Source organism: Providencia sp. PROV156, assembly GCF_028480905.1.
Taxonomy (GTDB): Bacteria; Pseudomonadota; Gammaproteobacteria; order Enterobacterales; family Enterobacteriaceae; genus Providencia; species Providencia hangzhouensis.
The window spans coordinates 173015-230685 of record NZ_JAMPPE010000002.1; the positions used below are offsets into that span (position 1 = coordinate 173015).

The following is a 57671-nucleotide window of genomic DNA, read 5'->3' on the forward strand; positions in this document are numbered from 1 at the left end:
CCGCTTCGACATCGCGAGTTAAACGGACGATTTCTTGTTGGGTATTAGGTAGTTTTTGGATATTTTTACTGATTTTTTCTTTTTCACGTAACAACTGTTGGCGCTTATCTAGCAGGGACTGATAAGCGGGGTGGTTACGGGTATATAACTGCTGAATTTCCACTTCTTTAAAGGTCAATTCATTAAGTTTTTCTTCTACCTGCAATGCACTGTCGAGAGCGGCCTTGGCTTCTAAAGAAAGGTCAATGGATTCATTCTTTTTACGAAAGGCATTGAGCTGGTTTTCGTAGTTATCTAATTTCTTTTTAATCGTAGGTAAGTAGTCATCTAAAAAAACAAGCGTATTGTTAGTGACTTCTTTTTTACGTTCGGTATTTTGGTCAACATAGTTTTGGATAACACTGTTAAGGATTTTAACATTCTCAGTTTTATCTGCCCCTTTAATGGCTAAGCTGATAATACCGGTACCTTTCCCGACTTCCGCGATAGTCAAAGTATTGCGTAAGTCTTCAATGGTGGAATAACGGGCATTTTTGATTAATGAAAACTCTTCGCCAGTTTCAGCCGTGAAACTGGAAACCAATAAGTTAATTTCCCCTTGTTTGAGGACTTCACCGACTTTACCTTGTAAGACTTGGCCATCTACATTGAGGGAATAATTGTTATCCCCTAAATAAGTTAGGGTAAATGGCTGGCCAATTAAACTTTCAGGTAACTGAAATAGGGCAATATGAACGGGAGCCACTTCACCAAGTAATTTACTGACAAAGCCTTCAGGAGCTGCTTGAGTGTCAAGGTTCAGGTCTGCAACGGTTTTACCTAACACCATGCGGGACTTGATAACTTCAATTTCAGAGTCGACTTGGTTATTGCTGTTACCAAATGGCATGACATCACTCATTTGGTCAAGTAATGAAACCTGGCCTAATTTGTCATACTGTAAGGTCGCATTGGCTTGGTAAATAGGGGTTGCCAATAGGCTATATGCCACTGCAACAGCAGCAAAAAATACGGTAAAAAACCCAATTTTAATCGTGTTGGATTTCAAAACTTTAAACAGAGCGAGCAGATCGATTTCATCTGAGGCAGGGGAGCTATTTTTTGTTGTGTTCATAATAGGTTAAATGTTAAGTCATCCAATAAATAAAATTAAATTTTGCCTTGCCAAGCAATCGCGGCTTTTTCCATCAACTGGTAAACGTGCTCAAACATTTCATCGCTGCGTTTGTGCGGGTCAGGAATTTCGGTTTTATTAATCCATTGCCCAAATAACATCACTTTACCGCGAGTTTCAGGAAACTGCTGGTGGATTTTAGCAATATGATCGTTTTCCATCACTAGGATTAAGTCTGCTTTATGGCATATTTCGCTGGTTAATCGACGTGATTGATGGTTTTCAAGGGAAAGGCTATGTTGCTCGGCAATCCGGATGGCACTGTCATAAGCGGGCATATCATTTTTAGCGATAATACCTGCCGAATGAACAGTTTTTTCGGGAAAATACTGTTGTAATAAACGCTCTCCCGTAGGAGAGCGGCAGATATTTCCCATACAAACAACGAGAATATTATTAAACATATCGATTACCAGTCGTGAATACGCTTGGTACCTTCGGTTAACTGATTATATGAAGCGATAGTTGGTAATAACTGAGTGATTAGACGGTTCCAACGTACCACAGGGGCTGCGGTAACATACACTAAGTCATAAGGCTGTAGTTTAAATTCAGTACCCATCACAAGTGATGTGGCATCCGATAAATCTAACTGATAAACCGCGGCCATCTTTTTCGGTAATAGCGCTTCGAGTTCTTTGTCTTCTGCCAGTTGGTTTTTAATTGGGCGAATAACAAATACACCTGTTGCATTAGCCGTTGTTTGGTCTATCCCGCTCGCTTTGCTTAGGGCTTCAGTAATACTCATCCCCGCGCGGTCAATGGTTAAGGTCGTTGGTTGACCGACTTCACCCATGACAAACACTTTTTGGCTATCATTACGTGGCACATATAGCACATCACCCGGTAGCATCAGGTAGTTTTGGGTTAAATCCCCATATTGTACTAAATCTTGCAGTGACACTTTGATTTCTTTGCCGTTACGGGTAAGCACGACATTATCCCAATCGGCTTTTTCGGTTAAACCACCGGCATTATTAAAGGCTTCTAAGATAGTCAGTGGAACGTTGGTAATTGGCAAGGTACCTGGTTTCGCCACTTCACCCGAAACATACATTTTTTGCGAACGGAACGCAGCAATACTGACGTCAACTTGTGGGGACTCAATATAGGTGGCTAAGCGATTACTTATTAAAGTACGGATTTCCGTGACGGTTTTACCGATCACTTTGACTTTACCAATATACGGGTAGTAAATAGCCCCATCTGAATGTACCCAGTTACCGGAGTCTTGCGCACTACGGTATGAACCCGCAGGGATCGTTAGTTCAGGGTGATCCCAAACCGTAATGGTTAATACATCACCTGCACCCACACGGTATTCATAGTGAGTCAGTTGCTTCTCTAACTGTACATTGGGTTTGGCAATGGTGGGTGCAGTGTACATATCATCCAACAATTTTGGCGAAATTGGGTAGATATCAACTAATTTAGTAATATCACGGTCACCCGTATCAACCACATTTTTGCCTGAGGTTGATACATAAGCGCCGGGGGTGACGGTGCAGCCTGTAAGTAAAATACTCACAGCTAATAGAGTAAGTGGAAGACGCTTGTTAATCACTAGAGTATCCTGTTAAAAGTTAGCTAAATATTTTTAATAATGAATAATATAGTTTGGGGACTAGTGCTGTGCATTCCACACTAAATCACCAATGCCATCTGTTGGGTTAAATTCTGTTGGAGTTTCAAGTAGAATCTGACGTATCGCTTCAAGGTCATAATTTTGACATGCTATGTTTAATTTATCTAATACTTTAATGAAATCATCTAAGGGGATGAAAACTTCATTGGCAGACATGATCCGTTGGTGTTCTGTTGAATGGACATTATCACCGATAAGAAGTTCTTCAAACAGCTTTTCTCCCGGTCGTAAACCTGTAAATTTGATTTCAATGTCACCATTCGGATTTTTCTCGGTTTTTAACTCAAGTCCCGAAAGTTGAACCAGATTTTTTGCTAAATCGACGATCTTAACTGGTTCCCCCATATCCAATACGAAGACATCCCCACCTTTTCCCATTGCACCAGCCTGTATGACTAATTGAGCGGCTTCAGGGATAGTCATAAAGTAGCGGATAATATCTGGATGGGTGACTGTAATTGCTTTGCCTCGGGCGATTTGTTGCTTAAATAAAGGGATCACTGACCCTGATGAACCAAGTACGTTACCAAATCTTACCATGCAAAACCGAGTTCCTTGCTCCTTTTCACTTTCTTGTTTAGAGAGTGCTTGTAAGGCTAGCTCTGCTACTCGTTTTGATGTTCCCATCACATTCGTTGGGCGTACCGCTTTATCGGTAGATATTAGAACGAAAGATTCTACTTTAGCTTCAATTGCGGCTTTGGCCGCATTATAAGTACCAAATATATTGTTACGAACCCCCTCAACAACATTATATTCAACAAGAGGGACGTGCTTATAGGCTGCAGCATGATAAACAGTCTGAACATGAAAAGTTTCTAATGCATTTTTTAAACGTTCAAACTTTTGGACACTCCCTAATAGGGGCACAATTTTAACTTTCAGGCCCTCAGCATTAGCAATATTGTTTAGCTCTTTATCAATCTCGTATAAATTAAATTCTGAGATTTCAAGTAACACTAATGTTAATGGTTTCTGGCGAATAATCTGCCGACATAGCTCTGAACCGATAGAGCCTCCAGCTCCCGTTACCATGACATTTTTATTGGTGATATTGGCACCGATTAAATCTGGATTAGGGGCAACAGGATCACGACCTAAAAGATCTTCAATAGCAACATCTTTTAAGTCATCAACTGTAGCGTGACCTTCAACAATATCGTTAAAGTCAGGTACTGTTAGAACTTCGACAGACAGATGTAACAACCCATTAATAATAGCTTTACGCTCAGAGCGTGAAGCCCGCGGCATGGCTAATAATATTTTTTCAATGCCTAATTTATTAACTAATTCCTCAATCTTATCGGATGAATAAACAGTGATACCCTGTATTACGGTGTGATGTAGTGATGGGTCGTTATCAATAAAGCCTTTAACTTGATAAGACACGGCATTTCGTAACGCGATAGCTAGTTGGCGCCCTGTGCTCCCTGCACCATAAATTAGAACAGGCTCACACCCTTTACGGCTCGCTTGTACAATCATTGAGCGTACTAGCATTCTTGCCCCACCACATAATAAAATGAGAAAGGTCATATAGATAAAAGGAATGGTACGTGGAATGTTGGCTTCTAGGTAATAGGAGAATGTTGTAATAGAAAATGCAGAAATTAATGCGCCAACCATAGCAACGGTTAAAGCGTGGAATGTTAAGTAACGAAGTACCGCACGATATAGCCCTAATTTTACAAAGGCTAATAACGTTATGATAATAGTGCCAAGTAATGTGAGCCAAGTACTAGGGGATAGGTGAATAACAACTTCACCAAGTCTTACCCATAAGGCAAGGAAGAATGAAACAATGATAAGGAGTGTATCGATTCCCAAGCCAATGAGTCGTTTATACACCCGGGGTAATGACCATATGCGATTAAGTTTGTCCATAATGATTACTTCTTTCTGTTGTTCATTTGGCAGCAGCATCGCCGGAACCACTGCCGGTGACTGTCATCATAATATATCTAAAATAGTTTTTAAGGTTCAAATTATCTATCATCTCTCTATCTGTAGTAGCGAGAAGTTGTGGTGTAGACATATCAATATTTTTAATTTGAGCTAATCCTGTAATACCGGGGCGAACATCATAAATATTGAGTGCTGAACGTTGTTGTATTAATTCTTCTTGATTAAATAAATTTGGACGAGGACCAACTAAACTCATTTCACCTTTTAATACATTAATTAATTGAGGAAGTTCATCAATTTTGGTTTTTCGCAGAATAGTGCCGTACTTTGTTATAGAACGGGTATCAACCAAGTGGCTGGCTACGGAGGATGTTCCTACTTTCATTGTTCTAAACTTAATTAATCTGAACGGTTTTTTGTTTTTGCCTACTCGAGTCTGGATAAAGATAGGTGAGCCTGTTTCAAAATAACCAATAATAGATGTAATGAGTAATACTGGAGAAAGAACAATTAGGCCGATTAAAGCAGCAAAGAAGTCAATTATACGTATCATTTTTTGTCATTTCCTAAGTAACTCATTGTTTGTTCAATAGTATAAGGCGGTTTCCAGCCTAGTTCATCGAACATATTTGAGGAGTCGACTTCTAAATTTTGATAAAGCTGGGTAAAAAGACCTTGCTTGCCAACTGCACTTAATAGGATTTTCATCAGAAGCGTAGGAACAGGTAATTGAATGATATTCTTTCCTAGGTTTGTTCCTATAATGGTAGTAAGTTCTTTTGTGGAAAGATTTTTCCCATCGGACACTAAAAATATTTTACCAGCAGCATTAGGGTGACGAGTACATTCAGCAATAAAATGAGCCAAATTCTTTATGGATATATAACTTCGCGAATTGTTTGTTAAGCCAAAAGGTAACATAGGTACTTTCTTGATAAGCTTTAAAAGAAGACCAAAATTGCCCGGTGCATTTTCTCCATAGACCAAAACAGGACGTATAATCACTAGTTCCATTCCTGTTTTTGCGCAGATATCAATGAGCCCTTGTTCTGCGACTAACTTAGACCTAGCATATTCATTATGTGGTGCTGCTGGATCTTGAGGAGAAAAAGGTTTTTCATGAGTGAGATTACCATTCACACCAATAGAGCTTATAAAAACGAAACGTTTGACACCCGCTTTAGCCGCTTCATTTGCAAAGTGCAACGTTCCTTCGACATTAACACTCCATAATTCTTTCTGCTCATCCGCACTTGGTGTTTTGACTTTCATACGGTGGGCAATCGCGGCGAGGTGAATAATGCTATCGATATCATCAAATGCACCAGTCCAGTCTGTATTTTGATTGAAAGACTGAATGGTAAAATGGTCATTTAATTCAGATGAATGTTTTCTGATTATTACCCGATAGTTATTTTTTAATTCTTGAAGAACTGCTTTTCCAATAAAACCAGTAGATCCGCTAATTAAAGTTTTCATGCATATATGAACCTATACTACATCTAACATATTCAATATGTACGCTATACTTATTATAAGTATATTGTGTTCAGTATGGCTATAAAATAGCTGATTTAATCATTGCCAAATAAGTCGCGGGTATAGACTCTATCCGCCACATCTCCCAGCTCAGGCACCATACGGTTAGCTAAAATGATGTCGCATTGGGTTTTGAATTCAGCCAAGTCATTCACCACTTTTGAATGGAAAAATTCAGTTTCCTTCATCACTGGTTCATACACCACCACTTCAATACCTTTCGCTTTGATGCGTTTCATGATTCCTTGAACTGCCGAGGCGCGGAAGTTGTCAGAGCCTGCTTTCATCACTAAGCGATAAACCCCCACTTTACGTGGCGCTTTAGCGATAATTGCATCCGAAATAAAGTCCTTACGGGTACGATTTGATTCCACTATCGCGTTAATCAGGTTATTCGGCACATCATCGTAGTTAGCTAACAACTGTTTGGTATCTTTCGGTAAGCAATAACCGCCGTAACCGAATGATGGATTGTTATAATGGCTGCCAATACGTGGGTCTAAAGAGACACCTTCAATAATTTGGCGGGCGTTTAACCCACGACTTTCAGCGTAAGTATCAAGCTCGTTAAAATAGGCCACTCGCATCGCTAAGTAGGTGTTAGCAAATAACTTGATGGCTTCTGCTTCAGTGCCATCGGTAAACAGCACTGGCACATCTTTCTTAATTGCGCCTTCAAGCAGTAAGTCCGCAAAAATTTGCGCGCGTTCTGAACGTTCGCCCACCACAATACGCGATGGGTATAAGTTATCCCACAAGGCACGCCCTTCACGTAAAAACTCGGGGGAGAAAATGACGTTACTGTAGCCGTACTCTTCACGCAAACGCGCCGTAAAGCCTACAGGAATGGTAGATTTAACAATAATGGTCGCAGTCGGGTTAATTTCATTCACATCATGAATAACGGACTCGACTGATTTAGTATTAAAATAGTTGGTTTTCGGGTCGTAGTCAGTCGGTGTGGCGACAATGACATACTGAGCCCTTGTATAGGCGTCAGTTTTGTCTTGTGTAGCGCGGAAATTGAGTGTTTTTTCCGCTAAAAACTGTTCGATTTCCGTGTCGACAATCGGCGATTGTTTGTTATTCAACATCGCTACTTTTTCAGGAATGATGTCCACCGCCACCACTTCGTGGTTTTGTGACAGTAACATGGCGTTAGATAGACCGACGTAGCCGGTCCCTGCGATAGCTATTTTCATATGAGAACCAAGTAGATTAATTTTCAGAGAAGGTTTGAATATTTTTTAAAGATAGTTGCACAATTGACTGCGCTGTCTGATGATCGCTTGCTTCGGCATAGCACCTTAATTCAGGGGCGTTACCTGATGGCCTTAAATGAATAATATTACCATTTGATAATGTCATTCTTAGCCCATCAATTGTATTCAAATCTAGTAGTTGCTCATCACCAAAGCCTAAATGCTGCAATAAGAGTGTTGGGTTTTCTTGCGCTTTCTCAATGATAGCTTTACTTTTTTCTGTTGCGAAGTTTTGTATTCTATCGCTAAAGGTAATGCGTTGTGGTAATGAATTAACTAATTTAGCAATTCCTTTTTCTTTGGCGGCAGATAATAGCATTAAGAATGGTAACACAGCATCTCGAGTTGGTAGAGCTGATAATCGTTTACCATTTATTTCAATGTTAGATCCTAAAAGGAAACCGCCGTTAGCTTCAAATCCTGCAATTTTTTTATAGCTTTTAGTTAAATCAGCAAATGCTTCAATAACATAAGGGGAGCCAATTTTAGTTTGTTTTACACACTTAAAAGATTTATGAGATGAAATGATAGTATTGCAGCTAACAGGGATTGCTAGTGCTTCTATGTTCATTTCTAATGCACATAACAAACCTAATATGTCCCCGCGCAGCCAGTCACCGTTTTCATCTGCAACAAGCGGACGGTCGCCATCCCCATCAGTAGAAAAAATAGCATCAAGTTTGTGTAATTTTGACCAATTTCTTGCTTTTACCTTGTCTTCTTCAGACACAGCTTCAGTATCAATTGGAACAAATTGGTCACTACGTTCTAGGGAAATAACTTCAGCTCCAAGCTTTTTGAATAAAACTGGGTATATATCACGTCCAGCACTAGAATGTTCATAAATACCAATACGTTTACCAGCTAATAAATCTTGATTAAAAATAGATAAATAGCGATTTAGATATTCATCTACAGCTAGTGTATCTATTGATAAGGTCTGTGGAGTAACATCTGGTATTTCAAATTGCGAGTTATTATTTAAAATCGCGACTTCATCAATTTTAGTGATTTCACCATCTGGCCGATAAAACTTTAACCCATTTCTATCGAACGGAATATGACTTCCCGTTACCATGATGCAAGGAGTATTATTTTTCATTGCAGTATATGCAAGGGCGGGCGTTGGAATTACACCGTAATATAGAGGCTCTATTCCTTGCTGTTTTATTGCTTCGATACAAGCAATCGCAATAAATTCGCTACTTGGGCGATTATCTATTGCAACAGCTATTTGAGTAAAGTTAAATTTATTTTTGATACTATCAATAAATGCATGAGTGAATGCAGCACAGGACTCTCCAGTGAACTGAGTGACTAACCCACGGGCTCCGCTAGTACCAAATTGTATGCCTGAATCAAGGATGGTATTTTTAGTGATATTCATAATTATCAGAATTTATTTTTATAGAGAAACACTTTCACCATGGTATAAATGGCGATTAGGTTGGTTATTATTTAATAAGTAGTTTATTGATTATTTTTAGAGGAATTAAAAATAAAGGAGGAGATATGTTATTTTTCTTCCACGATAAATAAACTTCCTTACTTCCTATGTACCTACTTTTAAAACCAGATGTGCTTTCTCCTCCCATCCTCATCGCAACTAAGTACTTATTTATAATGGAGTGTTTATAATTATTTATAAATATAGCTCTCAGGAGAAACTCATAGTCAGAGGAGATTTTAAATTCGCTATGATAATAACCTATTTCTTCATATACTGAACGCCTTACAAACGTGGATGGGTGAGGTGGTTGTTTCCCTTTTTTCCACTTAGCCTTGGAGTTCATATTTTCACATGGGTATTTCCTAATTGCTTGACTAAAATCATTGTCAAAATAGTATAGATTTCCGGAAACTAGGTCGGCGTTACTTCGATTAAACTCATCAAAAATATCAGATAATACATGATCGTTTATATATAGGTCGTCAGAATTTAATATCGCTACAATTTTCCCTTTCGCTTTGGCTATACCTTTATTCATTGCATCATATAAACCTTTATCAGGCTCAGATATATATTTTAGTCTACGATCATTATTAGCGTTTAATATATCAATAGTTCCATCTGTAGATACACCATCTATGATAATATATTCAAAATTTATTTCTTTTTGGCTTAATACAGAAGATATTGTTTCTTGTATTGTACTTGCAGAGTTATAGCAAACAGTTATAACAGTGAAGTCAAGTTCATGATTATTTTTAAACATATTGTTTAACTTAAGTATGGTATTTAAGATAGAGTAAAACACTACTCAATAGTAGCTAGTTATGGTTTTTACCATACTCTTCTAGCCTAATGATATCGTCTTCTTGTAAATAATTGCCAGAGCGAACCTCAATTAAGTGCAGGTCAACTTTACCAGGGTTCTCTATTCGATGAGGAGACCCAATAGGGATATAGGTTGATTCATTTTCACTCAGTATAAAAATTTTATCGCCATTGGTGACTTGTGCAGTGCCTTGTACAACAACCCAATGTTCAGCACGATGATAGTGCATTTGTAATGCGGTTTTTTCACCTGGTTTTACTTTTAAATGTTTAACATGAAAGCGCTGCCCTTCTGCAATATCATCATGAGTACCCCATGGTCGGTATGCTTCTCTATGCTGTTCACATTCAGGGCGGCCAGCATTTTTTAGTTGGTTAACAATGCTTTTTACATCTTGAACGTTGTTTTTATTGGCAACTAGCACAGCATCTTTAGTTTCTACTATCACTAAATTATCAACGCCAACGGTAGATACGAGTTTATTTTGGGAGTAGATATAACTGTTTGTTGTGTTTTCAGTTAAAACGTCACCAACAATAACATTAGATTGCATATTTTTGGGAGAAACTTCCCAAAGTGAACTGAATGAGCCAACATCGCTCCAGCCTGCATCCATAGGTACTACCTGAACATTGCTTGCTTTTTCCATAACAGCATAGTCAATTGAGTTATCAGGACACATGGTAAAAATATCTTGTTTTAAACGAATGAAGTCTAAATCATTATGGGAGCTATGTATTGCTTGTTCGCATATTTTTAAAATATCTGGACAATGTTTTTTCAATTCATTGAGGTAACATGATGCTTTAAAGAGAAACATGCCGCTATTCCACAGGTATTCACCATCAGAAAGGTACTTTTCTGCAGTGATAACATCAGGTTTTTCAACGAAACGTTCAACCTTATAGGTTGTATCGTTAATTGGTGCACCTTTCTTAATATAGCCGTAGCCTGTTTCAGGAGCCGTAGGTATGATACCAAACGTAATCAAAGCTCCTTTTTCTGCAGGCTCAATGGCTTTTTCTATCGCATGAGTAAACTCTATTTGATCTTGAATTACATGATCCGCAGCTAGAACTAATAACAAAGGGTCATTCCCATTTTGTATTGCCCTAATCGCAGCGAGTGCTATAGCGGGAGCTGTATTTCGACCAATAGGCTCTAAAATGATACCACTATGCTGCACATTTTCTTGCCGTAATTGCTCAGCCACAATAAAACGATGTTCTTCGTTACAAATAAATACAGGCGGCTGATGTTGTAGAGTGCTTAACCGTGCAACAGTTTCTTGCAACATAGTTTTTTTGCTCGTTAGACTAATAAATTGTTTTGGATATAGGCTACGGGAAAGAGGCCATAAACGGCTACCTGAGCCTCCCGCCATAATAACAGGTAATAACATAATAATTTACCGTAAATTTAAATGGTTATTTATAAAATAGGCTTTTGTATTAGCGTGAACTTTTGGAGAGTTAAGAAGCTCATCAATATTCCACCACTGATAGTTTCTATGTTGTTCTAACGGTAGCTTATTGAGGTCGATATCTTCTTCTATTAAATATCCCAAGACAACATAATGAGTAGAGAAATGATCCTCTGAAAAATTATCCTGATAGAGATGTTGGTAATGACCAATAAATGTAGCATCATTTATATTATAGTCGAAACCAAGCTCTTCAAACGTTAAACGCCGAAAAGCGATATCAAAAGTTTCATCCTTGCAAATACGCCCTCCTGGTACAAACCAATAACCTTGAGCGGGTCGATTATTTCGTAGCCCTAACAATGCTTGATTTTTTGAATTACAAATGACCAGATCAATAGAAACTAAAGGGGTAGATGCAACGATAGTTTTAAACGTATTTAATGCTAATCGTTGCGTCATATTTATTTAATCCACTATTTACTTTCGAAAATTATGTTGATTCTGCAGGAACCATTGATAGGTTTTACTTAATCCATCTTCAAGTTCGACTGAATATGCCCAACCTAGGCTTTTCAGACGAGAGACATCCATTAACTTTCTTGGTGTACCATCAGGCTTAGTACTATCAAAAAGCACTTTTCCTTTGAAACCAACAACTTGAGCCATAGCTTCAGCCATTTCACGAATTGTACAGTCAACACCTGTACCAACATTAACATGAGATAACATTGATTGAGTATTTGTTTGATATATATCTTTATCTAATTCCATGACATAGACTGATGCTGCAGCCATATCATCAACATAAAGAAATTCACGCATAGGTGTTCCTGTACCCCAAACAACAACTTTTTCGTCATTATTAAGCTTGGCTTCATGGAAACGTCGCATTAATGCTGGGATGACATGTGAGTTTTCTGGATGGAAATTATCGTTTTCGCCATATAAATTGGTTGGCATAACACTACGGTAATCTCTCCCATATTGTCGGTTATACGATTCGCAAAGTTTGATACCAGCAATTTTTGCAATTGCATAAGGTTCATTTGTCGACTCAAGAACACCAGTTAGCAATGCACTTTCAGACATCGGTTGTGTTGCTAACTTTGGATAAATACAAGATGAGCCTAAAAATAGTAAGTGTTGAACATTATATTTATGAGCTGAATGGATAATATTACATTCCATAATTAAATTTTCATAAATAAAATCTGCGGGATAAGTATTATTCGCATGAATACCACCCACCTTAGCAGCAGCTAAGTAGACTTCATCAATTTTATTTTGAGCAAAGAAATTATCAACAGCTACTTGGTTTGTGAGATCTAACTCGCGACGTGATTTTGTGATTAGCTCAATATCGTTACGGTCTTGTAATTGTCTAATTATTGCAGAGCCGACCATACCATTATGGCCAGCGACAAATACCTTTTTTTTCACGTAGTAATCCTTAGTTCTCTAATGAAATAGCAACATCAAAGCCATTAGCTTTAAGTAACGCATGTTGTTTAGCTTTTTCTATATCGGACGCTACCATTTCAGAGCACATTTCTTCAACTGTGATTTCTGGTACCCAACCAAGTTTTTCTTTTGCTTTTGAAGGATCGCCTAAAAGGGTTTCAACTTCAGCCGGACGGAAGAATTTAGGGCTAACACGAACGATAATATCGCCAATATTTACACTTGGTGCTAGTGTATTATCTACACTGGTTACGGTAGCTATTTCATCTACACCATTACCACTAAATGACAGTTCAATTCCAGCTTCTTTAGCAGACATTTGTACAAATTCGCGTACTGAAATTTGTTTCCCTGTCGCGATAACGAAATCATCAGCATGGTCTTGTTGTAACATCATCCATTGCATACGAACATAGTCTTTCGCATGTCCCCAATCTCTGAGTGCATCCATATTACCTAAGTATAAACACTGCTCTAGGCCTTGTGAAATATTAGCAATGGTGCGAGTGATTTTACGGGTAACAAAAGTTTCACCACGGCGAGGGGACTCATGGTTAAATAAAGTACCATTACATGCGTACATTCCGTATGACTCGCGGTAATTTACAGTAATCCAGTAAGCGTACATTTTCGCTACAGCATATGGTGAGCGAGGATGAAAAGGTGTGGTTTCTTTCTGTGGTATTTCTTGAACTTCTCCGTAAAGTTCCGATGTTGATGCTTGATAGAAACGGGTTTTCTTTTCTAGTCCATTAATACGGATAGCTTCTAACAGACGTAATGTCCCGATAGCATCAACATCAGCCGTATATTCAGGAGATTCAAAAGATACAGCCACATGGGACATTGCACCTAAATTATAAATCTCATCTGGTTGGATTTCTTTTACTAAACGTATTAAGTTTGAAGTGTCAGTTAAATCACCATAGTGTAATTTAATTTTGTCACTATTATTAACGACAGAGTCAATTCTTTCTGTATTGAAAGAAGAGGCTCTACGAATTAAACCATGGACTTCATAGCCTTTTTCTAAAAGAAATTCAGCTAAATAAGAGCCATCTTGGCCGGTGATACCTGTGATTAGTGCTTTTTTCATTTTTAATTATCCTTTCCAAAAACCATTTAACCGTTTATATAAAATTTTATGAGAGTTTTTTCTACATAGTAAGAGTCTATAAATTCCGTTACCAAAGAAAAGACATAAATCTAAATAAATTCTAATACTGGGATGTTTTTTTATTAGAACTCTAAACATTTTTCCTTGGCCTTCCGCATAGAGTAAGTGTTTCGAATAATCGCTTTCACGAGGAGGGTGATATACATACACATTTTCATTAGGTACTACTATCTGGTTATTTTTTTTTCTTTCGAAAAAATCAAATAAAAAAATGACATCTTCCCCACTCTTATACCTAGTATTCTCCCCAGGGCCAAAGTTTGTATCAAAATGTAGCTCAGATATGTCTTTAGTATTAAAAAGATATGACCAAACAAAAGGTTCATATATAGGGTTTATTTTTTTTATACTAGAATTTAGATAATTTAGATCTATATTATCTAGATTGTTGTTAAATATTACATTAACTTTTGGAGTATTACCTTTGTTAAAATTGATGAAATTAGCAGCGTTTTTGCTCCAGTATATAGATGCATCATGAAATAAAGTATACTTGGAATTGTAATGCAATGCTTTTTCTATACAAATATTTCTTGCATTTGAAACGTTAAGCTCATTTTCATACTGGACTTCAATATGATATTTTTCTGCTCTTAAGCTTATAGTGGAAAAACTTTTATTTTGAATGACGATAAGGACATTACAATTATAATTAAATGCACAAGCTAAGTTATCAATAGATTTTTTTATTCTATTTTTGTTTTTGATAAAATCGGCTTGAGTACAACAGACACCTATAAATAATTCACATTTCAATGGAAGACCTCATTTATTAATCAAATATCGGAAATATTGGTAAGGTAAAGCGAGGATACCTCGTAATGATAAACGAATTTTTATTCCATAATTATTTGGAGATTTCCAGATAGCATTGAGCCGCTCAAGCCACATTATAAATTTATTCTTGTCAGCAGAGCTTATACCAGTGTCATCATATATACAGATTGTTTTATATACATGCTGAGCATCGATAATACGAAGATTATTGATTAAATGCTCGTAATCTGCGCAAAAACGATATTTTAAATTATAACATTGATTGCTAAAAAGTGTTTTCTTATAAAAAATGCTTTGATGGTTAAGCATATGTGACATTAGAAAATTAATTGATAAATGTTGATTAAATAAAGTTTTAGAAGATATATAATCACCATAGACTAAATTAGTTGTTGTTTTTTCATTTATTACTCTATAAATGCTTAATAGTACATCAGGGCTAGCGAAGAGATCCCCTGCATTCATGAAAACTAGCCAATCACCTGAAGAGATCTTTATTCCTTTATTCATAGCATCATAAATACCACTATCACTTTCAGAAACGTAATTATTAATGACTCCTTGTGAGACATAAGTAAGTACGGTATCTATACTGCCATCAGTAGAACCTCCATCAATAATGATATACTCAACTTCAAATCCATCAACGAGTAATGATTTTACAGAAAGTATGGTTTTTTCTAAAAATAAATTATTATTATAATTGACGGTAATTATTGAAAACTTCATAAGAATCCCGTTGTATTAAATGAAATATCCATTAAATAAAGCGAACTTTGATGGCGTCGCAAGGTAAGTAGCTGTAATTATCAGGAAAAAACAGATCGTGATTAAAGGTGCAAATATAAATAAATTTCTCTTGAGTAGTTTCCTGAGAATAATCATTAAACACGGTATGGAAAATGAGTACAGGAAAGTTATAAATCTTTGGGCTAAAGCTTCATAATAGATACTAAATAAAGACAAAAATAAAATTAGTAAAATGATAGAGTAAAACTTTTGAGATGAGTTATTCGTAGGGTAACAGAAAAATAGGTAACCTGTATTTATTATCATGCATAGCATCCCTAGATAATTAATATTTATTGAAATGTCAATCTGTGTAAGGAATGCAAATTTATCTCCAATTAAAGGGATTTGAAGCAATAATGGGATTAATGATTTAAATATAAAAGGAAAAATCATTAAAATAAAAACAATTCCTGCAATTGAAATTGTTCTGATAATAAAGTTTTTTTTTGTTATATATTGGTGTAATATGAAGTAAATAATAATCATTACTACAGCTAGGAAATGAAGTCCGGCTGATATAAATATTAAAATATTTCTGGAGCTTTTCTTACTAACTAAGAATGACGCAAATAAAAAATAAAAAGATAATCCTTGCCTAATTAGTTGTGTGTTATACATCAGTATTGGTGGTAGAAATAGAGAAAGAAAGAATAGAGAACTAAACTGAAAGTTCACGCTTATTTTTTTTAGTGCGACAGCATAGATAATAAAACCAGGAAGTACCATTAAAAAAAGATAATCATTAGGAGGAATTTCACCAAATATCTTATAAGTGAATAGGTTATATAATTGAAATAAAGGCTCTCTATTATCCCATGTTAAATACTCATAAAAAGTATAAAATGGTATACTTGAGTAAGCACTATAGTACCTAATCAAGTCGTCACTACTAGTTTCAAAGGTTATCCTTGTCGATGCAATATATGATGCTAGTAAAGATAAAAATAATATAATGGTAAAGTTAATACTTTTAGTATGTGTCATATTTTTTGCATGCTATTTATGAGGGATAATAGTTAACTATATTCAAGGTGAAGTAATTACTGGTGAAAGTTATATTAATTTGAGCTTTTATTTAGTGTTTCAGTGTGAATTTTTTCATATAACTAGGTAATAGCCGTATGTTCCAATTATTAAGTGCTTTCTCTTTCGCTACAGAGCTAATTTTTGATTCTTTTAGATTACTGTCTAAAATCCAATTTATACCATTAGAGAGATCTTGTATATTGAAATGCTCTGATAAATAGCTTGTTTCCAGATATTCAATAACATCATTTAATCCTGTTGCATTAAATGATACAACAGGGTAGCTGCATGCTAGAGCATTAGTGGGTGCCTGAGGTAGATTCTCTTACTTGGATGGTATAATCATCAAAGTTGCTGCATTGTATAGAAATACTAATTTCTCATCATCATAGATATATCCTAACTAATATGTTTCAAAAGGCATTGATGGTTGATTTTTTAGTTACGTTTGCTCAAACACGAAATATATTGTTTTGTTTGCTTTTTGTTTGCTTTTTGTTTGCTTTTTGTTTGCTTTTTGTTTGCATTCGCTTAACGCTTGTTAGGAGTAAATCATATCCTTTATTAGGATTTTTCCCCCAGCCATAGTTCCAAACAGTATAATGTCCTTATTTTTAGGTGAATTTAATATTCTACGACAAAAATCTTTATTAAATGGTTTATAGAAATTTTTATTTAATACATTAGGGGCGATGAAAATAGAATTATTTTTGGACTAATGACCTATTTAATTAAATATATATTGACTGATTCATTTTGATAAATTCTAGAGTTAAATTATTATTTTTCGATATAAATTTATATGCTGTTGAATTATTACATCATGAGAAAAAAGTAAATTAGAACGCTTATGAGCATTAATAGAAAGGTTGTTATTATTTAATTTTTCTTTTAAGACAAACTGAATTCCATTTGCTAAATCGATGGGATCAAATGTATTGGCTAAATAACCAGTTTCCATATGTTGTACAATATCTGTTAATCCTGTTGATGCAAATGATACAACAGGACAGCCGCATGATTGTGCTTCACTTGCTGTCTGACCAAAAGCTTCTTGGCGGGATGGAACAATCATCATTGATGCACTATTGTATAATAAAGATAATGTAATATCATCGTTTATATGGCCCAACCATTTTGTTGAAAATGGTAATTTTGGTGTTATTTTAGGGGGGTCTTGCCCAAATATTACGCATAAAAAATCATTAACATTTACTTTTTTTGATAAGTATTGCAGTGCTGTGGTCAGTAGGTCATAACCTTTTCGAAGATCATTTGTGCCTCCAATAGCTCCAAATAAGATAATATGTTTGTCTGGAGGAAAGTTAAATGCTTGTCGGCAAAAATGCGAATCTAATGGCTTAAAAATATCAATATCTAATGTATTTGGGATAACTGAAATAGGGGTATTTTGAAATAAAACACTTTGTTGAGCACATTCAGCTAACCATTTACTGGGTGATATTAGATGAAAATTATCACAAGAATGCCATTTTTTTATTTTTTTTTGCCATACAATTCTATCAATATCCAATCCCTTGTTCCCTAATGGTTTATTATTTTTCTTGTAACCGTGTTTCCATCGGGATATCTCATCATCAGGAGAATAGTGCTCAGAGCCAGTAAAAGGCCACATATCGTGCATTGTCCAAATAATTGGTTTTTTTATTCTACCAATATCGGCAATTGACATAGTCTCGTTAGAAATCCAGTGCAAATGAACTATATCATAATCACTTTTATTGATTATTGAAGACCAATTTGATGGTACCCATCCTCCTGAGTGAAAATTATTATTTTTTGTTTTTTGAAATGAATCTATTTTTTTTCCTATTGGAGCACGTATTTTATTAAGTAGTTTTTCGAGTGCTGAATTAGGTCCAGATACGGACCAATCATTAGAATACTTATTACGAACCATCATGTTTGAGTCTATATTAAATTTTAGCAGAGCTTTATGTAAACGATATGACGCTCTAGCTGCGCCCCCTACAATGTCTGAATGGGAGATATGAAGGATTTTCATAAAAACACTCGCTTTATTTTACTTAAAATACGTCGAATATAGTTAGGTTGATTGATTTTGTAAAAATGCTTAATTAGTTTTAAAATATTAATATCTTCAATAAAATTATTAGGCCAAATGGTTGGTTTTTTTTGAGACAATTCACTTTTATAAATATCATTATGGCCACAGTTTTCACCACTGCCATCATTACCAATGTTTGCAACATAACTTTTTGTTGGGTTTAAGCATAGGCCATTATGCGTATATATGGTTGCATACCAAAATATTGCCCAAGTATCTAATTTCCCAGTTATATTTTCTTCAATTTGTGAAAAAAAATTGTGAGATCCGTCAAGATTAAATTTACATATAGTCTCACTATCCCAATTCTCTTTAATGTCCTTTGGTTTTTTTTCAAAATGCTTCCATCTATCTTGCCATGTGGCCCATCCCCAACAATTCATTGTTCTCCAAAAAAATGTCTCAGGTAAATCGTCGGTTTTTAATGGATAGTTCCACCCGCTTATATGCCAAACTTCAGGAGATAGTTTATATTTTTCTAGTGCAGTATTCATAAAGTTTAAGAAAGATGGAGAGGTTACAATATCATCCTCTAATACAATAATTTTTCCGTATTCTTTAATAGTTTTAGTCACTCCATCAATGATATTTTGAGCCAACCCATAATTTTTTTCGCGTTCTATTAGAGTTATACTTTTAAAACCGCTTGTTGTTTTTATTATTTCTCGCACCTGATTCACTGCGTCAATGTGTTTGTTATTTTTCGCTCCGTCAGAATATATAATTAAATCGGTTGATGATGCTTCTGGATTAAGTAATAAAGCATCTATTGTTCGCTTTGTATGCACTGGTCTTCCATACACAAATAAGACAACTGGAGCTAAATCTGATTGATTCATTTTGATTACTTTAATAGAAGGAGACTTTTAAGTTGCATTAAGAGTATTTTTCTTGATAGAAAAATATTTGAAAAAACTGTTGATACAGCTTGTGCGAGTACAGCACTAATGGCAGCCCCTATAATTCCATAAATTGGTATTAAAACTATATTAGCAATAACACATGTAATGGCACCCATTATGGTCTTATACAAACTTAACTTCGATTTTCTTTCATTTATAATCCAGAGGCTTTGTGCTACACCTATATTTATAAATAAATTGGTAAATACTATGATGGTCAAGGCATTAGCTCCTGATAAATATGCGCTTCCAAATAATAAGCTAACAATAAAGTGAGATAAAAGGGCGACAGGAATACATATTAACCAACCAAGTGCTGCAAATGTACGAAAGATATAACTAAGTGTTTTATAGTAATGTTCATTACTTTCCGCTTTGCTTTGCGCGACCATAGGCGCTAAGCTGACAGATAATGTCATTGGAATGAATTGCCAAAGGGTCGCCAATGGTAATACTGCAGCATAAATTCCTAGCTCTATATCGCCTAAGTAGTTTTTTATCATGAGTTGGTCAACTCTCATATATAAAACAATAGATAAGCCACTAATCATAAATGGCCAGGATTCATGTAATAGAACAATTGCTTGCTGCTTTAACTTTCTCCATGGTTGCTCACATGGGTATTTCTTATATGCGTAAAATAGACCGCAAGCGATAGTAAATGTTTCTAGAGTAACAACGGCAGCAAAGGCTAATAGAGGGGCTTTGCTAAGAATTAAAATTACTTTTACTCCATTCGCAAAAATATAAGCGGAAAGTTTTACAGCAACAGTTCGTTTATTTTGACTTTGGCTCTGAAACCAGAGATCCACCGTATCTGCAGCTTGGAAAACTAGTGTTGCTCCAGCAAGCGCTGTAATATAGACATTTTGGTCATTCCATCCATTTAAAAAAGCCATACCACACACGGCAAAAAACCAACAGGTAATTCCTACTATTGCTCTTAAGGTAAATGCAGTTCCCAGAGTTTCATTTGCATTATTTTTATCTTTAGCAATATTTCTGACGATTATTCCATCCATACCTAATGTAGATATGGTTTGAAAAAATGCTAAATATGCTAAAACATAGGCTAATTCACCAAACTGGCTAGGCCCCAAATAACGAGCAACCCATGCACTAACTAATAGGCCAAGCCCCATACGTACAAACTTATCCATTAATAACCAGCTACTATTACTAATAACTTTTTGTATGTGTGGATTAGTTTTTAATTTTGTATTTAAACCTAATAATAAATTTTTCAAGTGAGTTAGGTATTCTTATTTTAAGATTAAATGTGTAATACTCAATAAATACTTACTTAAATAGCTAGCTATGAAAACCCATAGCTACCGCACTGGGTTGTCGGGTCCCAGAGCACCATTGAATTTGTAAATGCATACTTATTAATTGAAAACATTGCATTTTTTGCTAATTCGTTCAATTGATAAGCATAACTTATTGTTTTTGACCGCCAAAGGGTATGCCTCAGCATTTATTTGGTCAAGTAAAAAGCGCTTAATAATACCATTAAAGCTAGTTACTGACTATCACTGTGATAGTGTTAGGGAATAGTCCTAATGGGAGTAGCAATGAAATAAATTATTTTAAATTATCAGGTTATAATCCTATTCTTACGCTTTGTATGTGATTATATATTTAAGTTAAGTTATTCTTTATATATCATTGCCTTTAGTGTGGGTTTAATAAAAACGAGATGCTTATATCTCCATATTTATCCTAATTTAGAGTAGTAATAGATTAATAAAATGCTTAATTGATTATATTAATTCACTTGGCTATCGGTAGAAATTATATGTGTAATATATTTTTGACTAGGATGACAATTTTTTTTGGATAAAAAAACGGATTATGCCAAAACATAACCCGTTTTCGATTAAATATACTCAATGTGTGCCAATTACCACTTAAACGGCACGTTTACTGTAACGGCTGCTCCTAAGTCATTGCGTGTTTCGTAATCAGTTTTAGATACCCAAACCTTCGCGTCAGTGCTGATGTCATAGTCAAAGTTATGCCACCAACCGAAATCAACACCTTTGATGGTTTCTGATTTAGGGAATAACTTGTTGCCATCAAAGTTAGATTTATTCACTTTCGCATACATGAGGCGGGTGCTAACACGGTTGTCATCATCGAGAGTGTATTCCACTTTGGTCGTGAGCATGCGCCCGTCACCGCCCATTGCGTGGCCTAACGGTGCACCTTGTTGGTAGTAGCCCTCAGTATAGATAAAGTGGCGATACATGACGTTATCTTTATTCCACTCTGTGTGGGTGTTCGCGCCTTCAATATACCAATTTAGTGGCTGGCCCCATAAGGTGTGGTAGCCTTCGATACCACCCATAAAGGCGTTTTTCGATGGGAAGAGGTTAGCTTCGTCTTCACCGACCATTTGGCCATATAAGCTGACAGGTAGGTCGACTAATGGGTAAAGTTTTAGTTTGAAATCTAAACCGGCCAGTTGGTTACCTGGGTCATCGTGATAGTCACCGGTATTATCTCTACCGCCCATGGCATTCCAGAAAGAATTCCAGTTATTAGGGCGGCCATCGCCTCCCCACATGACCACGCGTGAACCACCGAGTTCGAAGAAATCAGTTGGGTTCATGGTCATGCGCAGGCCAATCAGTTTAGTATTTTTGGGATCATACTGTTTGAATTGTGCAGCTGTTAACTGATATTGCCATGAACCAATCCAAGAAAGCCATGGTGTTTCAAATGGGCTTTGGTCTGCACGCTGAATTAAGAAACCGGTCATAGGGCGTGCGGCATCAGTTCGAATTAAGCTGCCGTCGTGGCCGGGGCCCCACCATTGTGGGATCTCACCAAAAGTTACCCACTGGTTCCAAATTTTTACACCACCATATGAACCATTGAGGTTGTAATCAGAACCATTTTCAACACGTAAAGCACGTTCGCCATTCGCGGTGAGGTTTAAGTCTACATCGTCAGTGCTGTAGTTACCTGAAACGGTATAGCGAATATCACTATATTCACTTTGAGCAAACCCTTGTGGCATTGAGTTGTGGCTAGATGCAAGTTGAGTTTCTAGTTGAACACTGTTTTTCTTACGGTCAAGGTTCTTTTTAATGCGCTGAATAATGGCTTCTTGTTCGCTATTAGTAATATTTGCATTATTTAAAGAACGTGTGATTTCTTCTTGGGACAGTGGCCAAGTGGATAAGCTAATTTGAATAACGTTACGTTCAGAAAGCCAAGCAAGGTCACTGCGTAAGTTGTTATCTGGTAGAACTAATCCCCCTGCAATGCTTTGTGCACTGATGGTTCCGAGCACAGCAAGTATTGCTAGCTTAGTGAGCTTGAAATTTTTCATTGATAAATCCATTTGAAGTTGAGTTCGCCTAATATTGAACAGGTTAATAAATGAAAACCTATAAATAGAGTTAAAATATGATTATTATCCGCCACATTATAAGTATCTTAATTTGCATTGAGTTGGGCTTCTGTGCTTTCTATTAACTCAGCTATCACACTTTAACTAAGTAATAACAGAATATCAGATTAATATGTTAGGTATAGGAATTAGTAACATCTTAAGATGTAAAGCGATATACTTTTTACTAGGCTAGTACGTTGCTAATTTCAAAAATTCTTTTCTATTATTCTTTTTTTTGCGTGTGAAAAACAATAAAATAGAGTTTTATATTGGTTAGGTATTTGGGAGTTGTTGTTTTTAGATGCAATATAGGACTATTCCCTATTAATAGGTATAAGTTGACTGAAAAAATAAACCCCCATATTGAGAATGAAAATAAGGGGGTTTATTTGTATGAATAAAATTAATTTACCGGCCGTGTTCAGGTAGCCAGATTTGTAACCTTAAACCACCTAATGGGCTATCATCAGCCTTCACCCAACCTTTATGTTGTGTTATCGCGGTTTCAACAATTGCAAGGCCTAAACCAGTCCCACCGGTTTCCCTGTCTCGAGCTTCATCCGTGCGGTAGAACGGGCGGAAAATGTGCTCACGATCAGCAGGGCTAACACCAGGGCCATCATCATCGACAGTGATTAAAATACCGTTATTTTCTTCTTTAAAATCAACGGCAATGTGCGTATGTGAATAGCGTAGCGCGTTGCGCACAATATTTTCAAAGGCACTCCCGACAGCAGAAGGGTTGCAATATAGCGGCCAAGGTCCGGGGTTAGAAGTGACCTCGAGGGTTTTGTTCATTTGTTCGGCTTCAAAGCTAGCGTCATCTAAGATATCGCCCCAAAGTTCATCGGCTTTGATATTTTCACGCAAGATCTCGTTTTTGTGCTGGCTACGAGATAACACCAGCAAATCGTTAATCATGCTATCTAGGCGATGGGTCTCGGTTTCGATGCGTTCTAACTCTTTACTTTCCCCATGGCGACGGCGCAATAAGGCTGTTGCTAGCTGTAAGCGTGTCAATGGAGTTCGTAATTCATGAGAAATATCAGAAATTAAGCGTTGCTGTGCGCTAACCATACCATCAAGGGCGCTGATCATCTGGTTAAAGCTATTCCCAGCAGACAAGAACTCTTGTGGGCCGGCTTCTAGCTCTGGGTGTGGCCGTAAATTTCCTTTCGCCACATCGTCGGCCGCCATTTTTAACTTACGAGCAGGGCGGGCAAGACTCCAAGATAGCCATAATAATAACGGAGCACTGATCAGCATTGTGGCGATCAGTAATAAGAAAGGCCTATCAAACAATAAGTTAATAAAGTCAGATTGCGGGCTGCTTGCTGGGCGAACTAAATATAGCTGGTAGTGGTCTTCCCCATCGCGAATGGAGAATGGCCCGAGGATTTCAGCTCGTCCATATTTTTTCTTTTTCGGGTGATCTGCGTTATCGGACTGGCCAATAAAGTTACGTATCACCTGCATTTCACTTGGCATAGCACCAATCACACGGCCTTCACTGGTGACGATAATCAACCGTTGGCCGGGAGGTGCCCATTTTTTGATGGCGTTAGAAATACGCCGCCACCAAAGTAGGTCATTCATCGGAGCTTGTGCGAGTTCGGCTTCAATATGCTGCTCAAGCATCTCCCCTTGGCGTTGTTCACTTTCCATAAGGACGGTGATTTGCCGAGAGTCGAGCTTGGGCACCATCAGCACTAGCATTAATACTAGTGCGAGGGTAAACCAGAAGATCGCAAAGATCCTTGCGGTTAAACTGTTGATCATGTGGCAGAAACCATTAAGTATCCACGGCCACGTAAGGTTTTAAACCACGGCTGGCCATCAGTGCGTTCCGGAAGTTTGCGGCGTAAGTTTGAAATATGCATATCAATAGCACGGTCAAACGGTGTTAAGCGCTTCCCAAGTACTTCTTGGCTAAGGTGTTCACGAGAAACAACTTGGCCTAGGTGCTGTGCGAGCAGATATAACAACGTAAATTCGGTACCTGTTAAGTCCAAAATTTCATCATCAAAGCTGGCTTCTTGGCGGCCTGGGTTAAGTTGCAGTTTATCAACTTGTAAAACAGGGGTATTGCTATTGTCGCCTTGGGTTTGCTCGCTCCAGTTAGAGCGGCGTAATAAAGCACGAATACGCGCGACCAGTTCACGGTCATTGAACGGTTTAGGTAGATAGTCGTCTGCACCTAATTCTAGGCCCAGAACTTTATCTAGCTCACTACCGCGAGCCGTTAACATGATTACGGGGGTCTGATGGATTTGGCGCAGTTCTTTTAATGTCTCAATACCATTTTTTTTCGGCATCATGACATCAAGTAGTAACAGGTCAATGGATGAGTCAATTTGCTGTAATGCCTGTTCACCATCATAGGCGATGACAACATTGAAACCTTCCATTTCCAGCAGTTCTTTTAATAGCGACGTGAGTTCACGGTCGTCATCAACTAATAGGATTTTATGCATTTTTTAAGTCCTCCAACTGCCAAAATACGATAACAATCTGTACGATTCCATGACTTTACGTTCTTTTACATGCTCTGACGCTAGTTTGCAGCCACAGGTGTATATTTGTTCACATTGAATCACGAGCACAGTTCGGAGACAAGGTGTCAAATGCTGAGAACAACACATAGCAAAGTACATAATACAGTACATAAAACCGCAATGTTAGTTTTAGCTTCTGCGTTTGTGTTCGGGCCAGCGGTTGCTTTTGCAGAAGAGCCACAAAGTGCTGCAAATGAAAGTTCAACACCTTTGATGTTACAGATGCAGTCTGAGCCAACTGCGCCGTCAGGCAATGCGGTTGTGCCCTTTCAACATCATGAGTTATTTAGCAGTGAAGAACGTGCCAGTACCTTTATGTTTAATGGTATCACGTTAAATGAAAAACAGCGTCAGCAATTACGCGATTTAATGGCAACACAGCGCCATTATCATGTTGATAACACTGCTTTAGTTAAAGAACGTGAAGCGCTGCACAAATTAATTATAGCGGATAGCTTTGATGACAAAGCGGTTCGTGAAGAGCTTGAAAAGCGAATGCAAAAAGAACTGGAACAACGTGTTGAAATGGCTCGAATTCACCATGAATTGTACCAGTTGTTAACGCCAGAGCAGAAAACTGAGCTTGAAAATATTCACCAACACAAAATGGCGGAATTTCAAGCGATGCAGTTTCAGTAAATTTAGTTGTTAGTACCTGTAGTAATGCCTGTAGTAATGCAAGTTAGTTAGTTTCATATATTGAGTTCCATAGTAAGTAGTGAAGTAGCAGTAAGTGAAGTTTTTCCTTGCCATAGACACCATCCCTGTCTTTTATAGCCCCTGTTAGGGGCTTTTTTTTTGTTTCTAAACTAGTCCTTTATTCATGGTTGTTAACTATAGTTGACAACTAAACGAAGATTGCTAAGATAAAAACATAAAGACAAGGAGCAGTCTTATGATCACGGTTCTAACAACGGAATGTTTTGATAGTTGGATCAAAAATCTTAGAGATATTCGAGCTAAAACTAAAATTCTAATGAGAATTAGGCGGTTAAAAAATGGAAATTATGGTGATGTTCAACCCATTGGTGATGGCTTTTCGGAACTGAGGGTACATGAAGGACAAGGGTATCGTGTTTATCTAAAGCAGAAAAACAATGTTATTGTAATTTTACTTTGTGGTGGGACAAAGGCAACGCAGCAGAAGGATATCCATAAAGCTAAACTCCTTTTTGGTGAAGTTGAGGGGGAACTATGAATACTAAATTAAAAGAATTTGATATCGCTGAGTATTTAAACAGTGAAGAAGAAATACAAATGTATCTAAACGAAATTCTAGAAGAAGGTGACCCTAGTCTAGTTCTCGCTGCACTTGGTGATATTGCGAAGGCAAGAAATATGAGCCAATTAGCTAAAGAAGTTGGAATGAGTCGTGAAGGTTTATATAAGGCACTATCAGGACAGGGAAATCCAACATTTATGACGATTATAAAAATCGTTAATTCTCTCGGATTAAAGCTACAGTTTAAGAGTATCTAAAAAATAGCTTATCTATGATTAGGCTAGCCATTAGCTAAGCTCACTATAAAAATAACGTATCCACCAAAGTAGGGTTCACTTTATGACTCAGATATTAACTACGCAAGATTATCGCAATATGCCTTGGAAAAATGGCCAAGGGTCGACACTTGAATTGGCACGCAGTCATGGTGAAGGTTTAGATGATTTTGATTGGCGAGTATCGATTGCAGATGTTAAAGCGGCAGGATCATTTTCGTTTTTCCAAAATCGACAACGTATTATTGGTGTATTGGAAGGGGAAGGACTTATTTTACATGTGGATAAGAACCCTGCGGTGACGTTAAAGCAAAAAGAATTTTTTGCTTTTAATGGGGAAAGTGAGGTTTATGCGGAGCTTATCCAAGGTGCAATTCGTGATTTTAATGTCATCTATAATCCTGAAAAATATCAAGCCCGCTTACAATGGGTGAATACTGCGCTTATTAACTCTTGGGTCAGTGAAGCAAGTGAGATCTTAATTTTTAATATTACCCCTAATTTGGGGGTGACTATTAATTCAGATTGCTTTTATTTAAAGCCATTCGAGACTCTACTAATCAAAGAAAATCGAGAGAATCTACAATTTACTATTGAGCAAAATACAGAAAATGATTTTTGCATTATTGAGTTATTTATTAAATAGTTAGAATTTTTTTACTCTAAATTTAAGTACTATTTGTATGAAGCTTATATAGTACTTATTATTGGAATAATATTCTGCCCATTTTGCAATTTTAGTCAAAACGTTATCAAATTCATATATTAGATAATTATGGCTTTATTCCTATTGTTATTTTTCGCAAAATTCATAGTCTTTAGCGTTGTTAAAAAATAATACCTATATACTAAAGGAAAATGTTCTATGAAGATGAAAGCGCTTGTGGCAGTTGCTGTTTCTGCTGTCATTTTAACGGGTTGTAAAAATTTAGACCAAGGGATGTTGACTAACTCAGGTATGCAATTATTCCAAGCGGCAACACTGAGTGATGCAGACGTTAAAAAATTCAGTGATGAATCATGTAAAGAAATGGATGCGCAAAACAAAATCGCACCAGCGTCTAGCAAATATGCAAAACGTTTAGATAAAATCGCAAAAGCATTGGGTAACGAAGTTGATGGTACCCCAGTAAACTATAAAGTTTATATGACTAGCGATGTAAACGCATGGGCGATGGCGAATGGTTGTGTACGTGTATACAGCGGCCTGATGGATGTGATGAATGACAATGAAGTTGAAGGTGTTTTAGGTCATGAAATGGGCCACGTTGCATTAGGTCATACACGTAAAGCTATGCAAGTTGCTTATGCAACAGTTGCTGCACGTACTGCTGCATCATCAGCGGGTGGCGTAGCAGAACAATTGAGCGCATCACAAGTTGCTGCACTGGGTGAAAAACTGATTAACTCACAGTTCTCTCAGCACCAAGAAAGTGAAGCAGATAACTTCTCTTACGATTTACTGAAAAAACGCGGTGTTAAAACTGAAGGTTTAGTTACTGGTTTTGAAAAATTAGCGAAAATGGGTAGCAGTGAAACAAGTATGTTTGATTCTCACCCACCATCAAGCGAGCGTGCACAAAACATCCGTGACCGTATTGCTGCTGACAAAAAATAATATTTAATTATTGATGTTAGTTGGATGTCGTTCTGGTGTAGTAATGTGATGATATATTGCTACACCAATCACTTATTCCCTGCTGTTTATCTCAATATTACTTTTCTTATATTACAAATCAGAACTTATCCCGTTGTACTCCTGTAATTGACTCTCTATCTTGTTAATTAAACGATATTCAGGTTTTTTCGTAATTTTGCAAATTTTCGTTTGATAAAACGTTAGCAAGGAAAAAAGATGGAAAAAGTGCAGAGAATTTCTCTTTTAGCTAAGGGAATGGGCATGCTGTTATCGGGAACCTGCCGTTTATTAACTGGCGTTCGCACTCGTTGGGTCGGGTGCCAACCTTCAATGGCTTCACGTATTTATTATGCCAATCATTCCAGTCATCTTGATGGTTTGGTTATTTGGTCTGGGTTGCCGCCGTTAATGCGCCATTTTGTTCACCCTGTTGCCGCTAAAGATTATTGGGTTAAGACACCATTTCGGCGTTATTTAGTTAATAAGGTTTTTCGCGCTGTATTAGTCGATAGAAAAGGCGATAAACCCGCACAAAATAATACATTAGCTCCTTTAGAATTAGTATTAGAGTCAAAGCATTCATTAATATTTTTTCCTGAGGGTACGCGTGGTGATGGGGAAACGCTAAGTCAATTTAAAAGTGGGCTCTACCATCTCGCGAAAAAATACCCTGATGTTGAAGTTGTTCCAGTCTATTTGGAAAATTTAAATCGTGTATTACCGAAGGGGTCAAAGCTTGTTGTGCCTGTGATTTGCTCAGCTATCGTTGGTAAGCCTCTGGAGCCTATTATGGAGAATGAAAATAAAATCGACTTTTTGCAGCGAGCCAAAGAAGCACTTGAGGAGCTAATGCCATGAGTATTGGGGACAGGGAATTAGTATTATTGTTGTCAGGTGTGTTTGGGATACTAGTATTTGCTAGTGTTATTGGTGGTATTCTTGCATATCGTTATTCAGGTGAAAAAAGTAACCCAACCATTGATAATTTGAATGCTCGTATCCGCGCATGGTGGGTTATGTGCATTATTTGTGTACTTGCTGTGGTGCTTGGCAATATAGGTGTCGTGATCTTATTCGCACTGATATCGTTCTTTGCACTAAGAGAATTTATTACCTTAACGCCAACACGGCGAAGTGACCACGAGGCATTATTTTGGTGCTTCTTTGTTTTTATTCCATTGCAATATGTATTGGTAGGTATTGAATGGTATGGGTTATTTTCAATTTTCGTACCTGTTTTTGTATTCCTTTTCTTGCCTACCCGTATTGCTTTAGCTGGAGATACCTTTCATTTTCTTGAACGCACTGCAAAAATTCAGTGGGGAATGTTGGTGGCTGTTTTTTGTTTAAGCCACGTCCCTGCGTTATTGATGTTGAATATTCAAGGCTATGAAGGCGAAAACGTAAAATTATTACTTTTCTTGATTATTGTGACGCAAATTTCAGATGTGTTGCAGTATGTTTTTGGCAAGTTAATGGGTAAGCGGCCTATTGTGCCTAAGTTGAGCCCAAATAAGACAATTGAAGGTTTTATTGGCGGAGTATTATCTTCAGTACTCATTGGTGTTTGCCTTTACTGGGTAACCCCGTTTAGCTGGTGGGTTGCGGGGCTGATGTCATTCGCTATTACCATTATGGGGTTTGTGGGTGGGTTATGTATGTCAGCAATTAAGCGTGATAGTGGTATTAAAGATTTTGGGGCGATTATTGAAGGGCATGGTGGGATGCTGGATCGTATTGACTCATTGTGTTTTGCTGCGCCTATTTTTTTCCATTTAACGCGTTATTACTATACATAATCCCATTTTATTTTCGTTTTTGTTCGTTAATCAAAAGAGCACCAAAATGGTGCTTTTCTTTTGTTTTATAGGTACAGCATCGAAGGAATTTAAGTGTTATCATTAATACTTAATTTTTATTTCAAACTAAGGTATGACTAGGGTAATACGCTGTATTTTGTACTCTAGGGCTTTTTTTACCTTGAAGGATTTACCTATTGGGGTGATCGGCTAGAATTATGTAAACTGGATCACAATAAAACATAAAAGCTTGATGGAAAGCAGATGCATAATTCACTCTTTGCCGTATTATGCTGTTAGGTGAATCAATTCAGCACTAGTCAGTCAGTGTAATTAGCGTTAAAAAGATTAACAGCGTAACGGTTTTATCGATTTGCAATTTTATGTTCATTAATCAGAGGTCATCATGGTCAAGCAGATTAAAAGAATTGGGGTTTTAACGAGTGGTGGTGACGCGCCAGGCATGAATGCCGCTATCCGCGGTGTGGTTCGTGCGGCACTAGGTGAAGGTTTAGAAGTCATGGGTATTTTTGACGGTTACCTTGGCTTATATGAAAACCGCATGAAGCAATTAGACCGGTATAGCGTGTCGGATATGATTAACCGTGGTGGTACCTTTTTAGGTTCAGCTCGTTTTCCACAATTCCGTGATGAAAAAGTGCGTGCAGTCGCATTTGATAATCTGAAGAAAAACCATATTGACGCATTAGTTGTCATCGGTGGTGATGGCTCTTATTTGGGGGCTAAAGCACTGACGGAAGCAGGGTTCCCATGTATTGGTCTACCGGGAACGATTGATAATGACGTTGCTGGTACAGACTATACCATCGGCTATTTTACTGCCCTCGAAACGGTTGTTGAGGCCATTGACCGCCTTCGTGATACTTCGACTTCCCATAAACGTATTTCGATTGTTGAAGTCATGGGGCGTTACTGTGGTGATTTAACATTATCTGCTGCGATTGCAGGGGGCTGTGAATTCTTAGTATTACCTGAGCAAGAAATGGCTTTTGACCGCGAAGAACTGTTATCTGAAATCAAGCGTGGCATTGAAAAAGGTAAACGTCATGCGATTGTCGCTATTACCGAACACGTTTGTGATGTGGGTGAGTTAGCGAAATATATAGAGCAAGAAACACATCATGAAACTCGCGCAACGGTTCTAGGCCATATCCAGCGTGGCGGATCTCCAGTTGCTTATGACCGCATTTTGGCATCACGCATGGGAGCTTATTCCATTCAACTTCTGTTAGAAGGCTATGGCGGGCGCTGTGTTGGTATCCAAAATGAAAAATTAGTTCATCATGACATTATTGATGCTGTTATGAATATGAAGCGCGTCTTTAAGAAAGATTGGTTTGATACGGCGAAGAAGCTGTACTAATTCTTCCTCTTCTTTTTCTTCGTCATATTTTGAGCTGTGACGTTGTTGGCAGCTCTCGGTTACTCGGGTCACATACTTATGTATGCACCCGAGCCGCCGCCTAGTCACAACTCAAACTATTTAAAAGAGGGTTATTTGTAAGTCTTTATCTTTTATTCTTTGTTCACATATTCCTCATTCTTATAAGTTTTTCTTTTTAATTATTTCCCGTAATTGATGCTATCTGTCAGCCTCTTCTTATCATAAATTTAATGAGGAAATGTGGATGACACGTTCATGGCAGGTAACAAAATCACAATTTACGACGGCATTGCTATTGCTGTTAGCAACAGGGGCTTGGGCGAAAAATATTCAATTGTTGAATGTGTCTTATGATCCGACTCGTGAGTTTTATCAGCAATATAATCAGGAGTTCAGTGATTATTGGAAAAAGAAAACGGGCGATACCGTTACCGTTCGGCAATCTCATGGTGGCTCAGGTAAGCAAGCCATATCAGTGGTGAATGGATTAGAAGCCGATGTTGTTACCTTAGCTTTAGCCTATGATGTTGATGCTATAGCACAAAGTGGCCGTATAGATAAAAATTGGATAAAAAAGCTCCCCGATAATTCAGCTCCTTATACATCGACTATCGTCTTTCTCGTTCGTAAAGATAACCCGAAAAATATCAAAGATTGGGACGACTTAGTCCGCAAAGACGTTTCCGTGGTGACACCCAACCCGAAAACCTCCGGCGGAGCACGTTGGAATTACTTAGCAGCATGGGGCTATGCGTTAGATAAAAATCAGCAAGACCCTGAAAAAGCGAAACAATTCGTTAAACAGCTCTATAAAAATGTGGAAGTACTCGATTCGGGGGCTCGCGGCGCAACCAATAGTTTTGTTGAACGCGGTATAGGTGATGTATTAATTGCTTGGGAGAATGAGGCTTTACTCGCTATCAATGAGTTAGGGGAAAGTGGGCAGTTTGAGATAGTGACGCCAAGTATTTCGATTCTTGCTGAGCCAACTGTCGCTGTTGTTGATAAAACTGTCGATAAACGTGACCGCAGGGCAGTTGCCGAAGCTTACCTAGAGCACCTCTATTCTGCGGAAGGGCAGGAAATTGCAGCGAAAAACTACTATCGCCCACGAAATGTGGAAGTGGCTCAAAAATATCAGCAGCAGTTTCCTGAGCTTAAGTTACTGACGGTAGATGAAAGTTTCGGGGGGTGGCAAGCGGCACAAGCAACTCATTTTGCGAATGGGGGGGTGTTCGACGAAATCATCCAACGCTAGTACTCTTCATATTTCGCACTGTAGCGTTGTTGGCTACGTTCGCTAACCCTAGTCACATACTGGTGTATGCTTCTAGGGATTAGCTTTTCTTGCCGCCTAGCTACAGCACGAACTATTTTGAGTATTATCTGAGATGTAAACTAGGGCTAATTATTGCCACTGGTATTTGACACCTAACTGGCCAAGATAAAATGTTTGACGGTTGTTGCCACCTGAGGTGATACCTGCATTTTTTGGGTTTTCCCAAGTACTAGGTTCAACCGCGAAGCCGCCCCATAGTGTTAGTTTTGGTGTTAAGTTATAAAAAACTTGTGTCCCGACACGGTAGCCGTCTTTAACTTTCTGGGTAGTGCGTTTGTTACTATCATAGTTATGTTCATTTAAATAATAACGAAAATAAGGCATTACGCTCCAGTCCTGGTTTAACGTGATAGGAAAATAACCGCGAATTTGGTTTTGTTCCCATGTCTTATTAAAGTCTTTATCCCATGTCCAATCGGTGTATAGATAGACTTTGGCGGTTGCAGAGTCGTTGACCTTATAAACAAGTCCGTGTTCGGATTCCCACTCATAACTATTGGGGGCATGGAAATTATCGTAATGGTAAACCGCATCCCAAAAGTTAAATGCCCACTTATCATTGAAATTGTATGTCCCGCTAGGCATTAACCAAAACATAGTATTCGATGGCCGTGCCTGTGTGCCCGGTGCAGAGTCATTTGATTCCTTACGATAGGTGACATTCAAATTGAACTGACCAATATCGCTCGCATACATTTTCCGAGTAGCGCCAATTTGCGTACGATTACGAATAAAAGAGTCTTTGGATGTTGAGAAATTGTGGTTGTAGCTTCTTAATGATTCCTTATGTTCCAGAAAAAAGCTCCATTTTGATTCAGGATTCGCTAAAAATAGTTGGCCAACCATCGTGGTTTTGTCGTAGACCTTACGACCGCTGGTATTATGGTGTCCTTCAAATTTTTCGAGTTCCATATAGACGTTGGAAGAAACGCGCCAGTAATCATTATTGACCTGATCAGCTGCGAAAACGGATGTTGTCAATCCTGTGAGAGTAACAAAAAGTAAACCATTCAGTGAAGTTTTCATTTTAACCCTTTAATTTTTATGTATATTTTGTTTTTTATGCCTTAGTTCAAGGCGTTAGTGTCTGGCCTTTATACCGTGGGGTATAAAGGCTAAATCATTGTTAATAATTAATAGGTTGTGTAATTAATTGATTGTGGAGTAGGTTTCACCATGACCATAAGGGAACAGCACTTTGTTACCTTGTGGGTTTTTAATATTAACGGGTAGCAACCCTTGAGGTGGGTTTAGCGGCTGGCCGTGAGTGTTAGCAAATAATGTCCGTAAACCGCTGCGAATATTGGTTTCTAACGAATTGCGGTTATTATTGGTGATATCAAATCCGGTAATACCATAGATGGCAATATTTGCGTTTACATTGTTTAGGTATGCGATGTCATAGGGGTTACGTGAAGAGATAACAACAATAGGGGTTTTAAGTTGGTTTGCAGCATCAATGATAAGCTGAGCATTCGTTGGCGTATCCTTTAAATTATAGGTCGTCAGTAATACCAAATCTTGGTTTTGAACCAGTTTTTTTGCTTCATCTTGAGTTAGCGTATTTTCATTCAATTTAACGACACTTTCGCCTGTAATAATAGCAACCCCCGTTTCCTGTGCGATATCATTTAACTGTTTTTGAATTAAGGTATTGCGTGGCTTTTCATCAGAAATAATGAAAATTCGATTTAGTGGTTTTAATTGATAGGGCAGCACGTTCTCATTTTTAATTAATGTGATAGCCTGTTCAGAAACCATATTTTCAATATCTTTATGGCCTTTTGATGCGACGACTTGTTCTGCTTTCACTAAGTCTATTGGTTGTGCTGTAATTTCTTGCTGAAGCTTTTTCAGCACTACACGTTTTGCGGATTCATCAATACGTTTTTTCAGTTCTGGGTTTTTCTCTGCTTGTGTTTCTAAATAGCGGTACATGTTATCTAAACGAGAAACCGCTTGGGAGTCCCACATTTTAATTGGCATAAGAATAATATCTGAGCCAGCGAGTAACGAGGTTTCTACCGCCCAATTAATATCGAAGTTGTCAGCAATAGCCCCCATGTCCATGGCATCTGTCACTATCAAGCCGTCATAGTTGAGCTCATCGCGTAAAATACCATGCAAAATAGGTTTGGAAAGCGTCGCTGGGGTACCAACTTGTTTACCTGCAAGTGTGGTGATCTTATCGTCATCCAGTGCTGGTACAATGATATGCGCGGTCATGACAGCATCAGCACCATGAGATAACGCGTATTTAAATGGGACGAGTTCAGTGTCTCGCCATGTTTTCGCGTCGGAATTAACAACGGGTAAATCAACATGGGAGTCAGCAGAGACATTTCCATGACCCGGGAAATGTTTAAGTGACGTCAATAAATTATATTTATGAATGCCTTGAATATAGCTGGTGGCCAGAGAGCCAACTAAATTTTTATCATCTGAGTATGAGCGTACCCCAATAACTGGGTTATTTTGGTTGTTATTAACATCAACAACTGGGCCAAAATTGATATTAAAACCAAGACTGGATAGCTCATATCCGTGGATCATCCCTGTTAGCTCTGCAAGGGCTGGGTTACGTGCTGCGCCTAATGCCATATTTCCGGGCATTTCGGTGCCTACGCGTAAGCGGGTGACATAACCCCCTTCTTGGTCGGTACCAATAAATAGTGGAAGGTTACTGCGGGAAGATTGAAGTTTATTAATTAACTCCACAGTTTGTGGTGTATCAATCAGATTTTCTCTAAATAGGATCACCGAACCGAGGTGGTACTGATTTATAACCTTAGAAACTTCATCATTCATAACGAGAAAAGGAGCGGGTTCTCCATGGCTGTCTTTATTCCAATATCTGAAATCTAACATGAAGAGCTGACCAATTTTCTCAGCCTCGGACATATTATTTACTATTTCTTGTGCAGACTTTTGTTTGTCTTGCCATAATTCATTCAATTGGGCTTGTGTTATTGGGTTAGCCATTGAAAATGCACTGAAAATACAAGCACTAAGTAAAGTGAATTTCTTCATTTTTCATTTTCCCTAAGTTATTTTTCAAAAAATAATAAGTGGCTGGATATATTTATGATGTGAGAGTGCTCACAGTTGATAGTATTCTCTCTTTCAGAGTAAGAGGAATAGCGTACAAATAGATAGAGAAGGGGTCTTTATTTATCTCATTGATATTAAATAGCAAATTATCAAGAATAATTAATTTTAACCTAGAATAATTTCAACTTGATATTATTTTGTTATGTGACGTAAGTATAAATTATAATTAAATGGTATTTAAATCGACGGTAGAGCGTAAAAAATTAATGTTTTCACTAATTATTTACTTTTTAATATATTTTATTCTTATATTTAAGTAGTTTTCTAATTTAAAATATATAAGCCATATGATATTTCACATGGCTTATTTTTTTAAGATAAATAAGTTAGTTACAAACCAAAGGTTACCATTGGTATTTTACGCCAATTTTACTTAGGTATAGCGTTTGTTTATTATCATATCCTGACGTAATTCCATTCTTTTTAGGTGATTTCCATGTTGAAGGCTCATAGGCAAACTCACTCCATAAAGTCAGTGATGGGGTGACTTGGTATTCCACGAGAGAGCCAATTCGGAAGCCATTTTTAATTTCCTGTGTTAAATAATTATTTTTATCATAGGTATTTTCTTGTAAGAAATAACGTGCATAGGGGGTGATTTTCCAGTTGGGTTTAATGGTAATGGGTAGGTACGCACGAACTTGTGATTGTAAAAAGCGGGTGCTGAAATGTTTATCCCATTGGTTATCAATATAAACAGTGAATTTTGCTTTTAATGCATCTGAATATTTATAGGTCACACCAAATTCGGTTTCTGCTTCATGACTGCTGTCATTGAAATAATTACTGTAATAAAAATAAGAAAGCCAAAAGTTAAAAGACCAATCATCATTGAAACGGTACTCGCCGGCAGGAGTTAAGCCATATAAACGATTCGAAGAACGTGCTTTGGTGTTGGGTTCGACATCGTTTGACTCTTTTCTGTAACGAAAACCAAGCTCTAAGTCTGATGTTGGGGTGTTAATCATTTTCTTGATAGCATCAATTTGCGTGCGATTTCTAATGTAAGAATCCCGAGAAGTCGTGAAGTTACGGCCATGATTCCTTAAAGATTCGCGGTGTTCAAGAGCAAAGCGCCAGGCAGATTGCGGGTTGAAAAGCTTTAGTTGCCCAACGGTGCTGATTTTATCGTAGACTTTATTATTAAATGAATCACGTTGTCCTTGATATTCTTCTATTTCCAAATAGATATTGGTATTAACTCGCCAAGAGTCATTATTTAATTCAGAGAAACAAATTGTAGGGAATATAATTATGATGCTATAGATTAAACCAACTATATATTTCATATTTATCCTTCAGGGTGAGTTTTATTAATGTTAATTATCTAGTTGAGCGATTAGAGAGATAAATGTGTATTAACTTTTATAGATTGTCTACCGTTATTATTTAATAGATGATGAATGGTATATATAAATTAAAAATCTAATAAGTTGCATCTTGTTGTTATTTTTGGGAGTTTTATTATTGTCGGTATAAAGGTGTGTTTTTATTTATAACTTTATTTAAGATTTTTAATCATATGTTTATTTGTTAGTTTTAAATTTAATTAATAAATATTAATTTTATTTAAAACTAAGTGGTGATTGTATTATATGGTTGGTAATTATGAGAGTAATAAAAATATTAATATGATGATTTTATTCATGTTGGAATTAATGAAAACAAAAAACCGCCAATATTTGGCGGTTAATCTCAAGGTATTAAAATAACCTTATTTAGATTTTTTCGCTTCAGCAGCCGCTTTAACAATAACAGCAAAAGCGTCAGCTTTCAGAGAAGCACCACCCACTAAGGCACCATCGATATCTGGCTGGGTAAATAGCTCAGCTGCGTTGCTGGCATTAACAGAGCCGCCGTATTGGATGATAACTTGTTCAGCAATGGCTGCATCTTTTTTCGCAATATGAGTACGAATAAATTTATGGATTGCTTGTGCTTGTGCTGGTGTTGCTGATTTACCTGTACCGATAGCCCAGATTGGCTCATAAGCGATAACGGCACCTTGGAAAGCTTCTGCACCTAAAGAATTCAATACGGCATCGATTTGACGAGCGCAGACTTCTTCGGTTTTACCCGCTTCATTTTCAGCTTCAGTTTCACCAATACACAGTACTGGGATCAGACCTTGTTCTTTTAAGACAGCAAATTTCTTAGCGACAAATTCATCACTTTCGTTGTGATAAGTACGGCGCTCTGAGTGGCCGATAATGATGTATTTGGCGCCAACATCTTTTAACATTTCAGCAGAGGTTTCACCTGTAAATGCACCTGATAGGTTAACGTCAACGTTTTGTGCACCTAATGCAATGCGACTGCCTGCTAACGCATGTTTAGCTTGAGTCAAATAAATCGCAGGTGGTGCAATAGCCACATCACAGCCATCAACGCTGCTGAGTTCATTACGCAAGCCAGCGACGAGGTCATTGACCATCTGTGTGCTGCCGTTTAGTTTCCAGTTACCCATTACCAATGGATGTCGCATGTTATTTCCTCCAACCAGAGAGTTTGAATGATTAATCAATAAGTTATTCATCACACGCTTATGTTACACGCGTAACGTGACAATGTTGTCGCCATTCACCTTCTGCATTATAAGAACAATGGATAATAATAGCTTTGCTTTTCATCATGCTTGTTCTTAGAGCGTGATCACAGTCAGTTTAGGGTGTTTGTTGTTCTAGCTTAATCGGTTCAACAGCAAAAGTAAGCACATTATTGTCACTTTTTACTAAAATATATCTTAAAGCGCCTAATCGAGCTTCTTCCGCGTGAGTTGCACTATTATTGGCAATAAATTTATTTAAGGCTTCCGTAAGCTCAGGGGCTTTATCCAGTGAAACTTCAGGAGCAAATATACGGACCATTGCCATGGTATAACTTTCCATTAATTGTCGATTTTTTTGGTTTTCTTGTGGGTTATCAGACGGTAGTAATGTGATCTGTAAACTTTTAATTTTTTCACTTCCGCGTTCTAACACCGCAGAGGAATAAATTTGTTGGTTAATTCGAGAAGCTGCTCGAATATAGGGAGCTGCGATATCTTGGCTAGCAATTACTTTATATTCATGAAGATATAAGTCTTTGTATGCTTGATTGAATTGGTTACGTAATTCAGGAATAGTGAGGTTAAAAGAAGGCGCATCAGGGGCCAAATAGGAGACCTCAAAGTCAGTATCTGGCAGCGTTGGGACTTTTTGAGCAAAAGCCAGTTGTGGCACACTAAGTACAAAAATGGTTATGATGGCGTATACAGAACGAAATAAAGTTTGGGTCATTTTTGAGCCACTCATTTTTAGTTTTCCACATTGTATCAGGATTATAGGTAATGACATTACAACAATGGGCTTTTTCCTTCAAAGGCCGTATCGGTCGCCGGCCATTTTGGGTAGGTATTGCAGTCATTTTTATTTTAATGACGGTAATTGCCCTGTTACAAAATGCACTGCTATTCTCTGAAACACTTGCTATATCGTTATTTATTTTACTACTTTACCCTTTGGCCGCTATCTTTGTGAAGCGTTTACATGACCGTGGAAAATCGGGTGGGTGGTTTGCGCTGATTTTATTGGCGTTTGCTCTTTTTTCAATCGACGTCAGCCAATTTGAACCTGTATGGCAATGGGGGATAGGGCGCTTTTTACCATTATTAATTACTATGATAATGGTACTTGATTGCGGAGCTTTTATGGGAATGGATGGTGTTAATCATTATGGTGAAGAAACAGAAACGGTGGATTATTTATAGCGTCAATACCATGTGGCCCGACTACCATATAACATGAATGCTACCCTGAAAATATTTCAGGGTAGCATGCTAAATTACCAGTATTGCTCACTCGAAATATGGCCAGGTTTGCGGCGTAAATGTTTAACCATGTTACGGTTATTTTTTAGTGTATCGCGAGTGTCCCTGACCATTTCAGGGTTACCACATAGCATAACGTGGCAGGTGTCAGGCGAAAGGGCTAGGCCAACAGCCTCTTCGAGTGCATGATTTTCAATTAAGGCTGGAACACGGCCATATAATGAGCCTGTACATTGTTCGCGGCTCACTACGGTGACAATTTTTACTTTTCCTTGATATTGTTGTTCCAACTTTTTCATTAAGGGCAAATAACTTAAATCTTTCTCATAACGGACAGCGTGGAGTAAAACAATGTTCTCGAAGCGCTCAAGGTCTTTGCCTTCCTGTAAAATAGACAAAAAAGGCCCAATGGCGGTACCTGTTGATAACATCCATAAATTTTTACATTCGGGTATTTCGTCTAAAACGAAGAAACCCGCTGCTTCATCCGTGATCTGTAACGTATCATCGGGTTTTAATTGTGCTAATTTTGGGCTAAGTTTCCCTTCGGGGACGATGACAAAATAAAATTCAAGTCGGTTATCACTAGGTGCGTTGACGTAAGAATAAGCTCGCTGAATACGTTCGCCTTCGATTTCGAGTGCCAGTTTGGCGTATTGTCCGGCGGTAAAGGGTTTAATTGGCGCCTCAATGACTAAGCTGAATAATGAATCAGTCCAAAATTTGGCTTCAATCACTGTTCCTGTTACCCAATTTGCCATAGATCCCACCTCTTCATATTTTAAAATCGACCATCTGAAAAATAACTCATTTTTGATGTGAATGAGCCAAAGCATGGTTCACTAGGATTTAATACTAAAACAGTTCATTATTTATGCTTATCGATAATGTGTTCCAGTGTTTTATTCTTAATATTGGTCTATTTTAAAGTTCAATGTACAGTTATGTTGACAATGCTGGCGAATATTACTGCCATTGTCGAAAAATATAAAATGTCGCACTACTACGAAAAGATAGCTGCTTTTGTTATCTTAGTCACACTCAAGCAAAACGCATTATTTGCTATTTATTAAAAATGGCATAAAAGCGTAGAGCAGTATTTTTATATTGATAATTAAGTACCTAAATAATTTTGCGTTATTACAATGAAATAATGCGGCGTTATTTTGTGTCCGAAATAGCGTGCATTTGAATTATTGGATGTATTTGAGAGAAAAATGAGAAAACTGGAACATTTTAATTTGCTATTGATGCTAATTGCATTGGCAGCGGTCGGCCAAATGACACAAACTATTTATGTTCCTGTCATTGCTGAAATTGCCGCTTATTTTAATGAGCCCTCTGGTGCTGTTCAACAAGTGATGGCGGCTTATTTATTTTCTTATGGTTTTTCGCAGTTAGTTTATGGGCCGCTATCTGACCGAATTGGTCGCCGACCTGTTATTTTAACCGGTTTAACGATTTTCTTATTTTCAACGGTTGTGGCAATTTTCGCGCCAACGCTAAATATACTTACAGTGGCAAGTGGGTTACAAGGGCTAGGAACTGGTGTTGCTGGTGTGATGGCAAGAACAATGCCTCGTGACTTATATAAAGGCACAGCGCTGCGTTATGCAAATAGCCTATTAAATATGGGGGTGTTAGTCAGCCCATTATTGGCTCCTATGTTTGGCGGAATATTAGCGCACTTTTGGGGCTGGCATGCTTGCTATATTTTCCTATTTATCTTAGGAGCCTCAGTATTATTGAGTATGTATCGTTGGCTACCAGAAACGCGGCCTGTTTCCCCAGAAAAGCACAGAATGTTGGCCTCATATCGTGAATTACTTTCAAGTGGTTCATTTCTCTCTTACCTTGCCATGCTAGTTGGTGCGTTAGCTGGGATAGCGGTATTTGAAGCCAGCAGTGGTGTATTGATGGGCGGTGTATTAGGGCTAAGCAGTATCACCGTGAGTATTTTATTTATATTGCCGATTCCTGCCGCTTTCTTTGGCGCTTGGTATGCAGGGCGAGAGGGAAAAACGTTTTATAATTTGATGTGGCACTCAGTGCTTATTTGTTTATTGGCTGGCTTTATGATGTGGGTGCCAGGCTGGTTTGGGATTATGAATACATGGACATTGTTAGTCCCAGCAGCGGTATTTTTCTTTGGCGCTGGTATGTTATTTCCCTTAGCAACGACAGGGGCTATGGAGCCTTTCCCTTATTTGGCAGGTGCTGCAGGAGCACTTGTTGGCGGCTTACAAAATGTCGGTTCAGGTGTTGCGACTTGGGTTTCCGCCTTGTTACCACAGAACGGGCAGTTTAGTTTAGGATTGTTGATGTTTTTAATGTCGATGCTTGTATTGTTGTGCTGGTTACCTTTAGCAAAACGTATGAATCACTCAGAACGCATGGTTTAATAGTATATGGTCAGGCTGCAAAAGACAGCCTGACCATCAAATTACGCGCTTAGCAGTATATCAGCTTGCTTTTGTGGCGAAATTGATAGCACCGATGAATACAAGGAGCTAGGTTCCTCTTCTGACATTGATGATATAAGTTCCGGCAACATGACTCCTGAATTAAATATCACTGGTTGGTTATAATCTAGAAATTTTGTATTTTCTGCTAATTGTCCTGTTGGATTTTGAGTGTTTTGTTGGAGCCAAATCAACTTTGGTACAGTATGGTCCTGCAAGTGTTGGTCTATATGAATGATTATTCCATCCAGTTTTAACTCAGGGGTGCTGTCTATCGTGCCTTTTATTGTTAATTGATTTTGTTGTACTGAAAAATACCATTCCTCTATTGGTATGCTTTCTTGAATTTGTTTTTGGTCATCACTTGTCCTTAGTGTGACCCAAAAAGAGTACTGGCCATCAGGCAAGTTTAGGTGAGTAATATCCACCGTTTGTTCGAAGTTTACATCCGCAACTAAAGGTTGCTCGACTGTGTAGTAGATCACATCGGGTATTGCTGAGTAATGCCTTGCGTGAGTATCAAGGTGATTGAGCGCAATAAAGTTCAAAGAGGTATCAACCTGCGAATCTTGGCCAAATGGGTCAGATAATGAAAAATATTGTTGATGTAACCGGCCTTTTTCAACCCACTTGGCGCAAAGTGCACTTTTTGAGGTGATTTTGTCGAGATTGACTTTACCTGTCGAAAAATCAATTAAGCCTTCTTCTGTTGCTGCCCAGTAAATAGGGGCACCTTGCCAATAATTATCGAGAATCAGCTGGTTGGGTAATAAATAGCCATCACTGTTTGTTAATACACGGCAAGCTAATGAATCCGGGTTGTTATAGTGGGAGATCAACTGCCCAAGCTCTTTTTTGTAGTTTAATTCATGTAGAGTAAACTGAACCAATTCGCCTTTATCTGCAATATTGAAGCTCTCTGTACGTCGGATTTGTAATACTTCGGTCGATAACCCATTCGGAGTTGCATAAGTGACGGTTAATGCATAGTCACCATTAATATCAAATGGACGGCCAACCCCTGTTTTTAGGTTATGGTAATCGGCCGGCAAGCTTCCTATGGTACGGTCAACCGTGATGGTGCTATAAGGGTGTGGGGTATTATCTGCCATTTTAGCAAACTGGTGCTGTATCCAATAAATCGCTACATCACGTTGATGAGGAAGTTGTTCAATTTGCGTTAGGTGATAATATTTTGAGTAATTCTGTTGAGTTAGTGTGACCCATTGTTTGTTAATTTGATCCCAGCGTTGATAAAAGCCGTCTCCTGCAAACCCGCCATCTTCAGTATCCTCCCCTTTAGTTTTATTGCTTTGCCAGCGTATTCTTTTGCTTAAAAATTGGTGAATTTTTTGGTTGTAGACATCAGGATGAGGCAAAAATGCATCATAAGCACCGCTCCTAAAAGGCACAAAACTAGAAAGCATGGTCGGCATAGCCTGTTTTAAGTGACTATGGAGATCGTGATAAGTGATATAATATTGCCTAGATTGGTTATAAGCTGGGTTTTTGCCATGGCTGTGAGGGTCGTAAGGGTATATTAACTGATCATTCTTACCTTTTATGTCGGTATGAGGCAAACCAAGACCGTGACCAAAAATCTCATGAAACATCACGTTAGGTTCATGAACTCCGCCACCGTTGTTGGGCGACCCAAGCCCTAATAGCGCAGTGCCAACATTTGAAGGTAGGGTTTCAATCGCAGTATATTGATAATCAGAATCAGCATTGTTAGCAGTTTGGTATTTATGGCTATTATTATAAGCCCAAAAAATTTGTGCACTGGGGTGATAGTCAATCTCTTCAGGGTTATCATAATGAGGATGAATAAACGGAATGGTGTTGCTATTGGTGTCAGTCCTAAGTGGCGTTAAGCTTGGGTGACTCATTGTAGCAGGAAGACTATACAATGTGAGCTGCCCAATTGGTAAGATTGTCGCCGCTTCTTTTCCCCAACTTAATGGGGAGGATGAATAAACCCCATGTCCTTGTTGATATAAACTGTGGCTATCAACATGAACAATTAAGTGGTTATCAAGGGTGACATTGGGGGAGAATAGGCCATATTGGTTGGTTTCTTCGGTGATAATGGGTTTGCCATTAACAGTGATAACGAGGTTGATATCCGGTTGTATCCACTCACCTTTTAGCGGAGCTGTAAAGCGTTGCTGATGCCAATTTTGCGCTGAAACATTCATCTGTTGGGGGAGCGCTGTTAATTTTTGGGGCAAATGATCCGGGCCCGTTAATCTCACTCGACCTAATATTTTTCTTTCTTTATTACTGACGATGGCTTCAATATCAGGGGATTTTGCCGCCGTTTCGCTAGTAATTTCTACATTCAATAACGCCCAGCGGTTAGCCGTTAAGCTCATATGCTTATCGGTCATATTCTGCAGGTGAGTTTGCGCAAGTTGAATATGATGGATTTGCATATCACTTGGTGTTGGGTTGTAACGCCGTTGAGGTTCATGATAAACAGGGTCTGGAGTGGAATATGTGCGTTTACCAGGAATGCGCAGTTGTGGTGCATTTGCGGTTTGTAACTGAATGGAAAAGGGGTGGGATTGCTGCCCGTTAGGTAGCATAGCAATAAAATCAAATTGATCTGAGTGGGTTTTAAATTTTGCATTATTGGCAATGTATTGCCATTCGTTGGTGGTGTTATTTAGCGTTAATTGACCAAATTTGGGCTGCTCAAGGATTTTGTAACCCTTAATATGGGGGCTATTTGGTAGTTTTCCTGTTATGGCACCTACAACTAACTGATTTGGGAGCTCATCTGGGTTTTCTGCTACTAAAATAGGTAGAATTTGAGGAACGCTTTCTTGCGCATCATGTCGAGAGATCGCCGGTTTTGTTTGTTTCAATTGGAACTGGCGAAAAATGATATTTTCACCAACAAGTTTTAAGGTATTCTTTTCATAGCGGATTTTAACCGCAGGAAGCTGATTTACTGCCATTATTTTATTTACATCGGTTTCGACAGAATGGGCAATCTGTTGCCAAGATGATGTTTTTGTAATTGGAACGTCATGTAAAGACAACACCTTGTTATACTTCATATTTTCTATAGATATTGAGAAATATTGGCTGTTTTTTCGTAACTCATCGGTTAGCTTCAATGAGTTTATTGCTTGGGTTGGTAGGGTGATAATTTGCTGGAAACTGTGATTTTCTAAGGTGCGGCTGGCTTGCTCAATAGGCTCTACTGGATTAATTTCATCAATGAGTTGTTGGGTCGATGCTGATAGTTTTTTGTGTTTATTTTTGACTATCAATAAACTGCCGCCGGTGAGTTCCAACCAATGGCGAACTAGCTCGACTTGTTTGTCATTGGCATTTTCAGGCAAGACGACGATATTATAATGGCGATGCCATTGCCCGCTTGGTAATAATAAATCAGCGAGCTGAGCTTGTGCTCTGGTTTCTCCATTAATCCATTCATGGGGTGAATTAAAGCCTTCGACAAACAAATTTTGCTTGGGGTGGAAACTAAATCCAGAGAAATGTTCAGTACCGAGCGCACTCAATAAATAAGTTTTTTTATTTTCACCCGCTAGCCGGGGGCTATTATTTAACCAACTAAATAACTTAAATGCTTTTTCGCCGTCAGCTGATTGTTCAGGGTTATCCTTTAATGCATTTATTAAGGTGGTATCTTGTTGAATAATTGCCACTCTCCCTTTTTTATACCATCCTAGTTGTAAGTTGTCTTGCTGTATCTCATCAGCAAATATTTTAAGGTTATCCATTACCATAATCCATTTTTTGAGGGTTAATTTTGAATTTTATTGAAATATTATTCTAAATAAACTGCAAAAAACGGTCTAATTTATTATTGTTTTAATAACTGCATTTTCATTGATTAACTAATTAGTTATTAGAAGAAAGTCATACTTGTAGGGATAAAATAAAAAAGGCCATATGATTCATATGGCCTTTGGGATATTAGAAATAAAACAGATTAAAAGATGGATTAGCCACGATCTTCCCACTCTTGGGCACGAGCTACGGCTTTTTTCCATCCCTCGTATTTGAAATTACGTTCCGTCGTTTCAATACCTGGTTTGAATACACGCTCAATGGTCGCCTTGCTCTGTAACTCATCAAGATTACTCCAGAAACCAACGGCTAAGCCTGCAAGGTAAGCGGCTCCCAATGCAGTGCTTTCTCGCACTTCAGGGCGTTCAACAGGAGTACCTAAAATATCTGACTGGAATTGCATTAAGAAGTTATTGGCGACAGCGCCACCATCAACACGTAGTGCTTTTAAGCGCTCACCTGAATCTGCTTGCATTGCATCAAGTACATCACGGGTTTGATAAGCGATAGATTCTAATGTTGCACGGATAATATGGTTGCGGTTTGCACCACGTGTCAGGCCAAAAATAGCACCGCGCGCATATGGGTCCCAATATGGAGCTCCCAAACCAGTAAAGGCAGGAACAACATACACACCATTGCTGTCTTTCACTTTAGTGGCAAAGTACTCTGAGTCTGTTGATTCATCAATTAATTTCAATTCATCACGCAGCCATTGGATAGAGGCACCTCCGACAAATACAGCGCCTTCAAGTGCATAATTGACTTCACCTTTTGGGCCACACGCGATAGTCGTCAGTAGGCCATGATTTGAACGTACAGCAGTCTCTCCCGTGTTCAGAAGTAGGAAACAGCCTGTTCCATAGGTATTTTTGGCCATTCCTGATTTGACACACAGTTGGCCATACAGAGCGGCTTGTTGGTCTCCCGCCATTCCTGAAATTGGAATACGAGTCCCACCTTTCCCCCCAATATTGGTTTGCCCGTAGACTTCGGAAGAAGGGCGCACTTCAGGAAGCATTGCTCGTGGAATATTGAGCGCTTTGAGAATTTTGTCATCCCACTCGAGGTTACGGATATTGAACAACATGGTTCGAGAGGCATTGGTATAGTCGGTGACATGAACACGCCCTTGTGTCATTTTCCAAACGAGCCAAGTATCGACAGTTCCAAACAGTAACTCCCCTTTTTCAGCTCGCTCACGTGCACCTTCAACATGATCTAAAATCCATTTGACTTTTGTACCGGAGAAATATGGGTCAACAACCAGACCGGTGTTTTGGCGAATATACTCTTCTAAATCGCGGTCATTTTGTTTCAGATGGGTACAAAAGTCAGCAGTACGGCGACATTGCCACACAATTGCATTATAAACAGGCTTACCTGTGGCTTTTTCCCAAACAATAGTGGTTTCACGTTGGTTAGTGATCCCAATCCCAGCGACTTCATCGGTACGGATATCCGCTTTAGCGAGTACTTCCACTAGTGTTGAGCTTTGTGATGCCCAAATTTCCATTGGGTCATGTTCCACCCAACCTGGCTTAGGATAAATTTGGGTGAATTCACGTTGTGAAATACTGACAATATTCGCATCATGGTCGAGTACGACAGCACGTGAGCTGGTTGTGCCTTGGTCGAGTGCAACAATATACTTTTTCGCAATAGTGGTTTCAGTAGTCATAATTTAAGCCTGTTCCGAGGATTTGGTGTTTTTAACGGATAATTTTTCTGTTTTGGTCTCTTCTTCACATACCATGCAAGGTAAGTGGCGACCAATCAGTTTGCGATAGGCGAATGCGCCTAGCAGACCACCAACAATAGGTGCTGTCAATGGGACAAGGAAATAAGGAATATCGCGGCCACCAGTCAGAGCGATATCACCCCAACCAGCGAGATAAGCGACAACCTTTGGACCAAAGTCACGAGCAGGGTTGAGTGCGAACCCAGTGAGCGCGCCAAATGACCCACCGATAACAGCAATCAAAATACCGATTAACAATGGTGCAAGTGGGCCACGTGGGACACCATTGCCATCATCGGTTAGCGCGAGTATTAAGCAAACAAGAATGGCCGCAATAATGACCTCAATAAAGAATGCATGAGGAACACTAATTTGTGGTGCTGGGTAGGTTGAGAAAACACCCGCAGTAAATAAGCTTTCTTGTGAGCCTCTAATGATGTGATGAACTTGATCGTAATCGAAAAATACAGGGGAATACATTGAGTAAACTAATGCGGCAGCAAAGAAGCCACCTAGCATCTGTGCGATGATATAAGGAACAACTTTGCGCTTATCAAAACACGCGAATAGCCATAGTGCGAGAGTAACGGCTGGGTTTAGATGGGCACCCGAGGTGCCAGCGGTTAGGTAAACGGCTAAAGCAACGCCAAAGCCCCATATAATACTAATTTCCCACAAGCCTAGTTGTGCGCCCGCTATTCTAACGGCAGCAACACAACCTAGACCAAAAAAGACCAGTAGCGCAGTCCCTAAAAACTCTGAGATGCACTGACCCGTGAGTGATGTAGTCGTCATTTGGCTCATATGTTTCTATCCTACGAAAATGAAAAATATTGTAATGTTTTTTTAAGTTAAGATTTTCTAATCGAAAATCATTAACTGTAAATTTATCGTTAAAGAACATAAACGAGAAATATCGAAATTGAAAAGTGTGTGTTACATCACTAAAGCGAAACAAAACAATCAAAAATAGTGATGGATTCGACCTTTGTGATGTGATCTGACCAGTGTTTTTTAATGAAGGTTATTACGATTCAGAAGGAAGGAACTGGACACAGAGGATCATGCTACTTACAATCGTGTAAAAGCTGATAAGGGAGACCAGAATTATGTCATTTGAAGTATTTGAGAAACTAGAATCCAAAGTGCAACAAGCGATTGATACAATCACACTGTTACAAATGGAAATCGATGAATTAAAAGATAAAAATGGTGCGTTAAGCCAAGAGCTTGAAACAGCAAAATCAGGCACGGATTCACTGGTGCGTGAAAATGAACAGTTAAAACAAGAGCAGCAAGCTTGGCAGGAGCGTTTACGGACTTTACTCGGTAAGATGGAAGAAGTGTAATTTCTCGTCATACTTCGCGTTGTAGGGGTGTTGGCTTCGTCTCTTCGCCCTAGTCACATACTTATGTATGCTCCTAGGGTCTTATCGACTTTGCCGCCTACCTACAACACGAATTATTTAGAGAAATTTTTGTTATATCTCGCATTGTAGGGGTGTTGGCTTCGTCTCTTCGCCCTAGTCACATACTCATGTATGCTCCTAGGGTCTTATCGACTTTGCCGCCTACCTACAACACGAATTATTTAGAGAAATCTTTGTTATATCTCGCATTGTAGGGTTTAGAGAAACTTTCGTCATACCTCGCGTAGTAGAGTATAAAAATAAGGGCTGCAAATTATTGCAGCCCTTATTTTTAGAATTTTTAACGGATTATGCGTCGATATTGTCATCTTCGACAAAACCGTTGTTCTCATAAGGTGTTAATGGCTCTTCAGAAAGGATAATACCGGTGTTATCGGCATAAAGGTAATCACCTGAAAAGAAAGTCACACCGCCGAAATTAACACGAATATCACTTTCACCGATGCCTTCATCCGGACAGCCCGCCGGCATCGCAGCAATAGCTTGAATACCGAGGTCGAGTTCCATCAGGGTATCTACCTGACGAACCGCACCGTAAACCACAATTCCTTCCCAGTGGTTATCAACAGCTAGCCTTGCAATTTCAGCATCAATAAGTGCCTTACGGACAGAACCGCCCCCATCAACGAGTAGGATACGCCCTGTACCATCCTCTTCCAGCAAATCATACACTAGGCCGTTATCTTCAAAACACTTAACTGTAATGATTTGACCGCCAAATGAAGTACGTCCACCAAAATTGGAGAAAAGGGGTTCTACCACGTTGACGCTTTCTTGGTAAATATCGCAGAGTTCGGAAGTATCATATTTCATAGGAGTTAGGTCTTTTTTGCTGCAAGAGGCAACCAGTATATCCCTTTTGAACCGTACTTGGCAAAGTTACCCGCCTAAAAATAGGCGGAAAAAGTCAAAAAAACGACAAATAGTGAATATTATTTGCTCATTACGACGCCGATGGAAAATAAAACGTTGGTCACGAGTGCAGCTTTCACCATATTTTCCAATAGAGGGCGCATACCTTCGGGGGTTGGGTCGCTGAGAACACGGCGTAAATGGTTCATTAGCATTGGTACGGCGAGTAAAAATAGCCAACCGCTCCAGCCGTGTAAATAAATTAGATTAAAAAAGGCCAAACATAAAATAGCCGCAACAATAATAATGGTGTGATAAATTCGAGCCCCTTGGGGACCTAAGCGTACCGCTAAGGTATTTTTACCTGCTTTAATATCATTTTCGATATCACGCATATTATTGATATTCAATACTGCGACAGAGAGCAACCCACAAGCCGTTGCGGGTAGGACAGTGATGATATTAAAACTATTTGCTTGTAAATAATAAGTCCCAATAACACTTAGCCAGCCAAAGAAGATTAAAACAGAAATATCCCCTAACCCTAGGTAGCCATACGGTTTCTTGCCTACGGTATAGGTAATAGCAGCGACGATAGCAATAAGCCCTAATGCGACAAAACCAATGGCATCCTCGGGTTTTTCGCATGCGACAATAATTAACAGTAAGCCGGAAAGACAGGCCGCCGTAATATTTAGCTTCAGTGCCTTTTTCATATCCGCTTGCGTGATAACGCCTTTTTGCATGCCACGTAATGGACCAATACGTTCAGCCGTATCAGAGCCTTTGACCGCATCACCATAGTCATTCGCAAGGTTAGATAAAATCTGTAATAAACCCGCTGTGATAAGTGCTAATAAAGCGACAGGCCATTTAAAATTATTAGTTAAATAAGCGAGTGCAGAGCCTGTCACAATCGCAATCACCCCTAATGGTAGGGTTTTAGGGCGGAGACTTTCAATCCAAGCTTGTTTACGACTTATTGTTGAGGATGTCGACTGCATGCAGTTACCTATAATTCAAACTCTTTAGAGATGTGATCTTTATAATTTAATAACCCATCATATAGAGAGATACCTGAGTATTTTCAATGTAATGGGCAGAATATTTCATAGAAAAAAGTGCAGCGATAAAAGCTGCACTTTAGTCGATGTATATTAAGGATACATGAAAACCAGATAATTAATAAGATTATAAAATAAATCTACTCAAGTCTTCATCTGCCACCAGCTCATCTAAGTGCTGTCTGACATAGTCTGCATCGATTTGGATAGTTTGCCCGTTACGGTCACTGGCATCGAAAGAAATATCTTCCATTAAGCGTTCAAGCACTGTGTGTAAGCGACGAGCACCAATATTTTCGGTTGACTCATTCACTTGCCATGCAGATTCTGCAATTTTACGAATACCGTCAGTCGTGAATTCAATATTCACGCCTTCTGTTGCCATCAGCGCTTTATACTGTTCAGTTAATGAGGCATTTGGCTCAGTCAAAATACGTACAAAATCTTCAGTTGTCAGAGCTTGTAGCTCAACGCGAATTGGCAAGCGGCCTTGGAGTTCAGGGATTAAGTCTGATGGGCTCGAAACTTGGAATGCACCTGAAGCAATAAACAGAATATGGTCAGTTTTGACCATGCCGTGCTTAGTGGAAATGGTACAGCCTTCGATTAATGGCAGTAAATCACGTTGAACTCCTTCACGGGATACATCTGGCCCCGAACTTTGGCCACCGCGTTTACAAATTTTGTCGAACTCATCGATGAAGACGATACCATTCTGTTCAACCGCTTCAATCGCTTGTTCTTTTAGCTCTTCAGGGTTGACTAATTTAGCCGCTTCTTCTTCAACTAGCAGTTTGAATGCCTCTTTGATTTTCATCTTACGAGGTTTCTGTTTTTGGCCTGCTAGGTTTTGGAACATGGATTGTAACTGGTTAGTCATCTCTTCCATGCCTGGAGGTGCCATAATTTCAACACCCATAGGGGATGCAGCGACTTCGATTTCAATTTCTTTATCGTCTAATTGGCCTTCACGTAATTTTTTACGGAATGCTTGGCGGGCTGGAGAATGCTCATCCGTTGGTTCAGATTGCCCCCAGTTATTTTTTGCTGGTGGGATAAGAACGTCTAAAATACGTTCTTCAGCCATTTCTTCGGCGCGATAGCGATTTTTTTCGATAGACTGTAAACGCACCATTTTAACGGCAGAGTCAGTTAAATCGCGAATAATCGAGTCAACTTCTTTACCAACATAGCCGACTTCAGTAAATTTGGTCGCTTCAACTTTGATAAATGGCGCATTGGCTAATTTTGCAAGGCGGCGGGCAATTTCAGTTTTACCTACCCCTGTTGGCCCAATCATCAAAATATTTTTTGGGGTGACTTCGTGTCGTAATACTTCGTTTAACTGCATACGGCGCCAGCGGTTACGCAGAGCAATCGCAACAGAACGTTTGGCTTTATTTTGGCCAATAATATGATTGTCGAGTTCGCTGACAATCTCGCGTGGAGTCATTTCGGACATACTAGCAATCCTTATGATTTTGAAGAAATTTCTTCAAAGTTGACATTATGGTTGGTGTAAATACAGATATCACCTGCAATAGCGAGCGCTTTTTCAGCGATTTCTTTAGCACTTAAGTCTGTATTTTCTAACAAAGCACGTGCGGCTGATTGTGCATATGGGCCACCGGAGCCAATCGCAATTAAGTCGTTTTCCGGTTGAACCACATCACCATTACCCGTAATGATCAGTGAAGTGTGTTCATCAGCGACAGCTAACAAGGCTTCTAATTTACGAAGCATGCGGTCGGTACGCCAATCTTTAGCAAGTTCAACGGCCGCTTTCGTTAAATGGCCTTGATGCAGTTCGAGTTTGCGCTCAAACAGTTCAAATAATGTGAATGCGTCTGCGGTGCCACCGGCAAATCCGGCAATGACTTTGTCGTTGTATAAACGGCGAACTTTGCGGACATTGCCTTTCATGACGGTATTACCCATCGTCGCCTGTCCATCACCACCAATTACGACCTGGCCATTACGGCGAACACTTACGATTGTTGTCATGAGTTAGCCCCTGGTTTTATTACAAAAAAGAATGCGGTTGAATGTGATTTTCAAAAGATTAAATTCAAGTGATAGTTGTCTAATTAACTATCACTTGAACTAGGTTGAAGACACAAAGTACCGCTCATGAGTACATTAAAACAGTACATGGGGGGGAAGGAGGAATTTTTCAACCCCCAGAAGCACGAAGAATACAACCGGAAACACCTGCACCTGCTGCACGGTCACGCATTTTTTCGGCAGTGGACTTGGAATAAGGTCCTAAAACGATACGGTGCCAACCTCCACCAGCGCTTACACGGCTTTCAATACCTGAGAATGCCAAAGTAGCTTGTACAGACTCGGCTTGTTCTGCTGTACGGAATGAACCACATTGAACAACCATATTTTGCAAGCTGTTTGTCGGTTTAGTGCTTGGTGCCGTTTGTGGTTGAGTTGCAGGCGCGGTTGGTTGAGCCTCAAGTTTTGGAGGGATATTGGCCGCCGGTTTACGTTGTACTGGCTCGATAGGTTGAGCAGGCTCATTGATGAGCACTTGTGAACGCGGTACTGGTTTACCGTTTGCAGGTATTTCTTGCAAGTTAGTGACAGGCTGGCGTCTGTCAGAATCAATTTGCTCTAATAGCTGGCGCTGTTCAGGTGTTAAATCTGATGGGCGCACAATATTATTCCCCGTGCTCGGCTGTTGAATATTTGGCATATCCACACCACGACGTTCGAGTTCCTTAATATAACGCCAACGTTCTTCAGGCTTTGGTGGAAGCGTACTACCCGGTGTTGTGGGAGTGGCTACCTGAGGTTGTGGTGTGTCCTTTTTATTTTGAGTGATATAAAACAGGCCGCCAACAAATAGCACGACAATCGTGACAGCAACAACCAATGTTGTCATTGGTAGTCCTTGTGCTTTCTTTGATTTACCTTTGCTTTTTTTACGGGCGGATGAGCGCCCTCGAGCTACATAATCTTTTTGTGCCACGCTATTAATTCACTAGTTATCAATTGTTAGTCATCATTTGGGTTAACATGTTACTTAACCTGAGCAACTTTGACTAGCTTTTAGGCGCTTTTGTGCTCTCTCTAATGATTAAATCAGAATCTAGGAGACGTGAGCCTGGATTAACATTGTGCCCATGAATCTGCTCGAGCAGTAATTGCATCGCATGATGGCCAATTTCAGCACGAGGTTGGTTGATAGTCGTTAGGGCTGGCAAGGTGTATTTTGCTTGCTCTAAGTTATCGAAACCAACAAAAGAAAGGTCATCAGGGAGCTTTAAGCCCATTTTTTTCGCTTGCCACATCGCACCAATTGCCATGATATCACTATGGCAAAAGATAGCTGTCGGTGGTTCAGGAAGTGACATCAATGTTTTCACTGCTTCAGCGCCACCCTCATGGGTAAAATCACCACGAATAATATAATTTTCACGCAGTTTTTCACCTGTGCGTAACATGGCTTTTTTATAACCTTCTAAACGATATTGGCTTAAAGGCATATGGTCAGGGCCTGCAATACAAGCGATCAGTTTATGGCCTTGTTTTTGTAGGTAATGTGTTGCGTTAAATGCGGCGGTGAGGTTATCGATATGTACGGTAGGCAGTTTTAGCTCAGGTGCGAACTCATTGGCCATCACAATTGGAGGGAGGTTTTTTTGCTCTTCGGTTGAGATATCGAATGGAATATTGGAACCCAGTAAGACCATGCCATCAATTTGTTTGGTAATAATGAGATTAATAAAAGCATTTTCTTGTTTTTCTTGGTGTTTACAGTCCCCAATCAAAACAAAATAGCCTTCTTGAGCGGCAATTTCTTCAATGCCGCACACGACATCACTAAAGAAAGGGTCGCGAATATTAGGAACGAGTACAAGAATAGTCTTTGATTCATTGCGCTTATAGCTTCTAGCAAGGTTATGAGGATAATAGCCAACATCCATCACCGCTTGTTCGACTTTTTGGCGTGTTTGCAAAGAAACTTTTTCCGGGTTCATAAGTGTTCTAGACACCGTCGCTGTCGAAACGCCCGCGGCACTAGCAACATCTTTCATCGTTGCCGTGTTATTGTGTTTTTTACTTTCCACAACGCCTTCCTTAGATTGATTTAATCGTTTGCTTTTTTTGAATGGCGCAAGTACGTCATTATTAGTGGTTATTCTAATTGGTTTCTCAAGAATATCTGTTACCTAGTTTGCATAAAAAATGTGACTTGCGTCATTTTTTAGAGCTACTTCGCAAATTTTGAAAATAATTCTAAGGGCAAAAAGATAAATGAAACTCAATGTGTATGAAAAATACTCAATTTGGTCGTTTAGAATTATATGGCAAATAATTCAAATTTATCAACATGCTGCAAAGACAATACTGGTATGGCCTATAAAGTTAAATGGTTAGGTAAAATGAATCCTTTAGCATTGATAATGAGTTAACAATCGGTCGGGTCCACATCGATGTTCCATTTTACTTTGCGACTTTCTGGTTGTTGAAGAATTTCTGGCAACAGTTTCGCCATAAATTGTTGTAAATAAAGCCGCGAAGGGTGTTGCAATAGCAATTGCCAGCGGAATCGCCCGCCACGTTTGGCTTGAATCGACGGCGAGGGGCCTAAAATCCACATTTTGGCATCACTTTGTGGATGTTCACTAATATATTGCCGTACATTTTGCAAAAATTGGCGCGAATCTTGGTTATTGTGGTCTTCTGAACGGATCAATATATGACTGGTGTAAGGTGGTAACATTGCGATTTGCCGTTCTTCCATCGCTTCTTGGGTAAATGCGTGATAGCCCTTTTCAAGAAGCGTGAGCAACAATGGGTGTTCGGGATGGTGGGTTTGCAAGAACACTTCACCTTGTTTACCAGCTCGTCCTGCTCGACCAGAAACTTGCACGTATAATTGAGCAAACCGTTCGGCTGCACGAAAATCACTCGAGAATAAAGCCCCGTCGACATCTAACAAGGCGACTAAGGTGACATCAGGGAAGTGGTGGCCCTTGGCTAACATCTGTGTGCCAATAAGAATTCTAGCCCCCCCTTCATGTACTTGGTTTAAATGCTGTTCCAGTTCCCCTTTACGGCTCGTGGTATCACGGTCAATACGGGTAACGGGGGTATCAGGGAACAGTTCACAAATCCCTTCCTCAAGTTGCTCCGTTCCCATTCCTACAGGCACTAAATGAGTTGAACCACATTGTGGGCACTGACGAGGAACCGGGCGCTGGCTATCACAATGGTGGCAGCGTAATTGATGAAAATTTTGGTGCAAGGTGTAATAGTGGTCACAGCGCTGGCACTCTGCAATCCAGCCACATTCATGGCAAATTAATGCAGGGGAATAACCACGACGATTTAAAAATAGAATGACTTGGTTGTTTTGTGCAAGGTGTTCTTTAATGTGTTGAATTAATAAGTGAGAAAGACCAAATTTTAACGGCTGGCCTTTTAAATCAATAAGGTGCTGAGCCGCAGGACGTGCATTACCTGCACGAATAGTGAGATTTAATTGCCGATACTTATGCTGCTGTACATTGAATAAGGTTTCTAGTGATGGCGTCGCAGTACCCATCACAATGGGAATATTGTTCTTTTTAGCGCGGAAAACAGCTAAGTCACGTGCATGATAACGCCAGCCATCTTGCTGTTTATATGAGCTGTCATGCTCTTCATCAATAATAATAATGCCAAGGCGGGCAAAAGGGGTGAACAGCGCTGAGCGAGTGCCAATAATAATGGCGTTTTGTCCTTGCTTAGTGCGTAACCAAACGGCTAAACGCTCGCTATCGTTCAACCCTGAGTGCAATACATCAACAGGCGCATTGAAGCGCTCGCGAAAACGGCTAATCGTTTGTGGGGTTAAGCCAATTTCAGGCACCAAAACTAAAGCTTGTTTACCTTGGGCAAGGACATTTTCCAATACACTCAGGTACACTTCCGTCTTACCGGATCCTGTGATCCCTGCGAGCAGCCATGGCGAAAATTGGTCATCTTCAGCACGTATAGCACCGACAGCGGTCGCTTGCTCACTATTAAGCCGCAACCTTTCCCCACAAACTGTAAAGCTTGGTTGCCACTTTTCGCTAGTCGGTTGAACGGGATGTAACTCAATATAAGCTTTCTTTTTCAATGCTTGCAGAGCACTTTCACTGATTTCAAGCTCACTCACTTGATGGCGATAAACGGCTCTACGACGCAAAAGTGCAAGAGCTTGTTGCTGCTTTGGGGAACGTTTTAGCTCATTAAGGTCAACGGCTAAGCCTTCATCCGTCACTTGCCATTGCCAAATAGGGGTA

Annotated in this window: 51 protein-coding genes and 1 pseudogene (2 of these 52 running past the window's edge); 13 read left to right on the forward strand and 39 right to left on the reverse strand. The window is 38.9% G+C overall.

Annotated elements, in window-relative coordinates:
• The 23 genes and pseudogenes from PSF31_RS01995 to cpxR form a co-directional block, all read right to left on the reverse strand.
• Window positions 1-1114, reverse strand: partial view of a polysaccharide biosynthesis tyrosine autokinase gene (locus tag PSF31_RS01995; protein ID WP_096863618.1) — the 5' portion only. The gene continues 965 nt to the left of window position 1, outside the view; the window shows 1114 of its 2079 coding nt (coding positions 1-1114); its start codon is at window positions 1112-1114; its stop codon lies off the left edge, out of view.
• Between the two features lie 35 nt (window positions 1115-1149).
• Complete coding sequence (locus tag PSF31_RS02000; protein ID WP_004906960.1) at window positions 1150-1578, reverse strand: arsenate reductase/protein-tyrosine-phosphatase family protein; 429 nt, start codon at window positions 1576-1578, stop codon at window positions 1150-1152.
• Between the two features lie 5 nt (window positions 1579-1583).
• Window positions 1584-2738, reverse strand: a complete 1155-nt coding sequence (locus PSF31_RS02005; RefSeq protein ID WP_096863617.1) for a polysaccharide export protein — start codon at window positions 2736-2738, stop codon at window positions 1584-1586.
• Window positions 2739-2798: 60 nt separating this feature from the next.
• Window positions 2799-4703, reverse strand: a complete 1905-nt coding sequence (locus PSF31_RS02010) for a nucleoside-diphosphate sugar epimerase/dehydratase (RefSeq protein ID WP_096863686.1) — start codon at window positions 4701-4703, stop codon at window positions 2799-2801.
• 22 nt (window positions 4704-4725) lie between these two features.
• Complete coding sequence (locus PSF31_RS02015; RefSeq protein ID WP_164561275.1) at window positions 4726-5277, reverse strand: sugar transferase; 552 nt, start codon at window positions 5275-5277, stop codon at window positions 4726-4728.
• The gene (locus tag PSF31_RS02020; protein ID WP_096863616.1) at window positions 5274-6203 is read right to left on the reverse strand and encodes an NAD-dependent epimerase/dehydratase family protein; all 930 of its coding nucleotides are present in this window, start codon (window positions 6201-6203) and stop codon (window positions 5274-5276) included. Before PSF31_RS02020 ends, PSF31_RS02015 begins: the two co-directional genes overlap by 4 nt.
• A gap of 95 nt (window positions 6204-6298) precedes the next feature.
• Window positions 6299-7465 carry a nucleotide sugar dehydrogenase gene (locus tag PSF31_RS02025; protein ID WP_096863615.1) on the reverse strand — a complete coding sequence of 389 codons (1167 nt, stop codon included), beginning with the start codon at window positions 7463-7465 and terminating at the stop codon, window positions 6299-6301.
• Between the two features lie 16 nt (window positions 7466-7481).
• The gene (locus tag PSF31_RS02030; protein WP_096863614.1) at window positions 7482-8912 is read right to left on the reverse strand and encodes a phosphomannomutase; all 1431 of its coding nucleotides are present in this window, start codon (window positions 8910-8912) and stop codon (window positions 7482-7484) included.
• A 67-nt stretch (window positions 8913-8979) separates the two neighbouring features.
• On the reverse strand, window positions 8980-9741 hold the full coding sequence (locus PSF31_RS02035; protein ID WP_096863613.1) for a glycosyltransferase family 2 protein: 762 nt from the start codon (window positions 9739-9741) through the stop codon (window positions 8980-8982).
• A gap of 55 nt (window positions 9742-9796) precedes the next feature.
• Window positions 9797-11206, reverse strand: coding sequence for a mannose-1-phosphate guanylyltransferase/mannose-6-phosphate isomerase (locus PSF31_RS02040; protein ID WP_096863612.1), 1410 nt, complete (start codon window positions 11204-11206; stop codon window positions 9797-9799).
• A gap of 6 nt (window positions 11207-11212) precedes the next feature.
• A complete protein-coding gene (locus PSF31_RS02045; RefSeq protein WP_096863611.1) occupies window positions 11213-11689 on the reverse strand; it encodes a GDP-mannose mannosyl hydrolase in 477 nt (158 codons plus the stop codon).
• 18 nt (window positions 11690-11707) lie between these two features.
• Complete coding sequence (gene fcl, locus PSF31_RS02050) at window positions 11708-12670, reverse strand: GDP-L-fucose synthase (protein WP_164561274.1); 963 nt, start codon at window positions 12668-12670, stop codon at window positions 11708-11710.
• A 10-nt stretch (window positions 12671-12680) separates the two neighbouring features.
• Window positions 12681-13787: a GDP-mannose 4,6-dehydratase gene (gene gmd / locus PSF31_RS02055; RefSeq protein ID WP_096863609.1), complete on the reverse strand. Its 1107-nt coding sequence runs from the start codon at window positions 13785-13787 to the stop codon at window positions 12681-12683.
• 6 nt (window positions 13788-13793) lie between these two features.
• Window positions 13794-14624, reverse strand: a complete 831-nt coding sequence (locus PSF31_RS02060; protein ID WP_164561273.1) for a hypothetical protein — start codon at window positions 14622-14624, stop codon at window positions 13794-13796.
• Window positions 14625-14633: 9 nt separating this feature from the next.
• Complete coding sequence (locus PSF31_RS02065) at window positions 14634-15374, reverse strand: glycosyltransferase family 2 protein (protein WP_096863607.1); 741 nt, start codon at window positions 15372-15374, stop codon at window positions 14634-14636.
• A gap of 15 nt (window positions 15375-15389) precedes the next feature.
• Window positions 15390-16421 carry an EpsG family protein gene (locus PSF31_RS21065; protein ID WP_164561272.1) on the reverse strand — a complete coding sequence of 344 codons (1032 nt, stop codon included), beginning with the start codon at window positions 16419-16421 and terminating at the stop codon, window positions 15390-15392.
• A 91-nt stretch (window positions 16422-16512) separates the two neighbouring features.
• Window positions 16513-16776 (reverse strand): annotated as a pseudogene (locus tag PSF31_RS21070) (glycosyltransferase); the annotation flags it as partial.
• 459 nt (window positions 16777-17235) lie between these two features.
• Entirely contained in the window at window positions 17236-18489 is a 1254-nt protein-coding gene (locus tag PSF31_RS02070; protein ID WP_164561271.1) for a glycosyltransferase, read from the reverse strand.
• Window positions 18486-19391, reverse strand: coding sequence for a glycosyltransferase (locus tag PSF31_RS02075; RefSeq protein ID WP_219144528.1), 906 nt, complete (start codon window positions 19389-19391; stop codon window positions 18486-18488). The genes PSF31_RS02070 and PSF31_RS02075 overlap by 4 nt, the downstream gene beginning before the upstream one ends.
• A gap of 5 nt (window positions 19392-19396) precedes the next feature.
• Complete coding sequence (locus PSF31_RS02080) at window positions 19397-20701, reverse strand: flippase (protein WP_096863602.1); 1305 nt, start codon at window positions 20699-20701, stop codon at window positions 19397-19399.
• Window positions 20702-21357: 656 nt separating this feature from the next.
• Complete coding sequence (locus PSF31_RS02085) at window positions 21358-22794, reverse strand: capsule assembly Wzi family protein (RefSeq protein WP_096863601.1); 1437 nt, start codon at window positions 22792-22794, stop codon at window positions 21358-21360.
• Between the two features lie 471 nt (window positions 22795-23265).
• Complete coding sequence (gene cpxA, locus PSF31_RS02090; protein ID WP_004265222.1) at window positions 23266-24636, reverse strand: envelope stress sensor histidine kinase CpxA; 1371 nt, start codon at window positions 24634-24636, stop codon at window positions 23266-23268.
• Window positions 24633-25331, reverse strand: coding sequence for an envelope stress response regulator transcription factor CpxR (cpxR, locus tag PSF31_RS02095; RefSeq protein WP_004265224.1), 699 nt, complete (start codon window positions 25329-25331; stop codon window positions 24633-24635). Before cpxR ends, cpxA begins: the two co-directional genes overlap by 4 nt.
• A 150-nt stretch (window positions 25332-25481) precedes the next feature.
• Between cpxR and PSF31_RS02100 the strand changes: the two genes are divergently transcribed.
• The 9 genes from PSF31_RS02100 to PSF31_RS02140 all read left to right on the forward strand — a co-directional run bounded on the left by PSF31_RS02100 (window position 25482) and on the right by PSF31_RS02140 (window position 33010).
• Window positions 25482-26051 (forward strand): Spy/CpxP family protein refolding chaperone, encoded by a 570-nt coding sequence (locus PSF31_RS02100; protein WP_096863600.1) that lies wholly within the window; start codon window positions 25482-25484, stop codon window positions 26049-26051.
• Window positions 26052-26307: 256 nt separating this feature from the next.
• Window positions 26308-26610 (forward strand): type II toxin-antitoxin system RelE/ParE family toxin, encoded by a 303-nt coding sequence (locus tag PSF31_RS02105; protein ID WP_096863599.1) that lies wholly within the window; start codon window positions 26308-26310, stop codon window positions 26608-26610.
• The gene (locus PSF31_RS02110; RefSeq protein ID WP_004265229.1) at window positions 26607-26891 is read left to right on the forward strand and encodes an addiction module antidote protein; all 285 of its coding nucleotides are present in this window, start codon (window positions 26607-26609) and stop codon (window positions 26889-26891) included. The genes PSF31_RS02105 and PSF31_RS02110 overlap by 4 nt, the downstream gene beginning before the upstream one ends.
• An 82-nt stretch (window positions 26892-26973) precedes the next feature.
• Window positions 26974-27555 carry a HutD/Ves family protein gene (locus tag PSF31_RS02115; protein ID WP_096863598.1) on the forward strand — a complete coding sequence of 194 codons (582 nt, stop codon included), beginning with the start codon at window positions 26974-26976 and terminating at the stop codon, window positions 27553-27555.
• A 219-nt stretch (window positions 27556-27774) separates the two neighbouring features.
• The gene (locus PSF31_RS02120) at window positions 27775-28527 is read left to right on the forward strand and encodes a M48 family metallopeptidase (RefSeq protein ID WP_004265231.1); all 753 of its coding nucleotides are present in this window, start codon (window positions 27775-27777) and stop codon (window positions 28525-28527) included.
• A gap of 237 nt (window positions 28528-28764) precedes the next feature.
• Window positions 28765-29406 (forward strand): lysophospholipid acyltransferase family protein, encoded by a 642-nt coding sequence (locus PSF31_RS02125; protein WP_096863597.1) that lies wholly within the window; start codon window positions 28765-28767, stop codon window positions 29404-29406.
• Window positions 29403-30347 carry a phosphatidate cytidylyltransferase gene (locus tag PSF31_RS02130; protein ID WP_004265235.1) on the forward strand — a complete coding sequence of 315 codons (945 nt, stop codon included), beginning with the start codon at window positions 29403-29405 and terminating at the stop codon, window positions 30345-30347. The genes PSF31_RS02125 and PSF31_RS02130 overlap by 4 nt, the downstream gene beginning before the upstream one ends.
• A gap of 406 nt (window positions 30348-30753) precedes the next feature.
• The gene (gene pfkA, locus PSF31_RS02135; RefSeq protein ID WP_004265237.1) at window positions 30754-31731 is read left to right on the forward strand and encodes a 6-phosphofructokinase; all 978 of its coding nucleotides are present in this window, start codon (window positions 30754-30756) and stop codon (window positions 31729-31731) included.
• Between the two features lie 265 nt (window positions 31732-31996).
• A complete protein-coding gene (locus tag PSF31_RS02140) occupies window positions 31997-33010 on the forward strand; it encodes a sulfate ABC transporter substrate-binding protein (protein ID WP_050763805.1) in 1014 nt (337 codons plus the stop codon).
• Between the two features lie 150 nt (window positions 33011-33160).
• Here the strand turns inward: PSF31_RS02140 and PSF31_RS02145 are convergent, their stop codons facing one another.
• The 5 genes from PSF31_RS02145 to PSF31_RS02165 form a co-directional block, all read right to left on the reverse strand.
• Window positions 33161-34117, reverse strand: coding sequence for an OmpG family monomeric porin (locus PSF31_RS02145; protein WP_004265276.1), 957 nt, complete (start codon window positions 34115-34117; stop codon window positions 33161-33163).
• 123 nt (window positions 34118-34240) lie between these two features.
• Complete coding sequence (locus PSF31_RS02150; RefSeq protein ID WP_096863596.1) at window positions 34241-36121, reverse strand: glycoside hydrolase family 3 protein; 1881 nt, start codon at window positions 36119-36121, stop codon at window positions 34241-34243.
• Window positions 36122-36546: 425 nt separating this feature from the next.
• Window positions 36547-37491: an OmpG family monomeric porin gene (locus PSF31_RS02155; protein ID WP_004265280.1), complete on the reverse strand. Its 945-nt coding sequence runs from the start codon at window positions 37489-37491 to the stop codon at window positions 36547-36549.
• 425 nt (window positions 37492-37916) lie between these two features.
• Window positions 37917-38687 carry a triose-phosphate isomerase gene (gene tpiA / locus PSF31_RS02160; protein WP_036959102.1) on the reverse strand — a complete coding sequence of 257 codons (771 nt, stop codon included), beginning with the start codon at window positions 38685-38687 and terminating at the stop codon, window positions 37917-37919.
• Between the two features lie 178 nt (window positions 38688-38865).
• The gene (locus tag PSF31_RS02165) at window positions 38866-39495 is read right to left on the reverse strand and encodes a DUF1454 family protein (protein ID WP_172412255.1); all 630 of its coding nucleotides are present in this window, start codon (window positions 39493-39495) and stop codon (window positions 38866-38868) included.
• A 35-nt stretch (window positions 39496-39530) separates the two neighbouring features.
• On the opposite strand from PSF31_RS02165, the gene PSF31_RS02170 reads away from it, so the two are divergent.
• Window positions 39531-39950, forward strand: a complete 420-nt coding sequence (locus PSF31_RS02170; protein WP_004265285.1) for a DUF805 domain-containing protein — start codon at window positions 39531-39533, stop codon at window positions 39948-39950.
• 74 nt (window positions 39951-40024) lie between these two features.
• Here PSF31_RS02170 and fpr read toward each other — a convergent pair whose 3' ends face one another.
• The gene (gene fpr / locus PSF31_RS02175) at window positions 40025-40771 is read right to left on the reverse strand and encodes a ferredoxin--NADP(+) reductase (RefSeq protein ID WP_096863595.1); all 747 of its coding nucleotides are present in this window, start codon (window positions 40769-40771) and stop codon (window positions 40025-40027) included.
• Between the two features lie 183 nt (window positions 40772-40954).
• Here fpr and PSF31_RS02180 point away from each other — a divergent pair, with 183 nt between their 5' ends.
• A complete protein-coding gene (locus PSF31_RS02180; RefSeq protein WP_255254465.1) occupies window positions 40955-41083 on the forward strand; it encodes a hypothetical protein in 129 nt (42 codons plus the stop codon).
• A gap of 144 nt (window positions 41084-41227) precedes the next feature.
• Window positions 41228-42412, forward strand: coding sequence for a multidrug efflux MFS transporter EmrD (emrD, locus tag PSF31_RS02185; RefSeq protein ID WP_094961898.1), 1185 nt, complete (start codon window positions 41228-41230; stop codon window positions 42410-42412).
• Between the two features lie 41 nt (window positions 42413-42453).
• Here the strand turns inward: emrD and PSF31_RS02190 are convergent, their stop codons facing one another.
• From PSF31_RS02190 to PSF31_RS02200, 3 genes are all read right to left on the reverse strand, one after another.
• Window positions 42454-46227, reverse strand: coding sequence for a hypothetical protein (locus tag PSF31_RS02190; protein ID WP_096863594.1), 3774 nt, complete (start codon window positions 46225-46227; stop codon window positions 42454-42456).
• Window positions 46228-46451: 224 nt separating this feature from the next.
• Window positions 46452-47978 (reverse strand): glycerol kinase GlpK, encoded by a 1527-nt coding sequence (gene glpK, locus PSF31_RS02195; protein ID WP_004265295.1) that lies wholly within the window; start codon window positions 47976-47978, stop codon window positions 46452-46454.
• 3 nt (window positions 47979-47981) lie between these two features.
• Window positions 47982-48842: an MIP/aquaporin family protein gene (locus PSF31_RS02200; protein WP_004265297.1), complete on the reverse strand. Its 861-nt coding sequence runs from the start codon at window positions 48840-48842 to the stop codon at window positions 47982-47984.
• 305 nt (window positions 48843-49147) lie between these two features.
• Between PSF31_RS02200 and zapB the strand changes: the two genes are divergently transcribed.
• Window positions 49148-49387, forward strand: a complete 240-nt coding sequence (zapB, locus tag PSF31_RS02205; protein ID WP_004265299.1) for a cell division protein ZapB — start codon at window positions 49148-49150, stop codon at window positions 49385-49387.
• A gap of 369 nt (window positions 49388-49756) precedes the next feature.
• Here the strand turns inward: zapB and rraA are convergent, their stop codons facing one another.
• The 7 genes from rraA to priA all read right to left on the reverse strand — a co-directional run.
• Window positions 49757-50281 (reverse strand): ribonuclease E activity regulator RraA, encoded by a 525-nt coding sequence (gene rraA / locus PSF31_RS02210; RefSeq protein WP_004265300.1) that lies wholly within the window; start codon window positions 50279-50281, stop codon window positions 49757-49759.
• A gap of 119 nt (window positions 50282-50400) precedes the next feature.
• Entirely contained in the window at window positions 50401-51324 is a 924-nt protein-coding gene (locus PSF31_RS02215) for a 1,4-dihydroxy-2-naphthoate polyprenyltransferase (protein ID WP_004265301.1), read from the reverse strand.
• 187 nt (window positions 51325-51511) lie between these two features.
• Window positions 51512-52846: an HslU--HslV peptidase ATPase subunit gene (gene hslU / locus PSF31_RS02220; RefSeq protein WP_004265302.1), complete on the reverse strand. Its 1335-nt coding sequence runs from the start codon at window positions 52844-52846 to the stop codon at window positions 51512-51514.
• 11 nt (window positions 52847-52857) lie between these two features.
• Complete coding sequence (gene hslV, locus PSF31_RS02225; RefSeq protein WP_004265304.1) at window positions 52858-53388, reverse strand: ATP-dependent protease subunit HslV; 531 nt, start codon at window positions 53386-53388, stop codon at window positions 52858-52860.
• A gap of 169 nt (window positions 53389-53557) precedes the next feature.
• Window positions 53558-54364 carry a cell division protein FtsN gene (gene ftsN, locus PSF31_RS02230; protein WP_094961900.1) on the reverse strand — a complete coding sequence of 269 codons (807 nt, stop codon included), beginning with the start codon at window positions 54362-54364 and terminating at the stop codon, window positions 53558-53560.
• Between the two features lie 73 nt (window positions 54365-54437).
• Entirely contained in the window at window positions 54438-55466 is a 1029-nt protein-coding gene (cytR, locus tag PSF31_RS02235; RefSeq protein WP_004265308.1) for a DNA-binding transcriptional regulator CytR, read from the reverse strand.
• Between the two features lie 341 nt (window positions 55467-55807).
• Window positions 55808-57671 carry the 3' portion of a primosomal protein N' gene (priA, locus tag PSF31_RS02240; protein ID WP_096863593.1) on the reverse strand. It continues 335 nt past the right edge of the window, so 1864 of the gene's 2199 nt are visible here — the last part of the coding sequence; the start codon falls outside the window, past its right edge; its stop codon occupies window positions 55808-55810.

What these genes read in the sequence shown, in the direction of transcription:
- cpxA (WP_004265222.1), bottom strand. Translation starts at nt 24,636, where the DNA reads ATGATCAACAGTTTAACCGCAAGGATCTTTGCGATCTTCTGGTTTACC.
- PSF31_RS02130 (WP_004265235.1), top strand. Translation starts at nt 29,403, where the DNA reads ATGAGTATTGGGGACAGGGAATTAGTATTATTGTTGTCAGGTGTGTTT.
- PSF31_RS02145 (WP_004265276.1), bottom strand. Translation starts at nt 34,117, where the DNA reads ATGAAAACTTCACTGAATGGTTTACTTTTTGTTACTCTCACAGGATTG.
- PSF31_RS02040 (WP_096863612.1), bottom strand. Translation starts at nt 11,206, where the DNA reads ATGTTATTACCTGTTATTATGGCGGGAGGCTCAGGTAGCCGTTTATGG.
- PSF31_RS02150 (WP_096863596.1), bottom strand. Translation starts at nt 36,121, where the DNA reads ATGAAGAAATTCACTTTACTTAGTGCTTGTATTTTCAGTGCATTTTCA.
- PSF31_RS02070 (WP_164561271.1), bottom strand. Translation starts at nt 18,489, where the DNA reads ATGAAAATCCTTCATATCTCCCATTCAGACATTGTAGGGGGCGCAGCT.
- tpiA (WP_036959102.1), bottom strand. Translation starts at nt 38,687, where the DNA reads ATGCGACATCCATTGGTAATGGGTAACTGGAAACTAAACGGCAGCACA.
- hslV (WP_004265304.1), bottom strand. Translation starts at nt 53,388, where the DNA reads ATGACAACAATCGTAAGTGTTCGCCGTAATGGCCAGGTCGTAATTGGT.
- PSF31_RS02170 (WP_004265285.1), top strand. Translation starts at nt 39,531, where the DNA reads ATGACATTACAACAATGGGCTTTTTCCTTCAAAGGCCGTATCGGTCGC.
- hslU (WP_004265302.1), bottom strand. Translation starts at nt 52,846, where the DNA reads ATGTCCGAAATGACTCCACGCGAGATTGTCAGCGAACTCGACAATCAT.
- PSF31_RS02165 (WP_172412255.1), bottom strand. Translation starts at nt 39,495, where the DNA reads ATGAGTGGCTCAAAAATGACCCAAACTTTATTTCGTTCTGTATACGCC.
- pfkA (WP_004265237.1), top strand. Translation starts at nt 30,754, where the DNA reads ATGGTCAAGCAGATTAAAAGAATTGGGGTTTTAACGAGTGGTGGTGAC.
- PSF31_RS02155 (WP_004265280.1), bottom strand. Translation starts at nt 37,491, where the DNA reads ATGAAATATATAGTTGGTTTAATCTATAGCATCATAATTATATTCCCT.
- PSF31_RS02065 (WP_096863607.1), bottom strand. Translation starts at nt 15,374, where the DNA reads ATGAAGTTTTCAATAATTACCGTCAATTATAATAATAATTTATTTTTA.
- PSF31_RS02075 (WP_219144528.1), bottom strand. Translation starts at nt 19,391, where the DNA reads ATGAATCAATCAGATTTAGCTCCAGTTGTCTTATTTGTGTATGGAAGA.
- PSF31_RS02015 (WP_164561275.1), bottom strand. Translation starts at nt 5,277, where the DNA reads ATGATACGTATAATTGACTTCTTTGCTGCTTTAATCGGCCTAATTGTT.
- zapB (WP_004265299.1), top strand. Translation starts at nt 49,148, where the DNA reads ATGTCATTTGAAGTATTTGAGAAACTAGAATCCAAAGTGCAACAAGCG.
- PSF31_RS02140 (WP_050763805.1), top strand. Translation starts at nt 31,997, where the DNA reads ATGACACGTTCATGGCAGGTAACAAAATCACAATTTACGACGGCATTG.
- PSF31_RS02020 (WP_096863616.1), bottom strand. Translation starts at nt 6,203, where the DNA reads ATGAAAACTTTAATTAGCGGATCTACTGGTTTTATTGGAAAAGCAGTT.
- PSF31_RS02085 (WP_096863601.1), bottom strand. Translation starts at nt 22,794, where the DNA reads ATGAAAAATTTCAAGCTCACTAAGCTAGCAATACTTGCTGTGCTCGGA.
- PSF31_RS02180 (WP_255254465.1), top strand. Translation starts at nt 40,955, where the DNA reads ATGTTGACAATGCTGGCGAATATTACTGCCATTGTCGAAAAATATAAA.
- PSF31_RS02025 (WP_096863615.1), bottom strand. Translation starts at nt 7,465, where the DNA reads ATGAAAATAGCTATCGCAGGGACCGGCTACGTCGGTCTATCTAACGCC.
- glpK (WP_004265295.1), bottom strand. Translation starts at nt 47,978, where the DNA reads ATGACTACTGAAACCACTATTGCGAAAAAGTATATTGTTGCACTCGAC.
- PSF31_RS02000 (WP_004906960.1), bottom strand. Translation starts at nt 1,578, where the DNA reads ATGTTTAATAATATTCTCGTTGTTTGTATGGGAAATATCTGCCGCTCT.
- PSF31_RS02035 (WP_096863613.1), bottom strand. Translation starts at nt 9,741, where the DNA reads ATGTTTAAAAATAATCATGAACTTGACTTCACTGTTATAACTGTTTGC.
- PSF31_RS02100 (WP_096863600.1), top strand. Translation starts at nt 25,482, where the DNA reads ATGCTGAGAACAACACATAGCAAAGTACATAATACAGTACATAAAACC.
- PSF31_RS02125 (WP_096863597.1), top strand. Translation starts at nt 28,765, where the DNA reads ATGGAAAAAGTGCAGAGAATTTCTCTTTTAGCTAAGGGAATGGGCATG.
- PSF31_RS02030 (WP_096863614.1), bottom strand. Translation starts at nt 8,912, where the DNA reads ATGAATATCACTAAAAATACCATCCTTGATTCAGGCATACAATTTGGT.
- gmd (WP_096863609.1), bottom strand. Translation starts at nt 13,787, where the DNA reads ATGAAAAAAGCACTAATCACAGGTATCACCGGCCAAGATGGCTCTTAT.
- fpr (WP_096863595.1), bottom strand. Translation starts at nt 40,771, where the DNA reads ATGGCAAATTGGGTAACAGGAACAGTGATTGAAGCCAAATTTTGGACT.
- PSF31_RS02010 (WP_096863686.1), bottom strand. Translation starts at nt 4,703, where the DNA reads ATGGACAAACTTAATCGCATATGGTCATTACCCCGGGTGTATAAACGA.
- PSF31_RS02200 (WP_004265297.1), bottom strand. Translation starts at nt 48,842, where the DNA reads ATGAGCCAAATGACGACTACATCACTCACGGGTCAGTGCATCTCAGAG.
- emrD (WP_094961898.1), top strand. Translation starts at nt 41,228, where the DNA reads ATGAGAAAACTGGAACATTTTAATTTGCTATTGATGCTAATTGCATTG.
- PSF31_RS02110 (WP_004265229.1), top strand. Translation starts at nt 26,607, where the DNA reads ATGAATACTAAATTAAAAGAATTTGATATCGCTGAGTATTTAAACAGT.
- rraA (WP_004265300.1), bottom strand. Translation starts at nt 50,281, where the DNA reads ATGAAATATGATACTTCCGAACTCTGCGATATTTACCAAGAAAGCGTC.
- PSF31_RS02120 (WP_004265231.1), top strand. Translation starts at nt 27,775, where the DNA reads ATGAAGATGAAAGCGCTTGTGGCAGTTGCTGTTTCTGCTGTCATTTTA.
- PSF31_RS02115 (WP_096863598.1), top strand. Translation starts at nt 26,974, where the DNA reads ATGACTCAGATATTAACTACGCAAGATTATCGCAATATGCCTTGGAAA.
- PSF31_RS02045 (WP_096863611.1), bottom strand. Translation starts at nt 11,689, where the DNA reads ATGACGCAACGATTAGCATTAAATACGTTTAAAACTATCGTTGCATCT.
- PSF31_RS02190 (WP_096863594.1), bottom strand. Translation starts at nt 46,227, where the DNA reads ATGGATAACCTTAAAATATTTGCTGATGAGATACAGCAAGACAACTTA.
- cpxR (WP_004265224.1), bottom strand. Translation starts at nt 25,331, where the DNA reads ATGCATAAAATCCTATTAGTTGATGACGACCGTGAACTCACGTCGCTA.
- PSF31_RS02215 (WP_004265301.1), bottom strand. Translation starts at nt 51,324, where the DNA reads ATGCAGTCGACATCCTCAACAATAAGTCGTAAACAAGCTTGGATTGAA.
- PSF31_RS02105 (WP_096863599.1), top strand. Translation starts at nt 26,308, where the DNA reads ATGATCACGGTTCTAACAACGGAATGTTTTGATAGTTGGATCAAAAAT.
- PSF31_RS21065 (WP_164561272.1), bottom strand. Translation starts at nt 16,421, where the DNA reads ATGACACATACTAAAAGTATTAACTTTACCATTATATTATTTTTATCT.